At 36.1% G+C, this 48,069-nt stretch carries 34 protein-coding genes and 2 pseudogenes; 21 read left to right on the top strand and 15 right to left on the bottom strand.

What is annotated here, in order from left to right; translation table 11 throughout:
• Both ACP6PL_RS27875 and ACP6PL_RS27870 read left to right on the top strand, forming a co-directional pair.
• The coding region (locus tag ACP6PL_RS27875) for a P-loop ATPase, Sll1717 family (protein WP_426548593.1) at nucleotides 1-2,573 on the top strand (2,573 nt) is incomplete at its 5' end.
• A 717-nt stretch (nucleotides 2,574-3,290) separates the two neighbouring features.
• Nucleotides 3,291-6,029 carry a response regulator gene (locus ACP6PL_RS27870; RefSeq protein WP_426548592.1) on the top strand — a complete coding sequence of 913 codons (2,739 nt, stop codon included), beginning with the start codon at nucleotides 3,291-3,293 and terminating at the stop codon, nucleotides 6,027-6,029.
• Between the two features lie 903 nt (nucleotides 6,030-6,932).
• On the opposite strand, the gene ACP6PL_RS27865 is transcribed toward ACP6PL_RS27870, so the two are convergent.
• The 3 genes from ACP6PL_RS27865 to ACP6PL_RS27855 form a co-directional block, all read right to left on the bottom strand.
• The gene (locus ACP6PL_RS27865) at nucleotides 6,933-6,995 is read right to left on the bottom strand and encodes a DUF6887 family protein (RefSeq protein ID WP_426548602.1); all 63 of its coding nucleotides are present in this window, start codon (nucleotides 6,993-6,995) and stop codon (nucleotides 6,933-6,935) included.
• A gap of 76 nt (nucleotides 6,996-7,071) precedes the next feature.
• Nucleotides 7,072-7,917, bottom strand: a complete 846-nt coding sequence (locus ACP6PL_RS27860; protein ID WP_426548591.1) for a CPBP family intramembrane glutamic endopeptidase — start codon at nucleotides 7,915-7,917, stop codon at nucleotides 7,072-7,074.
• Nucleotides 7,918-8,320: 403 nt separating this feature from the next.
• Entirely contained in the window at nucleotides 8,321-9,067 is a 747-nt protein-coding gene (locus ACP6PL_RS27855) for a ComF family protein (RefSeq protein WP_426548590.1), read from the bottom strand.
• A gap of 818 nt (nucleotides 9,068-9,885) precedes the next feature.
• Here ACP6PL_RS27855 and ACP6PL_RS27850 point away from each other — a divergent pair.
• Entirely contained in the window at nucleotides 9,886-12,381 is a 2,496-nt protein-coding gene (locus ACP6PL_RS27850) for a putative PEP-binding protein (protein ID WP_426548589.1), read from the top strand.
• Between the two features lie 376 nt (nucleotides 12,382-12,757).
• Here the strand turns inward: ACP6PL_RS27850 and ACP6PL_RS27845 are convergent, their stop codons facing one another.
• A complete protein-coding gene (locus ACP6PL_RS27845; protein WP_426548588.1) occupies nucleotides 12,758-13,765 on the bottom strand; it encodes a helix-turn-helix domain-containing protein in 1,008 nt (335 codons plus the stop codon).
• Between the two features lie 244 nt (nucleotides 13,766-14,009).
• Here ACP6PL_RS27845 and ACP6PL_RS27840 point away from each other — a divergent pair, with 244 nt between their 5' ends.
• The 3 genes from ACP6PL_RS27840 (at nucleotide 14,010) to ACP6PL_RS27830 (ending at nucleotide 17,079) form a co-directional block, all read left to right on the top strand.
• Nucleotides 14,010-15,641 carry a hypothetical protein gene (locus ACP6PL_RS27840; protein WP_426548587.1) on the top strand — a complete coding sequence of 544 codons (1,632 nt, stop codon included), beginning with the start codon at nucleotides 14,010-14,012 and terminating at the stop codon, nucleotides 15,639-15,641.
• Between the two features lie 127 nt (nucleotides 15,642-15,768).
• Nucleotides 15,769-15,927 carry a hypothetical protein gene (locus ACP6PL_RS27835; RefSeq protein ID WP_426548586.1) on the top strand — a complete coding sequence of 53 codons (159 nt, stop codon included), beginning with the start codon at nucleotides 15,769-15,771 and terminating at the stop codon, nucleotides 15,925-15,927.
• Nucleotides 15,928-16,104: 177 nt separating this feature from the next.
• Nucleotides 16,105-17,079: an alpha-amylase family glycosyl hydrolase gene (locus tag ACP6PL_RS27830; RefSeq protein ID WP_426548585.1), complete on the top strand. Its 975-nt coding sequence runs from the start codon at nucleotides 16,105-16,107 to the stop codon at nucleotides 17,077-17,079.
• Here the strand turns inward: ACP6PL_RS27830 and ACP6PL_RS27825 are convergent.
• Nucleotides 17,076-17,883 (bottom strand): annotated as a pseudogene (locus ACP6PL_RS27825) (transposase); the annotation flags it as partial. The gene ACP6PL_RS27830 and the pseudogene ACP6PL_RS27825 overlap by 4 nt on opposite strands.
• Nucleotides 17,884-17,911: 28 nt before the next feature.
• Here ACP6PL_RS27825 and ACP6PL_RS27820 point away from each other — a divergent pair.
• From ACP6PL_RS27820 to ACP6PL_RS27775, 10 genes are all read left to right on the top strand, one after another.
• Nucleotides 17,912-18,631 carry a class I SAM-dependent DNA methyltransferase gene (locus ACP6PL_RS27820; protein WP_426548584.1) on the top strand — a complete coding sequence of 240 codons (720 nt, stop codon included), beginning with the start codon at nucleotides 17,912-17,914 and terminating at the stop codon, nucleotides 18,629-18,631.
• 115 nt (nucleotides 18,632-18,746) lie between these two features.
• Complete coding sequence (locus ACP6PL_RS27815; RefSeq protein WP_426548583.1) at nucleotides 18,747-20,093, top strand: hypothetical protein; 1,347 nt, start codon at nucleotides 18,747-18,749, stop codon at nucleotides 20,091-20,093.
• 382 nt (nucleotides 20,094-20,475) lie between these two features.
• On the top strand, nucleotides 20,476-21,432 hold the full coding sequence (locus tag ACP6PL_RS27810) for a DMT family transporter (protein WP_426548582.1): 957 nt from the start codon (nucleotides 20,476-20,478) through the stop codon (nucleotides 21,430-21,432).
• An 87-nt stretch (nucleotides 21,433-21,519) separates the two neighbouring features.
• Nucleotides 21,520-22,377, top strand: a complete 858-nt coding sequence (locus tag ACP6PL_RS27805; protein WP_426548581.1) for a shikimate dehydrogenase family protein — start codon at nucleotides 21,520-21,522, stop codon at nucleotides 22,375-22,377.
• Nucleotides 22,364-22,552 (top strand): hypothetical protein, encoded by a 189-nt coding sequence (locus ACP6PL_RS27800; RefSeq protein ID WP_426548580.1) that lies wholly within the window; start codon nucleotides 22,364-22,366, stop codon nucleotides 22,550-22,552. Before ACP6PL_RS27805 ends, ACP6PL_RS27800 begins: the two co-directional genes overlap by 14 nt.
• Nucleotides 22,553-22,575: 23 nt before the next feature.
• A complete protein-coding gene (locus tag ACP6PL_RS27795; protein ID WP_426548579.1) occupies nucleotides 22,576-23,214 on the top strand; it encodes an O-methyltransferase in 639 nt (212 codons plus the stop codon).
• Nucleotides 23,198-23,422, top strand: coding sequence for a hypothetical protein (locus ACP6PL_RS27790; protein WP_426548578.1), 225 nt, complete (start codon nucleotides 23,198-23,200; stop codon nucleotides 23,420-23,422). The genes ACP6PL_RS27795 and ACP6PL_RS27790 overlap by 17 nt, the downstream gene beginning before the upstream one ends.
• On the top strand, nucleotides 23,412-24,212 hold the full coding sequence (locus ACP6PL_RS27785) for a TIGR01459 family HAD-type hydrolase (protein WP_426548577.1): 801 nt from the start codon (nucleotides 23,412-23,414) through the stop codon (nucleotides 24,210-24,212). Before ACP6PL_RS27790 ends, ACP6PL_RS27785 begins: the two co-directional genes overlap by 11 nt.
• 9 nt (nucleotides 24,213-24,221) lie before the next feature.
• Nucleotides 24,222-25,076: a glycosyltransferase gene (locus ACP6PL_RS27780; protein WP_426548576.1), complete on the top strand. Its 855-nt coding sequence runs from the start codon at nucleotides 24,222-24,224 to the stop codon at nucleotides 25,074-25,076.
• 514 nt (nucleotides 25,077-25,590) lie between these two features.
• Complete coding sequence (locus ACP6PL_RS27775; RefSeq protein ID WP_426548575.1) at nucleotides 25,591-27,231, top strand: mechanosensitive ion channel family protein; 1,641 nt, start codon at nucleotides 25,591-25,593, stop codon at nucleotides 27,229-27,231.
• A 669-nt stretch (nucleotides 27,232-27,900) separates the two neighbouring features.
• Here ACP6PL_RS27775 and ggt read toward each other — a convergent pair.
• Nucleotides 27,901-29,673, bottom strand: a complete 1,773-nt coding sequence (gene ggt / locus ACP6PL_RS27770) for a gamma-glutamyltransferase (protein WP_426548574.1) — start codon at nucleotides 29,671-29,673, stop codon at nucleotides 27,901-27,903.
• Between the two features lie 546 nt (nucleotides 29,674-30,219).
• On the opposite strand from ggt, the gene ACP6PL_RS27765 reads away from it, so the two are divergent.
• Nucleotides 30,220-30,990 (top strand): DUF1350 family protein, encoded by a 771-nt coding sequence (locus tag ACP6PL_RS27765; RefSeq protein ID WP_426548573.1) that lies wholly within the window; start codon nucleotides 30,220-30,222, stop codon nucleotides 30,988-30,990.
• A gap of 23 nt (nucleotides 30,991-31,013) precedes the next feature.
• On the opposite strand, the gene ACP6PL_RS27760 is transcribed toward ACP6PL_RS27765, so the two are convergent.
• Entirely contained in the window at nucleotides 31,014-31,505 is a 492-nt protein-coding gene (locus ACP6PL_RS27760; RefSeq protein ID WP_426548572.1) for an ATP-binding protein, read from the bottom strand.
• Between the two features lie 113 nt (nucleotides 31,506-31,618).
• Nucleotides 31,619-32,110 carry an ATP-binding protein gene (locus tag ACP6PL_RS27755; protein WP_426548571.1) on the bottom strand — a complete coding sequence of 164 codons (492 nt, stop codon included), beginning with the start codon at nucleotides 32,108-32,110 and terminating at the stop codon, nucleotides 31,619-31,621.
• Between the two features lie 429 nt (nucleotides 32,111-32,539).
• Between ACP6PL_RS27755 and ACP6PL_RS27750 the strand changes: the two genes are divergently transcribed.
• Complete coding sequence (locus ACP6PL_RS27750) at nucleotides 32,540-33,673, top strand: PP2C family protein-serine/threonine phosphatase (protein ID WP_426548601.1); 1,134 nt, start codon at nucleotides 32,540-32,542, stop codon at nucleotides 33,671-33,673.
• A gap of 664 nt (nucleotides 33,674-34,337) precedes the next feature.
• Here ACP6PL_RS27750 and ACP6PL_RS27745 read toward each other — a convergent pair.
• On the bottom strand, nucleotides 34,338-34,691 hold the full coding sequence (locus ACP6PL_RS27745) for an STAS domain-containing protein (RefSeq protein WP_426548570.1): 354 nt from the start codon (nucleotides 34,689-34,691) through the stop codon (nucleotides 34,338-34,340).
• Nucleotides 34,692-34,851: 160 nt separating this feature from the next.
• A complete protein-coding gene (locus ACP6PL_RS27740) occupies nucleotides 34,852-35,493 on the bottom strand; it encodes a helix-turn-helix domain-containing protein (RefSeq protein WP_426548569.1) in 642 nt (213 codons plus the stop codon).
• A gap of 1,389 nt (nucleotides 35,494-36,882) precedes the next feature.
• Between ACP6PL_RS27740 and ACP6PL_RS27735 the strand changes: the two genes are divergently transcribed.
• A complete protein-coding gene (locus ACP6PL_RS27735) occupies nucleotides 36,883-38,418 on the top strand; it encodes a SpoIID/LytB domain-containing protein (protein WP_426548568.1) in 1,536 nt (511 codons plus the stop codon).
• Nucleotides 38,419-38,619: 201 nt separating this feature from the next.
• Here the strand turns inward: ACP6PL_RS27735 and ACP6PL_RS27730 are convergent, their stop codons facing one another.
• From ACP6PL_RS27730 to ACP6PL_RS27720, 3 genes are all read right to left on the bottom strand, one after another.
• Complete coding sequence (locus ACP6PL_RS27730; RefSeq protein WP_426548567.1) at nucleotides 38,620-38,928, bottom strand: ferredoxin; 309 nt, start codon at nucleotides 38,926-38,928, stop codon at nucleotides 38,620-38,622.
• Nucleotides 38,929-39,003: 75 nt separating this feature from the next.
• The gene (locus tag ACP6PL_RS27725) at nucleotides 39,004-39,297 is read right to left on the bottom strand and encodes a ferredoxin (protein ID WP_426548566.1); all 294 of its coding nucleotides are present in this window, start codon (nucleotides 39,295-39,297) and stop codon (nucleotides 39,004-39,006) included.
• Between the two features lie 484 nt (nucleotides 39,298-39,781).
• Nucleotides 39,782-40,072 (bottom strand): ferredoxin, encoded by a 291-nt coding sequence (locus tag ACP6PL_RS27720; protein ID WP_426548565.1) that lies wholly within the window; start codon nucleotides 40,070-40,072, stop codon nucleotides 39,782-39,784.
• A gap of 307 nt (nucleotides 40,073-40,379) precedes the next feature.
• Here ACP6PL_RS27720 and ACP6PL_RS27715 point away from each other — a divergent pair, with 307 nt between their 5' ends.
• Nucleotides 40,380-41,450, top strand: coding sequence for a Gfo/Idh/MocA family protein (locus ACP6PL_RS27715; protein WP_426548564.1), 1,071 nt, complete (start codon nucleotides 40,380-40,382; stop codon nucleotides 41,448-41,450).
• A gap of 273 nt (nucleotides 41,451-41,723) precedes the next feature.
• Here the strand turns inward: ACP6PL_RS27715 and ACP6PL_RS27710 are convergent, their stop codons facing one another.
• On the bottom strand, nucleotides 41,724-44,756 hold the full coding sequence (locus ACP6PL_RS27710; protein WP_426548563.1) for a HEAT repeat domain-containing protein: 3,033 nt from the start codon (nucleotides 44,754-44,756) through the stop codon (nucleotides 41,724-41,726).
• An 845-nt stretch (nucleotides 44,757-45,601) separates the two neighbouring features.
• Nucleotides 45,602-46,129 (bottom strand): annotated as a pseudogene (gene infC, locus ACP6PL_RS27705) (translation initiation factor IF-3); the annotation flags it as partial.
• A gap of 831 nt (nucleotides 46,130-46,960) precedes the next feature.
• Here infC and ACP6PL_RS27700 point away from each other — a divergent pair.
• On the top strand, nucleotides 46,961-47,926 hold the full coding sequence (locus tag ACP6PL_RS27700; RefSeq protein ID WP_426548562.1) for an alpha/beta fold hydrolase: 966 nt from the start codon (nucleotides 46,961-46,963) through the stop codon (nucleotides 47,924-47,926).
• The last annotated feature ends 143 nt before the right edge of the window (nucleotides 47,927-48,069 follow it).

The raw sequence follows: 48,069 nt of genomic DNA, 5'->3' as shown, positions 1-48,069 counted from the left end.
CAATAGAACAACCTCCTGAATATACTCAACTTCAGTTACCTTTATGGTCAGATATACTAATGTTACCTGAACCAGAGAAACCAAAAAAACCAGATGAAGAAGATATTTTTCAAACTCCTGAAGAAGCAATAGAACAACCTCCTGAATATACTCAACTTCAGTTACCTTTATGGTCAGATATCTTAATGTCACCCGAACTAGAGGAACCAAAAGAATCAGATGAAGAAGATGTTTTTGAAACTCCTCTAATAGCAACTTTCTATTCCTTTAGAGGAGGAGTTGGTCGTTCTACTGCTCTAGGTTTAGTTGCAGGAATATTAGCTACTGAAAAAAAACGTCGAGTAGTAATAGTAGATTTTGATTTAGAAGCACCAGGAATTTCAATTTTATTGGAGTCGGATATTGATCTAATTAATCAAGAAAACTATGGTGTATTAGATTATTTGTACCAACGCTTTTTAAATCCAGAAGAAAAATTTCCTCCTATTGAAAGTTGTATTTATCAAGTAGAATTAAAAGCCCGTGGTGAATTATTTTTAGTTCCAGTTGGAGAATATGATGAAAATTATATCCATCGTTTAGCTGAACTAGACCGGGGAACTTTACAGGCTTTTTATCGCAGAGAAAATAATCCTGTTCAACAATTAATTGAAGATATTAAAGAGCAACTAAATCCTGATGTAATTCTAATTGATGCTCGTCCTGGATTTAATGATACTAGCGCTATTGCCTTATTAGATTTAGCTGATTTGGGAATTATCTGTTTTTCACCCACTGACCAAAGTTTTAAAGGGTTAAGTTGGATTGTACAAACTGTTAGTAAACAATGGCAATATCGAGGCAAACCAGACTTACGTTTTGTCCTGACACCGATGCCTGCTGTTGCTGCAGAACAACGTCAAATTTGGATAAGTAAAGTTGAAGATTGGATAGAGGAAAATTGGGGGTTATCAAGTGGTATAACAGTTGGCGAACTTTACTATGAAGTTAACTACAATCCTAACATTAGCACTTTATCAAGTCTCGTTAATGATTTACCTCAAAGTTTACTGGATAATTATCTCTCAATTGCAGAAGTAATTGATGCTAGTTTACCAGATATTCAACTTAGTCTAACAACTGACACTATTGTTGAAAAAGCTACCAAAAGAACTATTTTAAATGAGTTGAATTTTGTAGCAGCAACAGCACAAGATATAGAACCAGAAAAAATTCCAGAAATATTCCAACGTACAGAAGATTTCCCCAAATTTTTAAGCGATAAAAATTGGCTAATTAGAGGTGCTAAAGGTACAGGAAAAAGTCTGTTATTTAGACTATTTGTAGAGCAATCAGAAGAAGCTAAAAAACTAGCTGGTTATTATATAGATATCACGAATGTTAATTTTATTGCCGGGCATGGTAAACCTACAATCAAAAGCTATATTTTAGAGGGTACTGCTCTAGCTAGTTATGAACGTGAGGTGGGGGATGATTGCTGGAATTATTTCTGGTTAAACTATGCTTTATTGCAATTATGTTTTTATTTGCCAGAGTTGCAGTCACTCCTTAATATTAATGACAATTTAAAAGGTTTAATAGCTACTGAAAAACCTAGAAGCGCTGATATTGTTTCATGGTTAGTTGAGCAAGCAAAATCCTCAACAGCTAGTCTCGAAACTTTTGATCAACTAGGAGATATTAACTCATGGTTGCAAGAAAATAACCGACGAGTTTGGCTCCTCTATGATGAGTTAGATACAGGATTTGGTTATAGTCAAGAAGACTATCAGCGACGAAGGAAAGCATTAGAAGCTTTGCTCGCTTGGTGGTTGGAAAGTGGCATTGGTCTTAAATATATTGTGCCTAAAATATTCTTACGAGAGGATATTTGGAATCAACTTAACTTTACTAACAAAGGACATTACGTCAGTGGGCGATCGCTTGAACTGAAGTGGGAAGAAGCCGATCTCTGGCGACTTGTACTACGCCAAGTTCTCAAGAATTCTCCCAGTCTTAGGCAAACTATCAATCAGGAATTAGGAGTGAGAGTAGAACTGCTAGAGAACATTGAGTTGAAACAATTACGAAAAAGTCTTGAACATCTGTGGGGTGAACAAATGGGCGGTAGCAACAGGAGTTACACTTACAACTGGGTACGCAAACGAACTGCTGACAGCCAAAATCATAGTTTTCCCCGAAGCTTGATATTGCTTTTAGAGACAGCAGTTAAAATAGAGAAAGGTAACTCAAGAGAATATACTGATGAAAGAATTTTGCGTCCAAACTCTTTGATTGATGCTTTGCCAGAGGTATCTAAGCAGCGTGTCGATGAAGTGCGCAACGAATATCCCGAACTTAGACAATTCTTAAATGAACTCCAGGGTGAACGCTCTCCTATTGATAAGAACCAACTAACAGAAAAATGGAAAATTGAAGGTAAAGAGTTAACTACTCGTCTCCAAGACATGATTGAAGCAGGTATTTTTAAAGAGTATTCGCGCCGTAAAGATCCCTCCCGCTCCCCCGGTGTTTATAGTGTTGCTGAACTGTATTTGTCCGGACTGGGTATGACTCGCAAAGGACAACGCTAGGAAAAAAATCTTAAAGGTTTGATTTGATAATACTCTCTGGTAAATTAAGTTTTATTTCAATAGTCATTTTTGATTTTTTTGGTAATTTTTATTACAGGACTTACGCATGAGGTAGGAAAAACTAGGATTTGAGATTGCTATCCGTTCCGGACTGCTCCGCAAACCCTGTTGGTCGCACGAAAATACGTTGTACTGCGTAAGTCCTAATTATTTTAGGTTGAATACTTATAAATAGAAAGTAATAGGGAACAGAAGATTGGAAGAAAAATCACCCCCAATGGTGGTGCATAGTAATGGTACAGGAAGTGTGGGGAGTGTGGGAACAAAATATATATTCTCACCATTACTATGCAGGAGAACCAATCATTTTTCGTACCTTTTTTGTGAAAATCTGTTCCGTGTTCCGTGTTTTTTGTTTTGTGTTCTGTCTTTTTTGTTCCCTATTCCCTGTTCTCTATTGCCTATTCTGTTCAAAAAGTCTATATCTTTTTCGGAGATGTCTAATAGACATCTCAAAAAATAAAAAATTAAATCAATTATCGATCACAAACCGTCAATTCTTTTCCCTTACTCCCTGCTCCCTACTGCCTACTACCTACTCCCTCTTTTCTGGAGATGTCTAATAGCGATCGCTCTAATGATTCTTTGGTGTAATTTTCTATACTGATAATTATAAAGTGTAATGGCTTAATCACTATTAGTAATCCCCAAAAAACCATGGAAGTACACAAATCATCACCAACTCGTCACCTGACAGTGCTATATATTATTGGCCTCAGTGTAATTGCAGGGTTATTTGGAGTTGAAAAAATTATATTAGGAAAATCCCTAAAATATCAGTTTGCTATTTCTCGGATAGTTAATATTGCAGGTCGTCAACGAATGCTGAGTGAACAACTGAGCAGCACCTCATTAACTATCAAATTGAGCCAAAACTCAGAACTAGAAAAACAATATCAAAAGCAACTAAGGGATCTTCTCGAATTGTTCCAATCTTCCCATGAGGGACTACAATATGGGGATTCAGAGTTAGGATTACCTGCTAATAATAGTCCTAAAGTAAAACAAATGTTTGCTGATATAGACCCATATTATCAAACAATAATTGAGGCAGGTAATAATTTACTTCTAGCTAGAAACTTACAGCCAGCCCAGAAAGATATTAGTCCTTTTGTAGAGATTATTCTGGAAAATCAGGTACATTTTCTCTCAGGGATGAATCAAATTGTTTTTCAATATGATGCTGAAGCCCGAAAAAAAGTTCAGCAAACTAAACAAATTCAAAATTTATTATTTCTAGTAGCTTTGTTGCTACTTTTAGCAGAGGGATTATTTGTATTCCGACCTGCTGTCAAGCAACTACAAGCCTATATTGAAGAAAAAGCAAAATCTCAAGAACAAGCAATTAAAATGGCAAAAGAAGCCCAATCTTTAGCCAAACTGAAATCAGATTTTGTGGCTAACATGAGTCACGAAATACGCACACCAATGAATGCAATTTTAGGTCTGAGTCATTTAATGCTCCAGACAAAATTAGAACCTAAACAAACTGACTATATCAATAAGATTGAGAAATCTGGACAATCACTACTACGATTAATTAACGATATTCTCGACTTTTCCAAAATTGAAGCAGGAAAACTAGCTTTGGAGAAGATTGATTTTGACCTAGAGTCAGTGCTAGAAAATGTTACCAACCTAGTTGGTTTGAAAGCTGAACAAAAGAAATTAGAGTTCTTATTTGAAATTGAACCAGATGTACCTTCCTTCCTCAAAGGTGATTCTTTACGTTTAGAGCAGGTTTTACTGAATCTAGCTACTAATGCAGTAAAGTTTACCGAAAAAGGTGAAGTGATAATTCGCGTTACATTGCAAGAGATTACACAGAAGCAAATTAGCCTTCATTTCTCCGTCACGGATACAGGTATTGGGCTGACTCAAAAACAAATTCAAAATCTCTTTGAATTCTTTCATCAAGCTGATAATTCCACCACTCGCAAATATGGTGGTACAGGTTTAGGGTTAGCTATCTCTAAGCGTCTAGTGAGAATGATGGATGGTAAAATTTGGGTGGAAAGCGAACCCGCCAAAGGCAGCAATTTCCAATTTACAGCAGTTTTCCAGCCTGCTACCAATCCTCAAGCTAAGTTTGTAGTACCACCAGATTTAGAACACCTTAAAGTTCTAGTAGTAGATGATTATAGGGTTGCTAGGGATATTCTTGTCAACAGTTTGAAGTCGTTTTCTTTTGATGCAAATGGGGTAGCTTCTGGGGAAGAAGCTCTGGATGAATTGGTAAAAGCTAGTGATTCTCCCTACGGGCTTGTGTTAATAGATTGGTATATGCCAGAAGGCATAAATGGTATTGAGGCAATTCGTCAAATTCGCAATCAGTTAGATTTACCTAAGCAACCGCGTATTCTACTTGTGACTGCTTACGATAAAAGTGAATTGCCAGCTGATGTAGAAGAATTGGGAATAGATGAGTTCCTCTCGAAACCTGTGAGTCGTTCTGCATTGCTTAATTCAATCGTTAAGGTATTTGACCAAACATATTCTAAAATATCTCCCGATCAAAGGTTTGGGGAATCTAACCAAAGAATTGAACATTTGCAAGGAATAAACTTACTTTTGGTAGAAGATAACGAAATTAACCAAGAGATTGCTAAAGAGCTACTACAAAAAATAGGTTGTCAGGTTAGCGTTGCTAATAATGGTCTTGAAGCAATTGCTGCAGTACGAGAACATGAGTTTGATGCAGTATTAATGGATATTCAGATGCCAGAAATGGATGGTGTAGAAGCTACAAAGCACATTCGTGCTCTCGGAAATACCGATGCGCCGGACAAACAACGCTTTACTGATTTACCTATTATAGCGATGACAGCCCATGCTATGATTGGAGATAAGGAAGTTAGTCTACAAGCAGGCATGAATGCTCATGTAACGAAACCTATCAATCCCAATGAGTTATTTAAGACCTTAGCTCGGATAGTAAAACAGAAAACAATTTCTTTAAAAGAGAATAGTGAGTCTGAAATTATTGACCTAGAATTACCTCAATTAGAAGGGATTAATATTGTTCGTGGTATACATCTCTTTGGTGGCAATCAAAAGGCATACAAGAAAATATTACGGCTATTTCGGGATTATCGGAGACAAGACTTAGATAACATTCAAAATGCGTTGGCTGCATCAGATTACGAAACGGCTTACTTAAAAGCACATTCGATGATAGGAATTGCTGGTTATATTGGGGCTGATGAATTATATCAGGCAGCAAGAGCGCTAGAAATGGCATTGAGTCAAGGTAACAGGGAGACGATCCCTCCTTTGATGGATACATTTAGCGAACAATTTAAGAAGGTGATGAATAGTCTGTTAAAATTAGATACTCTTATGAATATAGAAGTATCGGATGAGGCTACTGATACTGCACTACAATCACCTCCTTGAGAAGATTTATGAGTTGGCGTTCGAGGATAGTTTTCAAGAATTGGAGAAGCAACTTAGGTTGTTTGAGAAAGTTGAGCAAAATTATGTTCCTTCTGTGCGACAGATTATATGGGTTTTCACAAAGGTAGACTACAAAATTTATTGTTATTAATTTAGAATGCACGAATTCAGAATTCAGAATTATTAAATTAAGGGATAGTATAAAAAACTTCTGCTTTCTGCCTTTAAGTAAAATATCTGTACTCTATGTTAATGAAAACTGCTATAAAAGGTTAGCAACAAGATTTGAAGAGACAGAAATTATTAAGCCGATCTCAAGTCTGGTGGCATAGATATTATATCAAATCCGATTGAATACTTGTTATATAGTTGGGATGGGGAGATGGGGGGATGGGGGGATTGAAGTGTAGATAGAATTATGAACATATACTATATAACCGAATTCTATATTATAAAGTACGGGTAAGGAAGAGGGAAGTGGTACGAAGAGCGATCGCTCTAATTAGGGCTGGGTGATTAAATCTAAAAGCATTGACATATAAAGACAAGTGCCTTTTTTGACCCAAAAAAGTGCGGCTGTTTCAGTCTAAAACGCTCAAAAAGTTAGTATTTTAGGCGCATAGTTGGGCACAAAAATCAAGGGACAATTCTTACTTCTACCTTCTCTAAATTCCCCGTTACTCCTGTCTCCTGTCTCCTGTCTCCTACCTCCTACCCCTACTAAAAGACTTTTGAGTGCAAACCCTAATTATTATCTTGTGCCACTCTCTCTTGAATTGCCTCTTCCATAATGTGGATATTTTCTGCAATTGGTATACCTTTTTCGGTAAAAACAGGAGGATATCGTTTGACTTCCACTCCTGGTGGAATACGAACAAGAAACCTAATTGCTTCTATATCGTCTCAGTGTTCTAAAACGTAAGCTTTTAATTCAGCTTTAGCCATTTCTTCAAAATTAGGTTTGATAAAAAATACTATTCAATAATATAGTCGGAAGAAATGTTAGTTTTTTTTACCTCAACCTAACCGACAATTGTATTCTTTAATAATTAAAAACAATGGTATTAATAGTATAATTTTCTATAACTAATAACAATGGTATAATTACGTTAAATAAACCGTGAGCTAGAATGCAACTTATAATACCGTATTTACGAAAAAGCCAACCTAATAATAAACCAATTGGAAAAATTTGGGCAAACTTCACCCAGTTAGGATTAAGAGTACCTGTATGTCCGATAGTCCAAAGTATTGAAGTCACTAAAATTGCCAACCAGTAGCGAGAATGTCGCCAGTTGAGATGTATTGCTAAATAGTTTTGTATTCCTAAGCGATAAATAATTTCTTCACTAAAGGCAGCAACGAGGAAAAATACAAAATTAGCAGCAGAATAATTCTCTCTGGTCATGTTGCCATCAAATAATCTCCTCATTGAGGAGGCAAGTTCAGGGTTAGTAAACTTAAATAAAATAATAGAGTATAATATGGAGAATGCTGTAATAGCCAAAGTAGGAATTATAAATTGGGAAAGTTTCAGTAAATGGTCTTTAACTTTCCTTGTAGAAACATGGTTTTGTAAATAGCGTGGATAGGCGAGTTTAGTAGCATAGTCCATTCCAACTGTTGTAAAAATCATCATTTTCAAAGAATCAATTAATAGCCGAATCATAATTCCAAAAACTTGGCCTAATGATAAGCTTTTCATATCAATACCTAATAAAATAGACAACAGTTGCATACCGAAAATAATACCTCCAGTTAATAACCCATAGTTAAAGTAAGGTTGGAGTTCATAACGACGTTTGTGCCAAATAATCAAGAAAGCAAAAAAGAAAAATACTCCAGAAAAACCCCAAATTAAGAAAAAAACTAAGTTTGTTGAATTCATAAAATTTTTATTATTAGTTTTTAGTTTTAGCGAGATAAATCCAATAGTTTCTATTCTAATATTTTTGAATTTGTTAAAAAATTGAGCCCTTTATCAAAAGATGATTTTATGATTAAATCATCAAAATATTGTTCTAAAAAAACATTTATATTCTTACTCAAAATTATCTTAATTAAAAAATCAAATATAACAGTATTTAGGAATATAAACTGTTATCAACTTATATCATGTGCCCCCTCCGGGGGAGCTACGAATTGCGGATAATTAGTTATCATAAATCTTATTCATTCTAAATTTACTCTTTCCCTCCTGACTACTGACTCCTGACTCCTGACTCCTTCAATCATGATTTATAAGTATTCAACCGAACATGATATTACCCCCCCATTTTTAAATCTCATTGCTATTTTTTAGGGCTGGATTTTTTTACCACTTTCTGACTTTTTAACCGTGGTTTCTTAGCACTAGGTTTTTTCGTAGTCGCGATCGCCAATACTCCTACTACCCTAATACCCTCTTTCCGCAAAACCTCTATAGCAGAATTCACTGTTGCACCAGTTGTATAAATATCATCCACCAACAAAACGGAGGCACGGGGACGACGGTTACGCAAATCTTTTCCCACCACAAAAGCATCCTTAACTGTTTCCAACCTCTCCCCACGAGACAAACCAAATAATGCCTGGGTTTGCTTCACCCTTGCCAAAGCATTTCGCCGTATCTGCAAACCTGTCGCTTCACAAAAACTATTGGCCAATAGTTCCGCCTGATTAAAACCTCGTTCCCTCTGCTTTTTTTTGTGCATGGGAATGGGTACAACTACTACTTTGTCAAGGTTTGCTACAGGGGAAGCTAACCACCCATCCGCCAACCAATATCCTAGAGGTCTTGCTATTTGTGGGTTATCTTCATATTTCATGGCAGCGATCGCTCGTTTGAGACTATCTTTATATTGACCCCAAATAAATACGGGTACTTCTCCAGGAAATATTTCTCCCCCACCAGGAAACTGACAGCGCCAAACTTGTTTTTCGCAGTATTGACAAAATTCTCTATCTGCCGATCGCTGACAAAGAGGACAGTTAGCTTTAAGAAATATATTTAGAAATGGTTTAAGTATTTTTCTCCAGATAAATTTAATCATTGTCATTTCAGTTTTGAGAGAGGGAACAGGGCACAGGGAATAAATAAGATGTGTAATTAATTTTGCTTATGAACTTATCAGTTAACAGTTGTCAGTCCCTCAAATCTGAATTAGGAGACTACAAAAATCTAAATTTTTCAATATTACCTTATGTTTATATAAATGATAATAGGCTTTTTATTTAAAACTAAATTAAAAAAAAGGTAGTTATTTCTGAATCTGTGATTACTGCCTTTAACCCAAGACTTTACAACACATATAAATTTGAAAAAATTATCTTTTTTATATACTACTCTCTCCCTATTTTTTTTCCTTTATTTCATAACTTTAGCAATATTTTATGAAATTAGTATAGCATGAGGAGACTATTTACTGATAAAATCAGACTTAAGCCCAAAAATCAGGTCTCAAGCATCCCCTTAAAAGGGCAGGGCTGTTTCATTCTTGGTTAAGGCAGAAGGGGAGCAGGGGAGCAGGGAGCAGGGGAGAATTTTCCACGCTTTATCCTGGATTTTCCCCCAATTTATCGATAAATAATTTTGGGGAAAACCATGGATTTTTCAGAAATTCCGTTGGTTTCACCAAGATTCTTTGGGAACTTTTCCCACTCTCTACCCCTAAAAATCACCCCTTTTTCCTACTTGTATCCCCAAATCCTTCTCTGGGTTCCCCCAACTTCCCTTGATTGATTATTTATTTGACTTTGAAACAGCCCTGCCTTAAAAGGGTATGAAAAAACTCAACTTCAGTATTTCAAGCCTCTAGCTTCAGCCAGAGGTATTGTTAACTGATAACTGAAATGACGTAAGCAAAGTGATAGTTTTGTGTATAAGTTTTACTGGCTAAATCAACTTCAATCATCAAACCGGGAGACAGTGGGAGAAAAAGCTTTTTATTTAGCTAACCTGATGGAGAAAGGTTATCCAATTAACCCCGGTTTTGTCATTCCAGCAAATAGCTTTTGGCAATTTTTACAACATATTGATTGGTCAGACCCTTTATTAGCTGATTTCCCTCATTCTTCTTTACATTTTAATATTAATGACCATCAACAATTACAACAGATTTCTCAATCAATTAATTACTATATCATCTATACCGATCTACCATTCGAGTTAGTCTCATCTTTAGAATCTGCAATTAATAATCTTAATGCCGAAGTATTAATTTTTCAGCCTTATTTAGCTGCTCCTAACCTGGAAACTTTTGGGATATTAGAACCAACAATTTGTGAAGCTAGATCGGCAGAATTTATCCAAGGAATTAAACAAGTATGGGCAGAAATATTCAAGGCTAAAAGTTTATTATATTGGCATAATCACCACATTGATATTCAACAACTTCAACCAGTAGTTTTAGTACAACCTTTACAATCAGCGATCGCTTCAGGAAGTATTCAAATTTTTCCAGATAATTGGGAAATTCAAGCAACTCATGGTTTAGGAATATCTATTGAAATGGGGCAAATTATCCCCGACTCTTATCTAATTTCTCCTGAAAATAACACTATACAAGACAAAAAATTAGGGAATAAAATTATAGGTTATAACCTTAATAAAACTATTGCAAAAGTAAGCTATACCAATACATGGCAAGAAATTTATCATCCTCAAATGCCTATCCCTGATACCTTACTAGCAGTGCAAGCTTTTTTCTTACCAGAAGATATACAAAAAGAATTTGCTTTAGCAGATAACCACCTACAATTATTACTTGAATTAATTCAGAAAATAATCAATAATTTCCCGACTGATTTTTGTTTTAAATGGAGTTTATTTAAAAGGGATGATAATGCCGATACTCAACTATTAATCACAGATTTTAAAAGACTTGAAAAATACTCTCAAAATTTAGAGGAATTGCCTAAATTAACAACAGAAGAAAAATCACAATCTGTTGTAAATATTGATTATCCTATTATTACCGGCATACCAGCATCAGCAGGGAAAGTAACAGCTAAAGCCATAGTTATTCAGAGTTTAGCTCCACAATTAGAAGAATTTCCTCAAGGATCAATTTTAGTTGTATCGGCAGTTATTCCTAGTTATTTGCCATTACTAAAAAATGCTGCTGGAATTATTTCTGAACAAGGTGGTATGACAAGTCATGCTGCAATTTTAGCTAGAGAACTTGGGATTCCTACTATTGTCGGAGCTACCAATTCTACTCAGATAATCAAAACAGGTAACTATCTATTAGTTAATGGTAATAGTGGAGCAGTACATCTACTTAAAGAACAGAAAAATAATCCTCAAACACTAGATATAGAAGTAGCAGAAAATCCTCTTCATCCTCAAAATTTTTTTCCCATTGGCAGTAAATTATTTGTGAATATCAGTCAAATTAATTCAATTAAAAAAGCTCAAGGTTTACCTATAGATGGAGTAGGATTATTACGGTCGGAATTAATGGCAATTGAATTGTTAGAAAACCGTCATCCTTTACAGTGGATACAACAAGGTCGTCAATCAGAATTAATAGATTTAATGGTGCAGCATCTTAGTCAATTTGCTGCTGCTTTTGCTTCTAAACCAGTTTTTTACCGTTCTCTCGATCTGGGATTATTTAATTCTAGTTATCAAGAAAAAAATTTAACTGAAAAACAAGAACAATTACCTCTAAATTCTTCTAGTAATCAAGGTAATCAGTTTAGTAAAAATATTCATCCTCAAAATCTAGCTCAAGAATTCAATTTTTCCTATGAAACTAATTATTATAATCCCATATTAGGACAGCATGGCACATTTAGTTATATGCTAGAGCCGAGGTTACTAGATTTAGAAATAAATATCTTATCTCAAGTACATAAATTAGGTTATAGTAATGTTCATTTAATCTTGCCTTTTGTACGTTCCGTAGAAGAATTTCAATTTTGTCGGAGTCGAATTGAAAACAAATGGAAATATAAACCAAATCATTTTCAAATTTGGATTATGGCAGAAGTACCATCAGTTTTATTCTTATTACCTGAATATGTAAAAGCAGGTGTACAAGGTATTGCTATTGGCACTAATGATTTAACCCAATTATTGTTAGGTGTAGACCGAGAAAAAGAAGAAATGAAAAGTGCTTTTGATGCTCGTCATCCAGCAGTAATGAGAGCAATTAAACAATTAATTTCTCAAGCTAAAATTGCTGGTATTCCTTGTTCTATTTGTGGTGATGCTCCTGCTTTGTACCCAGAAATAATAGATGATTTAATTCGGTGGGGTATTACTTCCATTTCTGTTAATGTGAATGCTGTTCAGCAGACTTATCAAGCGATCGCTCGTGCCGAACAACGTTTGATTTTAGAAGCAGCTCGACTCAATAATGGATAATGGATAATGGATAATGGATAATGAAAACTACAACAGATTCCGTACTAATAGACATCTCCAAAAATCAAAAATAAAATCAATTATTATCCATAAATTATCAATAGACATCTCCAAAAATCAAAAATAAAATCAATTATCAAGTATAAAACCTCAATTCTTTCCCCCTACTCCCTACTTCCTACTCATTACTCATTACTCCCTCTTTTCTGGAGATGTCTAATGAGGTGCAGTATTAGTAGGTTGGGTTGAGGTAACGAAACCCAACATCAACTATAGTGGAATAAAAGTTTCATTTAGGTACTATTAAAGTTTGTTGTTCCCGTTCAAATGTGTCTGAGATGAGAGCATTGACTCAATCAAAGAACAAGCGTTCGCCTTATTTTGCAGTCTTTCGCAATGTCTCTGAAGGCAACTCCCCAAACATGGTTTTGTAATCTCTAGTAAAATGACTCGGACTGTAGAACCCAAATTCACTGGCGAGAATAGCTATAGTACAATTTTCGGGTTCGCTTGCTTTCAGGTGTTGTCGTACTGCATTGAGTCGTCGTATCTTGAGATAACGCATCGGACTCAAGCCAAATAAGTCTTTAAAACCAAAAGATAACGCACAACTGCTGGAGCCTAAATTTTCAGCTAGTTGTTTTAAAGTCAGAGGTTTATCTAAATTAGCTAACATTTTTTTCTCTGCTTGACTAATCAACTTTTCTCTTCGGGAAGGTTTGAGAAAAGACTTAGAATTTAACTTCATGGGAATCTTACTAATCAACAAAGGAACGAAATCATCGGTAATGAGTTTTTCAATTTTAGGGTTTTGAAACCAAGTCGGTTGGTGTATTGCTAACCAAATCAGTGGTTTCAGATAATCTTTTATTTCTTTCATCCCAGTTAGAAGCAAATTTACATGATTTTTATTCCGGAAATTATCGTCTAGATCGTGGCGTTGTAGTTTGTCTGCATAAGTATCAAAAGTGTTAACAGGGATGATAATGTGTGTCAATGCTCCACCCTGAGGAAATATGTCGTGTGCTTCAGTGTTATTGAAACCAAAAAGAGTCCTTTGAGGTGCGATAGGGTGACGGAAAGAGTAATATTCCCTTTCATTCTCAGACCAAATTATCGCAAAAGAAATGTATTCCTTTCTCCCCTCACCTGAAAATTGAAATCCCTGGTTCACCTGATTACATACGAAAAATAAGTCACCAACCTGAATCGACAAAAACTCAGCTTTAACAGAACCAGGGGTGAGTTGTATTATTTCCTTATTTTTATACTCAAAAAACTCTTTGAAATTCTCCACATCTCTAAAGGATTTGGAGATAATCTTCGGATTGCCCATCCCAGGAGCATCTTCAGGTTGGGAAATTTTACTATTGTTTATATCCATCGACAGTAATAATAATTAAAACTAATAGGTAAAACAAAAAGAATGAAGAATTTCTATAACTGAGAAAGTTATAATTTTTGATCATCCACAGAGATAGCTTACTACTAAAGTAATTTTTAAGTCACAGAGTAGGCATGACCCACCGTGATTCAATGATGGCCTTGTAAGGCTAGGAAAATTAGCTTTGTTGAAGAGCTAAACAACAAAGTTTCCAAATATTAGTTTCGTTTATCAGGTTTTACCGATGATTTTGAATCGAATTTGGAGAACGGTGGTCGTAGTGGCGATCGCTACCTCTCTCCTCCTTGGAAATATCATATTACCCACAGGTCCTGTTCTTGCCCAAGTAACAGGAGATCCCTTTGACCGCGATGGCGATCCAGCTAATATCGGTCGGGAGTTTCGCCCCCCCGTTCCTATAGAAAACTGTTTCTGGAAAATGACTGTTGGTGCTGACCCGTACCACAACGCCTTCTATCCAGATCAGCAATCCGCCTATCCAACCGCTTTATTTTCTCTCCCTGAGGGTAGTCATCTTGAGGTCACGGGTGAATTTCCTCACGCTCGTTCGATGACATTTAGCGGTTACTTTTACGATCCAGATTCAGCGACCTTAGTTGGAGGGGATCAGCAGATCGTCGATTATCAGATTGAACCTGACGAAGGGTCAATTAACCCATTCCGAGACGGTGAGGATCGTACAGCAGAGAATCGTTATTATACCCTGAAATGGGTTCCTGAGAACTTTCCTGAATTCAACCAAAGGGTTGCTGAGGAGTTCCCTGAGTTGACAGAAAAGTTGAAAAGGGTTGCTGAGGAGTTCCCTGAATTAGCAGAAAAATTGACAGAGCTTCCTGAGAACTTTCCTGAATTAAAACAAAAGGTTGCTGAAGAATTCCCTGAGTTGGCAGAAAAATTGAAGCTCGAACCCAATACCTTATATCTTGGGGAGAAAGAGTTCCCCAATATCGGGTATATCGTGGTGATGCGAATCTTTGTCGGCGATAAGGGGACAAACCTGCTTGGTGGTACAGAATTACCAGAGGCAAAGATTGTTCTGGCAGATGGTAGCGAAATTGCGGGTGATGCACTTTGCAGCCCCGAATACTCTAAGTTCACTGGCGATATGAGTAGTGTTTATCCCACTCCAGCATTCGATCCGGTTGCTTATAAGGCAGAGCGCGATCGAACAGAGTGGTATAACCAAGACCGACCTGTTACCTGGCCAGCTCAAGATCCTCCCGAAATTATGCGTGAGTGGACTGCAAAGTATAATTTCTGTGCCAACTTCGAGGAAGGTCCTGACAACGCAGATAAGTGCGATCCCCCTGTAGATCCGAATGTCGGTTCCGGCGGATTTATCAATTCGACAACGGTTTATCTGGTGACGTGGATGGATCGCAATTTTGGCGAAGTCCTGGTCTTGCGAGGCAAAAAACCCAAGACTCCCACGACCTATTTTGGGGATGAAGCCTTTGACACGTCAGATGCTGAAATGCGTTACTTTTCTTGGGCGACAGACGAGCCGCTGTCTCGGGCGCGAGTTATTGATAGCGTCTTTGATGAAGAGATTCCAGTGGATGAAAACGGTGATTACACCATAGTTGTCAGTCGGCCATCCTACCGTCCGCAGAATGCACGGTATGAATGTGGTTATGCCTGGTTAGAGTTTCCACCCTCTGGTGATGGGTTTGGAGATATGTACCTAGGCGAGGTCCGGAACCGTTGGCAACTGCCTCTCAATGACTTTGAATACGCACCCCATAAAACCACAGAGCCTGGTGAAGAAGAGGATGTTATGGGCGAATATTTCCCCCACGGTCAATATTATCAGACTCCCCAAGAGTTTGACGATGATTTCCCGTGTAAGTCATAACCAGTTCCATTACCTGCTCACTAGAGCCATCCTTTGTCGTAATTGCTTGAAGTAGCTTTTAGGGTGGGCATTGCCCACCTTCCCTACTACAATCCGTCATTGAATCTAGATGCTGCAATGACATAACATGACATCAGCTCTAGCTGTAATACCAGACACTGGTGCTAACTATCTAGATCAGATTTACGATCGAGACTGGTTAAGTAAAAACAATGTAAAATTGCTTACCTTTTCTGAGCTTATAGACAAGATACGCAGTCACGATGCTGAAATGGTAACCAAATAATTACGAATTATAAATTACGAATTGTGCGAAGCGCTTGACAAGATCGGGTTAAAAAGCTGTATCTATGCAGCGTTGATCAAAACGGTGCGGGTATTCTCCTAACATTTATAAATATGAATTAGGATTTAGGCCAAACAATGTAATTCTCTCATTGGGAGCGGTACAGAAGCAACTGAGGTGGGTTTGGCTCCCCAAGATGTTCCCCCTGCTTTGTTGTTTTTTAATGTTGGGAAAGCAGATAATATTTCTGATGTTCAACCTCACTCCCCCTCATCTATTGTAGAAACCGGAATCGTATTTATGGACACCAAAAATCGTTTAACCTTCAGTTCTCTAATAACGTTAGTTTGTACCTGCTTGCTGGCAGTAATTATTGGACTAACCTCCAATCCTACTCCTACCAAAGCAGATGTTATCTACCACGCTTTCGATGAGTGTTTTGTCAATGTCACAGCAAAACTGCCTGAAGTTCAAGCAGCAGGATATAACTATATTCAAATTTCCCCTCCCAATCAAACACCCTCACGGGATGATGATGCCTGCACTTCAGACAAATACTGGTACATTCAATATCAGCCATTTGATTATGTTCTAGAGGGAAATCTAGGTTCGGAGCAAGATTTAAAGAATTTGATTGACGCTGCTCACGAACGGGGAATTAAAGTTATTGCCGATGTGGTCTTTAATCACATGGCTAATTATCGTTTTTATAAAGATGTTGCACCTTTCCCTCAAGCATATCCGCTCTACCCAAAAAAGGAATATTTCCGCGAGGCAAAATGTATTGCAAACTACCAAAATCCATACGAAGTTGAAAATAATTGGTTATGCAGTCCAAATGACAGGGAAGGATTGCCAGATTTGAGGACAGACTTACCTTATGTGCAACAGAAACAGCATGAGTATATGCAAAAACTAATTGCTCTTGGAGTAGATGGTTTCCGCTTTGATGCTGTCAAACACATTTCTGTGGAAGATTTGGAGAAGATTGTCGAAGTTATCCCTGAAGATAAATTTTACTATGGTGAAGTTATCGGTCGCAACTTTGACGAGAGCATGAAATATATTCCAGTGTTTCCTAAAGTAACGGATTTTCAACTGGTAAATACTTTAAAAAATGCTTTTGGTTATTGGGACTTACACAACTTTTAACCCCAAATATAGCCCAAACTCTCTCTGTGAGAGGCAAATACGTCGCGGTTATTAGCCAACCAATCAAAAAAACGGAAAGACATAGCTGTACGAAAAGCTTCTAAAGCCTCAGTAAAGGTCTTCAAAGGTTTGTTAGCCCATTGCCTTCGTAATCCCCCAGTTAACTTATGACAAATGATAAAAGTATAGGCACAAAATACCAATATAAAATGGCGTTCTAGACTCCATTTATCTCTTACTTGATATTCTCTTAACCCCAACCATCATGAGCGCTTCTCGATAAAAAACTTCTATCCAATTTCTGTTTGAGTAGCTATTTACTATCCACTCAGATGTTGCTTTTGATGGCTCAACATTGGTAATAAAATAATCAACTTCTGTGGCCTATTCTACAGAACTAGCATTCATAACGATAGCAAATGTTCTTTCTCCAAAAAGGCGTGAAGTCGATGCTGTAAATGTCGTCACCCAAACTTTTTTTTGTTTTTCTAAACTTAAGATAACTTGTTCAAATTTCTCTATTGGTATACTTTTAGATAATTCATCTATTCTAGTTTCTATTTCTTCGTTGGATTTTTGTTTAACTACTATTTTTCGATTTTTGGCGATTTTTCCTAAGTATTTTAATTCCCTTTCTTCGAGTTTTTTCAGAAATGTTGTATTATTGCCATAACCACCATCAATTAAAACTATTCCTGGACGGTGGCCTCTGCTAAGACTGCTGTCTATTAACTCTATTCCTATATCTGGCTTTTTCTGAAATAATTTGTCATCTTTTCCTTCTGGTAAAGAGCTTGAATTTTGATCTAATTTACTAAGTGGAAAATTAACTATGAATGAATATACTCGCATTACCGATTATTACGATCTTTTGATGACCCAAGGCTATTACGATTATGAAGGAATGGCCAATGCCGTCTACCCTTTGATCAAAGATGACCGAAAAAAAATACTGGAATTGGGTGTAGGAACAGGACTATTAGCGGAAAAATTAAAAGCACTTGCTCCCGAAGCTGAATTTACCGGAGTAGATATTACTACACCAATGCTAGAAATTGCTAGAAAGAGATTGGGAGAATGGGGGAAATTAGTAGCAGCAGATGTCTGTGATATGAACTTACAAGAAACTTTTGATATTGCTGTTTCCAGTGGAGGAGTCTGGGTAATAAACCAAAGAGGCGATCGGACAGATATAGGAAGTCATATCAAAGGTCTTGAGCAGGATATTAAGGGACTAGCTAATGTTGCTCAACACCTTGGTCAAAATGGGTTATTACTGTTGAGTATTCAGGGAGAACAGAAAAATTATCAACAAAATCTCCCTACAGGAATTGTTTATTCTCAGGAGATAGAAAAAATAGCGGAAAATGATGAAATTGAATCCATTGAAAAGAGTTATTTCTTTAAGAAAGACGGAGAAATATTAGCTCAACAAAAACTTAGTCTGAATTACATTAAGCAATGGAAGAAACCAGAAATTATGGAACAAGCTGGCTTTAGTTTTGTTGGTATTGATGAAAGTAAAAAGTTTCATGTTTATCGCAAAAGGTAAAACCAATAAATATCGGATTTTATCTAACGTTAATCTGATATTGAGAAAGTCTTGATTTCATACCAAAAAAAACAATCATCTAGTCAATAAATTTACTTAAGGAGAAAGTTATCCTATGGAAAGTACAAAACAGGAAAAAAACTCTACAGCTATTGATTGCTTTTATCTTTTGCAAAACCAAAAAGATATAGACCTGAGAAAATTTGCTCATCATCTTTTATTAGTTGAAAATGTTAATAGTGACAGCTTATTAAAAGCACAACTTTTCAGGGATATGAGCCAGCAAAAATTACTAAGTCCAGTACCTGAAATATTTTGGCGTGTAGATCGAAATCTTCAGGAATATAGAGAAAGATCGGGTATCGATCTACTAAAGTTAATTGATTCTATGCAAGAAATATGTAACTCTGGTGATGTTATATTAGAACTTGGTTCAGGATGTGGTTATGCAGCTAGTGAAATCAGAAGTAATGATGCAATAAAAAGTTTCTTCTCTTTATTCTCGATAAATGACATGATTCACTTTCCTGTACGTTCTTTAATCGGAGAAATTTTAGAGGTAGATTTAGAATATAAAAGTCTTTCTGAAAAAGCTAAAAGCGAAGTAGTTGACTATGTATATAAAATACTAAGTCTAGAAAAAGGAACTACTACTTCAAAGCAACTAAATTACGATCAAAAGTTTCTTTCACTGATTCAATCGGATGTTAATAACTTAATTCCAGCTTTGTCAGAGATTAATATTAAACTAAGTGATGCAGTTGGCGTACCATCCGAATTTGGAGTCATTCCTTTGACCTCCGAGCAAAGGGAATATCCCAATAAAATCTTTCTTCACGATCTGCAGCCATCTGCATCTGAATATATTAAGAGTTTAAGTAATAATCCTGAAAATCACATTAACCCTGATGTGATTAATTCCAATATTTATGAGTATTTATCTATCAACCCTATAGGGATGCTAGTAGGTGATTTCTCAGAAATATCTAAACTATCTGATAATTCTCTAGCTTTTGTATTTTCTATTAGAGGAACAACATATTTAGTTGATGATAAAAATACAGGAAATTTTGCTTACTCAGACCTTCTAATTCAGATACTTAAAAAACTACAACAAGGAGGAATATATTTAGATGATGGGGTCAGAGAAAACTTTGGCAAGCGCTATCGTTTACCAGAACTATTACGAGTACAAAAAGTAATCGATCAAAGCCATAATTCTGATACTTTGTGGGTAATAATTGGACCTGGAGTACCAGGAGATGACTTTAATCAGGAAGCTGCTATTAGGAGTGTTGCTATTACAAAAGGTAGTAGTAATCCTAGCATTTTGAGTAAAAATTTAGCAGATGAAAGGTATTATGTTCGTTCTTTTCTAGATGTTATTAATGACAAAGAATATTTGTGTACTTTAGATCCCCAAAAGTCTAATTACAGAGAAGTTCAGGAAGCAACTTCATAGCTAGTATGAGGTTGGGGTGCGTTACGGCGATTTGATTCATCTAGACCTGGAAAAGGAAACCAATCGATAGTCTAACGTACCCGACTAAATCCGAATTTATATCTTTTTTCATTATCTTATTCGGTATTTATTTAGCTGTATCGAGTCCTCGTCAGGAAGTTAGTCAATAGACATCTCCAGAAAAGAGGCAACAGCTCATCTGGCAACCCACCCCTAACACCTCCCAGGATGGGAATAATTGATAATTTATGGATAATAATTGATTGGATTTTTTATTTTTGGAGATGTCTAATAAGATGAAATGATTTTTTGACTGAGGAAACAAGATGAATCTGAACTCTACCAAATTCGGAGCTAAATCAAGCCGATAATTTCAGGAATAATGTCACACACACAAACAACAGCAAGAGCAAATTGGATGGGATTGATACTCTTGTCAACTGCCGTTTTGATTTTATCTTCAGCTTCAATTCTGATTCGACTCAGTGAAAACGAACTGGGTCCTTTTGCAACTATCTTTAATCGTCTTTGGATTGCGATTATTGCTTTAGTAGTCTGGAAAACGTTGGCGAAAGCACGCTCCCAAATCATTGAGGGTGTTTCCATTCAACCCGAAACTTACACGAAGAAAGATATAGTTCTGAGTGTAATGTCTGGTCTGATTAGCGTACCTTGCGTACTGTTATGGGCCTGGTCTTTAACAGAAGCTAGCGTTACCAACTCTAATTTACTCCATAATTTAATGCCATTATTTGTCGCTTTGACTGGATGGTTGTTTTTAGGCAAAAAATTTGATTATTACTTTTTGAGCGGTTTAGTTCTCGGACTGGGAGGAACGATTTCAATTAGCATAGAAGATTTCCAGATTTCTCCAGATAACCTGATAGGCGATCTAGCTGCTTTACTTTCTGCTTGGTTTTATGCAGGGACTTATATGCTTGTTGAAAAACTACGAGAAAAATTTTCGACAACTACAGTGCTTCTCTGGGCTTGCAGTATAGAACTATTAGTTGTTTTTCCGGCAACTTTGCTGACTGAAAATCAACTTTTTCCTTCTTCAACGAACGGATGGTTAGTCGCTATTGGGCTGGGCGTTTTCTGTCAAGTTATTGGTCAAGGAATTATGGCTTATAGCTTGAAGCAGTTTTCTTCAGGATTTGTTTCTCTTTTTATATTGCTCGAACCGATTTTTACGAGCTTTTTAGCGTGGATTATTTTTGCCGAAGAATTAACGGTTATGAATGGGATAGCTTTCTTTGTTGTTTTAACTGGAATTTACTTAGCTCAGTTGAGTCAAAGTGCAAGCAAACAAATCTTGAGTCAGGATGAAATTGTTTAAAAATTGTCGAAACTCTAAAGCCCATCCCAAGGCTAGCTATTACTGCTAGTCCAAGAAAACATTTGTACAATCTAAATTTTTTAACTCATGGTATACACGCAAAAGTATCCAACTGCTGTTAGCTCAATCCAAGAATTTAAACTTGCCTATTTCGGACGTGTTCTCTCTCATAGTCGTTTAGGAGAAGTCTACAGATTATGCTGTCATTCACAGGGAATTGACCTGAAACTTCGACAGTTTGAAGTGGAGCCGAAAGAATTAAAAGCAAAGATGTTAGACCTAAAATCTCAGTCAGGAACCCACATTTGCATCACCGTACCTTATAAAGTTCAAGCTTTTGAATTGTGCGATGTTTTAACAGAGCGTGCCCGTCAAGCGGGTTCGGTTAATATTATTCGCAACGAACAAGGAGTATTTTATGGTGATAATTCTGATGGAGAAGGTTTTATGAGAGATGTCAAGGATAACCATAGACTATCTTTTCGGGACAAGAAATTATTAGTCTTAGGTGCTGGTGGCGTGTTGCGGGGAATGTTGATGGAGCTTATTAACCAGGGTCCTAAAAGCATCTTAATTTGTAATCGAAATCAAGAACGTCTTGAAAGAATTAAACGGGATTTTCCCTTTGATGCGATCGCCACTTGCACTTATAAAAATATTCCTCAAGAGCCTTTCGATTTTATCATCAATGCCACGTCAGCTAGTATTAAGGGACATCACTTACCTTTAAATCCAGCTATCATTGGCCCAGATACTCATTGTCTGGAGTGTGCTTACAAAATTGCCGAACACACGATATTTCAGAAATGGGCATTTGCTTCTGGGGCTAAATCATCAATTAATGGTTTGGGAATGCTAGTCGAACAAGCCATAGTTGCCCTAGATTTCTTTTCTAATCTTTCTATCAGTTCTACTCCAATCTTGAAGCATTATGAGCGTCAATAGTCTTATTGATTCCTGGCATAAACTCGGCGATCGATCTGCACCAACAAATCTCGATCGCTTCGATAAATCCAAAAATCCTAATTGGACGCGCATCTGCGATCAGATTCTCGGTTTCAAAGAATTCAAACATCAACAATACCAATCTATCACTTGTCAAATTAGAATTATAGGTTAGCTGGAAAAATGAAGAGGCTTAACATGAACGAATTTATTAAGAATATCTATGAAGCGGACTCGGTTGTAGGGCGTAGTGGGAAAGCTCATAAACTACACTCCAGTATCGATCACGAAGAAGGTGAGTTTTTACTTTCTATCATTAATAGTGATTCCACGATCCGCAACACTTTAGAAGTCGGCTGTGCATACGGACTTTCCTCGCTATATATTTGCTCAGGCACAATTCAACGGTCGGGCGCTTCACACACTATTATAGATCCTTTCCAAAATACCCAATGGGATGGTGTTGGAATAAAGCAATTGGAGGCTGCAGGAATTGATTTCTACAGCCTAATCGAAAAGAAATCAGAATTTGCGCTTCCAAAACTCTTAGAAACCAATGAAGGTCAATTTGATTTCATTTTTATAGACGGATGGCACACTTTCGATCATACACTGCTAGATTGCTTCTATACAACTCGACTGCTAAGAGTAGGGGGTATCCTTGCCATTGATGATGTACACTTTCCATCAGTGAAGCGTGTTGTTGATTTCTTAAAGAATTACCCGTGTTACGAAGAAGTGGGAGTGGTTGGGGAAGATCAAGAGAATAGAATGGTCGCACTTAGAAAAATCCAAGAGGATAAGCGAAACTGGGACTGGCATGATGACGCATTTTAAAGACAAAGTAGATAACAAGGCAACGGCAATGGATCGTAGCTTCATTATTGCCGAACACACGATATTTCAGAAATGGGCATTCGCTTCTGGGACTAAATCATCAATTAATGGTTTGGGAATGCTAGTCGAACAAGCTGTAGTTGCCCTAGATTTCTTTTCTAATCTTTCTATCAATTCTAGTCCTATCTTGAAGCATTATGATCGTTAATAGTTTTATTAATTTCTGGGATGAACTCGCCGATAAATTCGATGTTTTTTTTATTGATTTATGGGGTGTGTTAATAGATGGTGAGCGATGCTTTCCCTATGCCATAGCGTGGCTCACATTTCTCAAGAGTCAGGGAAAAACCGTTGTCTTGATCAGCAATACACCGACAATGGGAGAATCCATGTCTGACCAACTTTCATGCCTGGGTATTAGCCAAATACTTTATCAAGCCATTGTTACTTCTGGAGACACAACTCGATATCTGCTTTCTGCTGAGACAGGTACTAATCAAACAATTGTTGGTTCCCGTTATTATTACATGGGTGAGGCTCAACATGAGCAGTTATTGCAGGGTTTACCCTACTCGCGAGTTAACCAACCTGAAGAGGCAGAATTTATACTGCTAACGGCAACAGATTCTGCTTTTGAGTCTGCTCAAGATTTTCAAGTCTTTCTAGAAAGAAAAGTGACGATGCTATGTGTAAATCCTGATTTACATACCCTTTCACTGCTCGGAAAAAAACAATTCTGTGCAGGTTCAGTTGCCCAAATGTATAAACAATTGGGTGGATCGGTGATTTATATCGGCAAGCCTTTTCCAGATATATTTGCCCTAGCTCATTCCCATGTCAACTTTGTAAATAAGGCAGGTATCGTTATGGTAGGTGATACACTTTATACTGATATCAAAGGTGCGCTTGATTATGGGATCAAGACAGCTTTAGTGAACAAAAAGTTGTTATCTCAAGATATTAAGCCTGATTATGTCTTCATGCAATTTACTCAATAATCTGTATCTATGTTTAGTTTTGTAATTCCTTGCTACAATGGTAAGGCTGCTCTCAATAATACACTGCAATCCTTATTTTGGCAGGAAAAATCTATTCCATTTGAGATTATCTTAGTAGATAATAATTCAAGTCGGGATAATCTTGATGAGCTTTATGAAGCCTACAAAGACAAGCTGAATCTCTACTTAATTAAGCAGCCTAAATTAAAAACGACCTACGCTCTAAGTCGCGCTCGTAATCTTGGCTTGAAACTCAGCCAATATCCTTGGATGATTACTCTAGACTCCGACATTATCTTACCTCCCGACTATCTAACAAACCTAAGTGCCGATCTCAATAAAACAAATCGAGATAAAAATGTTTTATTAACAGCAGAACGTATTTTTATCAGTCGTGGTGATATTGAGCCACTGACATGGAACAAACTAACAGAAGCAGTTCCCATTGCAAGTTCTTCTAACTATAATCGCATTGAAGATCGAAGACTTCCTTATCTCAAAAAATTAGGGACGACTCCTCATCCTTGGGCATTCTTTCATGGTTGCAATACCATTTTTCAAACCCAGAGTGCCATTGAAGCGGGTGGATTTGATGAAGAATATGATGGACATTGGGGATATGAAGATATTGATTTTGCTTATCGCATCATCACTCGAACTAACTGTCAACCCCTGTACTTACCCTCTATTTACTGCTATCACCAAGAAGAAGAACATTCTGCTCCAACAAATCTCGATCGCTTCGATAAATCCAAAAATCCTAATTGGAAGCGTATCTGCGATCTGATTCCTGGTTTCAAAGAATTCAAACGCCAACAATACCAAGCTCTCACTTGTCAAGAACTCAAATTGGATGAATCATAGAAAGCCAGAAATGTTGAATGCTCAAACAAAACTTGACATAAGTAGGTAGACAAAATTATTTGTGTATTTACCGTTTATTTACTAATCGGCTATATTTCCCCTTATATCTTACTTTTTGACTCTTCCCTACCACTGCCAAAATATTAAATTAATTCTGTCCAGGTACTTATTCAATGAAACCAACCCTATGAAAGCCAATTTTTACCTGAACCAAATTAACTTTTTAAACCAATGAACATAACTTATTTATTGACCAAAAAATAAGGTCTCAAGCCTCCCCTTTTAAGGTTTTGCTGGCGCATAACTACGTTAACGGCTGTCGCCGAACTGATAACTGAAATGACACATATAAACTTGAAGATAGCGAAGTTTATCTAATATTTTTTCTCCATACTCTGGAGATATTTCTATGGCGTATTGCTTGCCTCCCTATCACCCTTCTCGAGCCGTGTTCTCAATAAGTAGAGAAAGCCAGAAGATTAATTAAGTCCCTTTATTAAAATTAATTTAGACTATGTTGACACTTTTACAAACATCAAATTCTTCAGATATATACTCACTCCCTTGGCTGCAAGAGGGGGGACTTTTAGCGGTCGGAATAGCTTTAGGATTCTTTTTATATATTGTAGTATTCTCCGCGCTCAAGTCTTTCTTTCGCCGTTCAAGTAATGAAATAGGTATTTTAACTCTAAACATTTTGCAAACTCCTCTACTAATACTTTTTGTACTAATTGCTCTTAAAGTATTAACTTACAGTTTAAATTTGTTAGAAAATTTACCTTTTATTCAAAGATTATTAACAGCCGGAATTGTTGCTGTAACCACTTATTTAATCAATCAGTTATTTACGGAGGTAATTGCTTATTCTCTCAGCAAATATGCAGAAAAAACAGAAGCAGACTGGGATGATGTCTTAGTTCCCCTGATTAAAAATACCCTACCAATTTTAGTCTACTTGATAGGAGGTTTTTTATTCCTCCAAACATTAGGAATAGATTTAAGTGGGTTATGGGTTGCATTTGGCGGCATTACGTTTGTACTCGGTTTTGCACTGAAAGATATTTTATCTAACTTTTTTAGTGGTTTGGTATTATTAGTAGATACACCATTTCAATTTGGTGATGTTGTGTCTTTACAAAATGGCTCAGTCGCTGTAATTAAATCTATTGGAATTAGGTTAACAACTTTATATTTAATTGAAAGTCATTGTGACTTGTTAGTGCCTAACGCTGCTTTACAAAGTCAAAACTTGATTAATTTTAGTCGTCCTAATTCTAACTATTATTATACAATTATTGTACCAATCAGAGCTGATAGCGACCCCAATCAAGCTACCAAAATTATTGAAGAAGTGATTTTAAGCCATCCAGATACACTAGGAGAGATCAAGAAAAAGTTGGTAGCTATAGACAATTTTTACAGAGTTACAGATCAATTATTAGAAGGTGAAGATAATCTTTTATCGAAAAAAGACGCTGGTCATCGACGTCTCAGAGCAGAGGAAAGAGTTAAAGTTAAACTAGAACAAATTCAGAAAGCAATTACAGAATTAGTTAGTAAAATTAAGGTTATGGAAATGCAAGGATTAGATTCGGGAGAAGTTAGAGAAATTCAAGGTTATTATTTAGATATAGTGAGAATGGTAGGGTTGGAAACAGTATCAGAAAAAGAAAAAGGACAAAAGTCATTATATTTGCAAGAATCACAGAAGATGGATGAAGATGCTTTAATTAACTTGCTGAGAAATTGGTATCGAAACTGGCAAAAAGACCCAGATTTAATTCATACAGATAATAAAGTTTTAGAAAATGAGTGGGAAAGAAAAATATATTTTTTAATCAAGAGAATGAACAAGTTATTACAGCAAATTGTTAATGCTAATCGGGGTTTTTCAGAAACAAAATTGGATGATTATACTGAAGAATTATGGACATGGATAGAAGAGAGATTTCAAACTTATGATTTGTGGCAATCTCCGAAAATTTGGATGCAAGATGTGTCGGGAGTTGATTTTGGTACTACTAATATTAATATGGCTGTGAAGTTTTTTGTTGATAATGTGAAATTGGAACAATGTCAGCGTGGCAACCGCATTCGCAGTGAAGTTCATGGAGAAATTGTCCGGCGACTCAGACAAGCTTATTTCTATAGATAATATCAAACCTCACATTGGTTTTCGCCTCGTCCAAAATTTGGGATAAGGCAATCCGGGCATCTCACAATGGCTTGGTAGTTTCCCGATCCATTGATTGATTGTAAGTCGAGTAATAGAGCGATCGCTTCATAAATAGAACCTACATTCCCCACTTCAAAATGTCATACAAGTGCAAGTAGTCAGTAGTCAATAGTCAGTAGTCAGTAGGGAATAATTCTAGCTAATTATCTGGCAACACCCAAGTATTTATGCTTAATATTTGAGTGATATAAAATCCGTTTGAATACTTATTATATATAGCAGTACGCAAATAGGTTAGGACATTTATAAATGCTCAAACTCAGTCAGGGATTACTTTTGACTTTTGACTTTTGACTTTTGAATTGCGCGTAGCGCTATAGTTGGGGAAGAGTTGGGAGAAGGGGAAGTGTCGGGAGATTGAAGTATAGTTATAAACATATACTATATAACCGGATTCTATATGAGAATTTGACTTAACGGAAAGGTCAATGAATAGGAGTTATACAGTATAAATACTTATTAATCTACCAATTTTTATACTACTCTTGATACTACAACTTGAAGTGCAGAATGTGGGCTAGAAGCGATCGCCTCAGCCAAAACAAGCAAATTGGTCACCTCCCCCACCTCCCCCACTCCCCTACTCCCCTACTCCCCACTCCCCATTGCCTCCCCTTCTCCACGAGGATCTGCCGCTGCTTCCAACATTCCACTCTCATCCACCACAACTACATTTGCATTACCCCAACCATCTCGCATTAGCACATTATGTCCGCGCTGTTTCAATTCATTCACAGTTGCCTCACTAAACCCTCCTGTTTCCAACCTCAACTTATCTGGCAACCATTGATGATGAAAACGTGGAGCAGATACAGCTTCCGCAGCATTCATTTGATACTCCAACACATTCAAGACAACCTGCAAAATCGTCGTAATAATTGTACTTCCTCCAGGAGAACCAGTCGCCATAATTAACCGACCATTCTCCGTAACAATAGTAGGAGTCATACTAGATAAAGGAGTTTTTCTGGGAGCTATAGCATTCGCCTCACCCCCCACCAAACCATACAAATTTGGCACCCCAGGAGCAGCAGCAAAATCATCCATCTCATTATTTAACAATATTCCTGTACCAGCAGCTACCACTCCAGCACCAAAACTACCATTAATCGTATATGTCATACTAATAACATTGCGTTCTTTATCTACTACAGTCAAATGAGTAGTATCCGAAGACTCCCAAATATAACTCCTCAGAACTTCTGGTGATACTGGTTGTACTTCAGTCGAACGTCTGACTTGTTTGAGATTAATTTCCTCACGTCTTTGTCGAGCATAATTCAAGCTAGTCAACTCTTTAACTGGCACTTCCACAAAATCTGGGTCTCCTAAATATTTAGAGCGATCGGCATAAGCAACACGCATTGCTTCAGTCAGTAAATGAATAGTATCAGGATTTTCCCTACCCCACTTTTGCAAGTTGCTCTCTCCCACAATATTTAATATTTGTAGTAGATGTACCCCTCCAGAAGATGGTGGCGGCATAGCGCAAACTTTCGCTTGCCGAAACTTACCACAAATAGGTTGACGCCATATTGGTGTATAATCTTTCAAATCTTCTAAAGTAATTAGACCTCCTGCTTTAGCCATATCAGTAGCGATCGCCTCAGCAATTTTACCCGTATAAAAGCTTTGAGGATTTTCAGCAATGGTTTCTAAGGTTTGAGCTTGATCTGTTTGAATCAGCAAATCTCCTGGTTGATATGCTTGGCCATTCTTAGTAAATATATCCCTAGCTGCGGAATTTTTGTTGATTACCTCTAAGTGTTCTTCCAGTTTACTAACGAACAGATCGCTCACCTCAAAACCATCACGAGCATAACGAATAGCTGGTTGTAGTAATTCTGACCAAGGCAACTTGCCATAATATTTGTGAACAGTATACAATCCTGCCACAGTTCCCGGCACTCCCACTGCTAAATGTCCATCTAAACTTGCTCTTTTCTCTACTTCTCCCTTTTCATTAAGGTACATATTTCGGGTTGCTGCTTTAGGCGCTCTTTCCCGAAAGTCTAGCGATCGAATTTTATACTCTTGAGTCTCAGAATTTTCTGGAGGAGTTCCCAATAGTAAAAAACCTCCCCCTCCAATACCTGCCGAAAATGGCTCTACTACTGAAATAGCAAAGGCAGTAGCAACCGCTGCGTCTACCGCATTGCCCCCTTTTTGTAGCATTAACTTTCCTGATTCACTAGCTAGGGGATGAGCTGAAACTACCATACCTTCTTTGCTCCGTTTTAATTCTGCTAGAGGTAAAGATTTTTGGGAGTTGGAAGTACAGCCAAACAGTGATATAGAAACAGCTACACAACTAAATATTAATATTTGGCTTTTAGTCTTAGGAAATCGAATATGAGGCATTTAGCAACTACTGGAATTAATAGTGATTATTCTTACTTCCTAAATTTATCAAAATAGTTAGGTCGCGCAACCCCCCCTTTTAATCAGTTAGCTTCCTAGATCGGAACTAAGTTAACAGTTAAGTCCTTTTTCTAGTTTTATCAAAATAATTCAAGTAAGAGTTTAACTTCTGACTTCTGACTTCTGACTTCTGACTTCTGACTTCTGAATTTTGACTTCCTTATGATTTGTGGTTCAAACTTTTTTTGTCAAATTTTTATCTGAGAATACTTCAACAAAAAATCGAAAAATAGATTACAAATATTTCTGAGATAGATAATTTCCCTATCAACCAATTAAATCTATCAAAATATACAAAAATGCCTTAAAATTTTCTTAATGACTATTACAATTTTATTAAAAACTAATACTGTTTTAGATTTTTGTGAATTATTTAGGCTTTTTTTAAACACAAAATAATTCTTAAACTGTATTGAAAGTACAATACTTCATTAAGTACCACTAAATCTTGTAATTGTCAAGAAAAAACTTTTATAGTTTTAAATTATGGAATGGCAAGAAAATTCTGGTAATTGGGTATTAATACCTTCTCACCCCAAAGCAGTCATACATTTTTTGGGTGGAGCATTTGTTGCAACTGCACCCCATGTCACTTATCGGTGGTTATTGGAGATTCTAGCAAATCAAGGCTATGCAGTAATAGCTACTCCTTTCATCAATACTTTAGACCATTTAGCCATGGCTAAAAATGTTCTCAGCAGTTTTGAGAATTGTCTTAATCATTTATATGCTAGTAGAATACTCAGGAAAAAATCTTTACCAATATATGGAATTGGGCATAGTATGGGATGCAAGTTACATTTACTTATAGGCAGTTTATTTTCTATACAAAGGGCTGGCAATATTCTTGTATCCTTTAATAATTTTGCAGCTCGTGATTCAATACCCCTGGTCGAACAAATATCTTCTGTAGTGAAAGTAGAGTTTACCCCCTCCCCAAAAATGACAAATAGCCTAATTCAAAAGCGTTATCAAATTCGGCGCAATTTATTAATTAAATTTAATGATGATGATATAGATCAAACTCTTCGTTTGAGCGATCTATTGCGACTACGTTTTCCTAGTATGGTAACGGTTCAGAGATTAAATGGAAATCACTTGACACCTTTAGGTCAGGACTTAAGTTGGCCTGTAGGAAAAGTATATACCCCTGTGGATGCGATCGGTCAATGGGTCAAGCAAGAGGTTTATCGGGACTTAAATAAACTTAAACGTGAAATCCTACTTTGGCTGAATCCCCTAGCACCAATATCATAGTTTTATCCCGATCAATTCCAAATTTAGGATTCATGATCGGAAGAATCATTCTCTTCTGGGGAACATGGCCAATATTTTTTGACAATTAACAAACAGTTACGATTATCAGATGTACGGGTATAACTAATATCGTCTGCTATCGCATACATTAATTTTATACCCCGTCCACCACCATGAAAGATATCTATTTCAGAGGGATGTTCTTTTTGCCATTTCAGCAAGTCAAAAGGCTGACCATAATCCCAAATTCTCATTTCCATTTGTTCAGTATATATTTTAACTTCAATATCTATCAGTGTTTCTGTAGATAAATATTCATGGGCATGACGAGTTGCATTAGTAAAACCTTCAACTAAAGCTAGCTTACACTCTAGCCAAACTTTTTTGGGAATTGGTGCTTGGTGTAACTGCTCAAACCATGATAAGATTTTGTCATTTTCTTCCAGGTCTGAACAAACTTGCAAATTGGCTTGATGAAACTTTGGTAATTTATCAGAATCTTTTACTTTAGTCACACTTCGCTTCTTAAGTAATTAGATAATATTTCACATAATATGATTGTAGAGTATCTGTCAATTACAAGTATAAAACCTTGAGATATAATATTATAACTTTATACTGACAAAATTCAGGTTATATCAGAATCAGAATTGCCATTTTGAACTTGAGGATATAACCAATAATTTTTAGTAATTAACAAACAGTTCCGATTATCAGATGTACGGGTATAACTAACATGGTCTGCTATTGCATACATTAATTTTATACCCCGTCCACCAGAAGCCCACGGATCTGTATCTGTTTGTGATTTTAACCATTCTGTTAAATCAAAAGGCTGGCCATAATCCCAAATTCTAATTTCCAGGTAGTCAGTATACATTGTAACTTCAATATCTATAGGTGTTTCTTTGGGCAAATACTTATGGGCATGGCGAGTTGCATTAGTAAAACCTTCAGCTAGAGCCAACTCACACTGTAACCAAACTGTTTTTGGAATTGGTGCTTGATGCAATTGCTCAAACCATGACAAAACTTTGTCATTTTCTCCCAGGTCTGAATGAACTTGCAAATAAGCCTTGCGAAACTTTGGTAATTGATCAGAACCTTTCACGTTAGTCACACTTCGCTTCTTAAATAATTTAGATAATATTTCAGGTATATTTTAAGTTATATTATGAAGTATCTGTCTAAAATTCATTTAAATAATTAAAATTACCTAAAAGCTTGGTTTCTATAGAATCGGTAATAATTAGGTATCTAAATGCAAACTGTTATGGGGCAATATAATCAGCAAAGCTAGGTTGATACTTAAGCCAACTACCTACCTATAGGCATTGTAACTTGTCCCCAGAGAATATTTATTTGGTCTGCTTAGAATAGCTGTACCAACTTTCACTTGTTTCTTTGTGTAGTAGGAGTTTGGTCTCCAAAACCCTAAAATAGTTAATCCCCGTGACTTTAGTCTGGGGAGTAGTCAAAAACTCCTAATGGTCTACTCACTTTTATGTCGGCTTTAGCCGAAACGGTGAATTGTTTAACTAAGTCCATGATATATAAAGTTTTGGTTATTGATGATGATACTGCCATTCAGGAATTGCTCAAAAGAGTTCTGCGGAAACAGGGTTACGAGGTAACAGTAGCAAGTAATGGTGAAGAAGGTTTTGAACAGGCAAAACTCCTGCAACCTGCTTTGATTATCTGTGATTGGGTTATGCCACGGCTCACGGGAATAGAAGTATGCCGTAGGGTTAAAGCTAGTCCCGATCTGTCTACTACTTTCTTTATTTTGTTAACTTCTTTAGTAACGGTTAAAGATCGGGTTAAAGGTCTTGATGCTGGTGCTGATGACTTTATTTCTAAACCGATAGAAATGAATGAGCTGAAGGCTAGGGTTAGAGCTGGACTTCGACTACATCAGCTTTCTCAAGATTTACAGACTCAAAAGCAACTACTAGAAGCAGAATTAGCTGAAGCTGCCGACTATGTGTGTTCTCTCTTACCAGAATCTTTAACAGAACCAGTAAAAGTTGAATCCCAGTTTATTCCTTCTCGCAAGTTAGGCGGAGATTGCTTTGATTATTATTGGTTAGATGAAAATTATTTAGCTGTATATTTATTGGATGTCGCAGGTCATGGTCTACGAGCTGCACTTCCTTCTGTTTCGGTTTTGAATTTGTTGAGGTCAAAGGCCATACCTAATATAAATTACCATCAACCCAGTGATGTACTTAGGGCTTTAAATAATACTTACCAGATGACCTATCAAAATGATAAATATTTTACCATTTGGTATGGCGTGTATAATCGTTCTCAGGGTCAACTGATTTATGCGAGTGCGGGTCATCCCCCGGCTATTTTAATCTCAGGTGATGGTCAACTCGCTCAGGCCAATAAATTGAAAACTCCTGGAATGCCTATTGGTATGTTTCCAGAGGCTACTTATATAGATAATTGTTGTGTAGTCGAAAAGTCTAACTCCCTCTATATATTTAGTGATGGTGTTTATGAAATACCTCAACCTGAAGGTGGAATCTGGGGTATAGATAACTTTATTAATCTAATTTTAGAATACAATCAACATGGTGTTTGTCATCTAGAGAAGGTCTTGGACTATGTGAGAGAATTGAATGGTAGTAATGTTTTTAGTGATGATTTTTCTTTACTAAAGGTTATTTTTGGTTAGGCCGTTTATATCTCCTCAAGTTATTTAGGGATTGATATTAAACAACACATAGAATTCAAAAAGGAAAATTTAAATAGATTAAGGCTAACTATCTCTAATTTATATAACTAATAATCCTAAGTTTAATACTTGTTTCCAGAGTTGCTCATCAGGCTCGGTTTAACTATTTAATAGACTTGCCTCAAAGTGATTACTTAACTGAGATGGATTTAATCTTATCTTATATAGTAGTTAAAAATCAAACATAGAAATTATTCAAGTTCAAGTATTTTAGACTTTAGATAAGTAGAAGCTTAGTTAAAAAGTTTTTATTTAATTTATTGCCGAGGAATCATCAGATAGTTGAGCTTATCTCAAATCAAAAATTTCTTCCTACTCAATTTTTTTTAATGCACCCTTTTTTGATATATGCACCCCTTTTGAGTTATAAATATTTCAGATTTTGTTTGAATTAACACAGGACTTATATAGCAATCCTAAATGATTTTTTATCAATCAAAAAATGGGTAAAAATACCTAAATCATCCTCTTTTAATTGTTAGATTTTGCCTGTTGCCTCAAAACAAACAACATTTTTGATACGACTCAAATAGGATTGCTATAGATAAAAATTGAATCTATTACTTACATACTTTCTAAAATCTAAGATACTGATTCACAAATTTTAGGATTTGCTTTGAGGTTGAAGATTTGTATTAGGTTCGGTAGTAGGTTTTTCAAACTCTTCTCGGTTAGGAAATATCTCAAAAACTCGATCCATGCTTGTTAGTTCAAACAGAATTCTAATTTGCTCATTAATAGAACATACAACTAATTGACATCCAGCAGCACGAACAGTTTTCAGCGCTAAGACTAAAGCACCTAAACCAGAGCTATCCATAAAAGTTACTTCTTGAAAATCTATCACAACAATATCAGCTCCAGCATCAACTTGTTCACTAATTTCTTGGCGAAATGAAGTAGCTTTAGTACCGTCTAAAATACCAGAGGGTTCAATATATTTAACAACAGTGGTCATATTTTCTAGAAACTATAATTCTAAGCATTAGGAAACCTAGGCTAGTATAGCTTATTACTGAGATTAAGTCCAAGTATAACAAAATCAATTCCTAAGTTTTAAGAACAGACAAGTAAAAAGTAAAAGTAATTGTTGCATTGAGCTTATCTGCTCTTTCGATTTAAATTGTGGGACTAACTTTGGCACGGAATAGAAGTTTATTCCCTTGCTTACAGCCAGTATAACGAACTTTTACCATTTCTCCTTTCTGCACAGACCCATCCATCAATTGATGCAACTGAGGGTCAAAAGGAACTTCTTCTCCAACATTACCGATAGATTCTACATTCCACTGTTCCATCAGTTTTTCTACTGGACGTAACAAAGGTAATATTTTAACTGCTGCTAAACGAGGATTTTGTTTAGCTTTCTGTACAACAGTGGGCCATTGTTGTAGCCAAGATTCTAAAATTTGTAAACTAGACTGCTGAAACTCTTGCATTAACAATTTTTTGTGTTGCTCTAATTCTTTCTGGAGATTGTTATATTTTTCTTCTACTAGTGGGGTGGAAGTTGCTGGTAATTTTTTGATAAGTTCAGGTGCAAAATTAGTTAATAGTTCTGTTAAAGTTATTCCTAATGCTTGACTAATTTTGAGTAAAATATCTACTCGCATCCGTGATGCTAGCCCACGTTGCAACCGAATAACTTGTAGCTCAGAAACTCCAGCTTTTTGGCTTAATTCCCTATAGGTGGAAATATTTGCGTTTTGCATTAGGTTTTGTAACTGTGGGGCGTAGTTAATTGGAAAAGACTGATTCATTTCGCCAGATACTAAAGGAAAAGAGCAAACTTTTTTGTTTAGTCTAGAATATACCATAATTGCTAACTATTGGTAGTATAAAATCATTAACTGCTTCTATTTTGAATTTACTCAAGAGAATTGAAGGAAGTTTTTGGGGAAGTGTGAGAAGTGTGAGAAGTATGGGGAGAAGAAAAGTAGTGATAATAATTACTGACCAACTGATAATTGTCAAAAACAGACAAACAATCTTGGTAACTTATGATTTGTTGAATTGTAGCAGAAGTATAGCATTAATACATGGTAATTGGTCTAACAAATCAATATCTTAATTGTTGAAAGCTAATAGCTAATAGCTGAATGTTTACATATTGGTAATTTCAAGGAAGAATAGGTTAGACAGATTACTACTTTATTAAATTTTTGGATATACAAAGGTAGGAAAATTATATTTTTTATCTATTGAATGATTAGTTTAAAATTCTAAATTTCAGAGTAGGATCAAAAATATAATTCAAACAATATTCAAACTAAAAGTAAAGATAATAATTTATATTTTTATGAACAATGGCATCAGAAAATTGGATAGAAGATTTGTCTTGTTGGCATATTTTGAATTATCATAATCTTGAGCCTATATTTTATAAATTTATTTATCTGATACCAAATCTCAAAAATCTGGTTCTATCTTCTTGGAATTACTGAGTAGGGATCTTAGTAATAAGTAGTCTAACACTTAATCCCTAGAATCATTAACAAAATTTCTGAACATTACTTATTATTTAATAACTGAAGTATTAATCGAGTATAGAATTATTTGTTTGAATTGATGTGATTAATAAATTCAAACCAGGTTTTTATAATAAATAATTGCGCTTTTTGTGACGTTTATTTAGTTAAATAATTTCCTAAATATATTGAATAAGTAGGTAAAATCAAAGGCAAAGTTTTAATTTATAAATTGCCAGTTGATTTCTAGTTGTAGTTACTTAATTACTTCCTGTTGATTTAAAAAATATTTACCAATTCTGTTTTTTAAAACTCGTTGCTTGAGGCAATAGGGAGTTAGTGGTAGAAGTGATTGACTTTAACTTATGATTTAATTTTACTGAACAATTAACCTCTAAACACTCTCCCTTTAACAATTAACTATTGTTAAAAATAAATCCTGGAGACTTTACTGATAAGCTTAATATAAGATATTTGAGAGAAAAACATCTATAAAAATAAATATTTTTTTTCTGAAAAACTAAAACAGTTAAAATATTCTGCTTTTCAAGATAGTCATTTTTATGTACAATAATAATAAAATAAATAGTACAGAGGTAAACAAAATTGTCGGCGAAAATATCTAAAGAATTAATCCCAAATACAATATTTATAACAGCTTTGCTACTAGGATTAAATATAATGCCAGTTAAAGCTGTAGAACAATATAACAAATTACTCAAAATCGGAATTATACAAAGATTTGGTGCTAAACCAACAGATAAAATTATTATTGAAGCTACTCCAGGAGATCGATTAACTTTACGGTTTAAAACTCCAGCAGGAGAAGAAACTCTGACTAGTGAAAAACTAGAACTAAAAATTAAAATGAAGCCCCTAGAAAAACCTCTCTTAAAAGAGCGGTTAATTCTTAGTAGTCACCGTAGTTATGAAAATGCTGAAGAAGATGCCCAGCTCTGGAAAAATAAAGGAATAGAAGTAGAAGTAGCTCAACCAAGTAGATGGAAAGTTTGGGCAAAAAGAGAAGTCTATAAAACTCCTTTATTACGACGCTGGCTGTTAGAAAGTATACAAGCTCATAGCAATACAAATGTCTATCTCGATCTAGAAGCTTTAAAACAACAACCCACAGCTTACTGGGATATGAATGGCTATACTTATCATCGCCATGAACTACATATTACTGCCGGGAAAAATGAAATTATAGTCAATAATCAATTTAACCAAGACACAGCAATGCCAGAAGAAAGACGCTATGCTGGCTCATTAAAACTACAACCTAATGCTTATGGTACCTACACATTGGTGAATAATGTACCAATAGAAACTTATATTCGGGGAGTAGTACCCCATGAATTAGGAGCTTGGCCACCAAAAGCATCCCTAGAAGCTCAGGCAATTTTAGCTAGAACTTACGCACTCAGAAATTTACATCGCTTTGTAGCAGATAATTATGAGTTGTGTGCTGATACTCACTGTCAAGTTTATAAAGGATTAGATGTTTACCCAGAAACAGATGAAGCAGTAGCAGGAACTAGGGGAAAAGTTCTTACTTATGAAAACGAGTTGATAGATGCAGTTTACTTTGCTGTTAGTGGGGGTGTTACGGCAGATTTTAATGATTTGTGGAATGGTACTGAACGTCCTTATTTACAACCTGTTGTTGATGCGGCTAATAATATTTGGGATTTATCTACAAATAGTTTAGCTTCTGAACAAAACTTCCGTAAGTTTATGAGTCTTAAAAAAGGATTTAATGAAGAGGGTTGGATAGAATTTCGTTGGCGGGAAGTTGTTAGTTTACCTGGGATAGTTAGCTATTTAAAGAGTTATTTTCGACAGAAAAAAAGTCCTTTTGCTCAGTTTGAAACAATTCAAAAAGTAGAGGTTACTGAGCGATCGCCTAGTGGTCGTGTATTAAAAATGGATATTGAAACAGACCTAGGTATTATACAACTGAATAAGGATGAAGTACAGAATGCTTTTTGGGTGCCTTGGAGTACACTATTTTATCTAGATCCTATATACAAACCTGATAAAACTTTGTGGGGCTATGCTTTTATTGGTGGTGGGTTTGGACACGGAGTAGGTTTTAGTCAAAAAGGTTCAATTAAGCTAGCTGAGTTAGGTTGGAGTAGCGATCGCATTCTCAATTTTTATTTTTCAGGAACCGCAGTTCAACCTCTCAGCGAGTTAGTTACTTTTGGACAAAAATAGTTATAGTCATTAAGGCCAAATAGGTTGGTTGTTTATAGAGTTTTTCTGAATCATCACAACTTAAAACCAGTAGGAAGTTTTATGGAACTCCCTACTGTGCTGTACCCAAATTAAAACTTCTATATAGTTGATTCCAATCAACTATAAACAATCAAAAAAATCTAAATTACTCTACATTCTAACATGATTGATAACTAACTATTATGTTAGACTTTCTTCTTGGTGAGTCATAATAGTACAGTCTTTTTTTGGATACGCAACACAAGTTAGCACATATCCAGCTTGGATCTGATCATCATCTAAGAATGACTGATCGCTTTGATCTAAACAATCATCTGCATTGCCTTCTACTTTTCCCGCACAACTTGAGCAAGCACCAGCACGACAGGAGTAGGGTAAGTCTAAACCGGCTTCTTCCGCAGCATCTAGAATATATGTATCATCGGCACAATCAATAGTTTGATTAATTCCTTCTGTTTCATTAATCAGAGTAACTTTATATGTAGCCATGTTATTTTCCTCTCAAAATTGGTAGACAAATCTTTGATGATTCTTGATTGACTTCAAAGTTGTAAATTAAAGTCTTTAGTAAAGTTCTTCTTCTTGGTGAGTTATGATAGTACAATCAGAAGTAGGATAAGCTACACAAGTTAATACATATCCTGCTGTCATTTGGTCGTCATCTAAGAAAGACTGGTCAGACTGATCTACTGTACCTAATTCTATTTTACCAGCACAGGTAGAACAAGCACCTGCACGACAGGAGTAGGGTAAATCAAGCCCTTGTTCTTCCGCTTCATCAAGAATATACTTATCATCAGCACAATCAATTGTTGAGTCTCCATCTGGAGTTTTTAGTGTGACTTTGTAAGTTGCCATATTATGCTCCTTAATTCATTTGTCTCATCATTTTTTCATATCTACTCAGATGTTCCAATCTTTTCAGATAATGACTTAGCTTAACTTTTGATATTTCTTAAGTAGTTTTGCTAGATCAACTTTTTTACCATTGCTCAAAGTTGGAAATATTTTTATTCGTAAGTCTATAGTTTAGCTACGTAACATGAAAAGCTTGGTAACAATCAAAAGTATAACTTTTCTTATAGCTTGAGATTCGCGGGGTTTAGTAGATATCTAGGATAGAATTTCCAATCAATTCCAATTTGATCTCGATCCCTTCTACTAACTTCTTGGAATTTCATTTAGAGACTAATTTCTCAAACAATCAACAATATTAAGATTTGCTAGCTCAAACCCTAGCAAATTCTCCAAATTATCCTAGACTAGAACCTTTCAAGAAAAATCTTTATTCCATAGTCTTGGCTAATAGTTGAGCTATATTAAACTATTAGCCAATTGAGTATTACAGATTATCTTCCTGATTAGTTAAAATTTTACAATCAGATGTTGGCTTGGCTACACAAGTTAGTACCCATCCCTCACCTATTTGATCGTCGTCTAAGAAAGACTGATCGTCTTGATCTACTGTGCCTGACTCAATTTTACCAGCACAACTGGAGCAAGCACCAGCACGACAGGAATAAGGTAAATCTAATCCTTGCTCTTCAGCAACGTCTAGGATAATGTCATCTTCAGAGCAATCAATTACTTTTTCACCATCTGGTGTAACTAGAGTAACTTTGTAAGTAGCCATTTAATTTTCTTCTCCAGAGTTTAGTTTATTTATAAGTTAAACTTATACAAATTACCAGACTTGATTACCTAGAATCTTTGTACTTGTTTTTTTCTATCTCTGATATTAAGCGAAAAAAGCAAACTTGTAAAACCTATTCGACCCAAAATTACTATAGAATTTATTATAAATAATTCTAATTTAATTCTGATTACTTATATCTTAATTGGCCATTTTTTGGACTTGTATATTAAAAAAGTCTTAAGCATACCACAAATTTTAAATTTATAATTTAATATAAACATTTTTTGTAATTCTATATTTTACTATGAGTCAAACCAATATCTCTGCGTCTTTCTGTTGTATGCCAATCAGAGTTGGTATTGTTGGCACTGGTTATGCAGCTAAGGCTAGAGCTGAGGCATTGAAAGGAGATGAGCAATTCCTTTCCTGCGGAATGCAGCCTCTTGCAGAGGAGATGCGCAAACGCAAACAGAATCCTACGCGATCGCTCCTAGTCACAGTTGCAGGTCATACCCCAGAAACAGCCGAAGCATTTAGTCAAACTTTCCAAGTTCAGAGTACAACTTCTTGGCAACAACTGGTAGAAAGAGAAGATTTAGATCTAGTCATCATTTCTACTATTAATAGAGATCATGGAGCGATCGCTCGTGCCGCTCTAGAAAACGACAAACATATTATAGTTGAGTATCCTCTTTCGCTAGACCCAACTGAAGCCGAGTCATTAGTTTCTCTAGCAGCCAAGAAAAATAAACTATTACACGTTGAACATATAGAACTTCTGGGTGGTCTACACAATGCCATTAAACAATCTTTGTCCAAGATTGGTAAAATTTTCTACGCTCGTTACGTCACAATTAATTCTAAACAACCTGCGCCCCAAAAGTGGACTTATCGCTCTTCATTATTTGGCTTTCCTTTTGTGGGAGCACTTTCTCGTTTGCATCGGTTTACCGATTTATTCGGTCAGGTTGATGCCGTTAATTGCCAAAGTCAGTTTTGGTATACTGACATCGATCTTTATAAAGCCTGTTTGTGTAATGCTCAGTTAAGGTTTAATAATGATGTAATTGGGGAAGTTGTCTATGGCAAAGGCGAAACTTTTTGTCAGTCAGAAAATATCTTTACTCTTTACGGAGAGAAAGGTACATTAATTTTTACTCCTCAACAAGGTCAACTATTGCAGGGAGAAAAAATACAAAGTATAGAAGTGGGTGCTAGACGTGGTTTATTTGCTAAAGATACGAAAATGGTAATTGAACATTTGTTGGAGGGAACCCCCTTATATGTAACTCCAGAAGCAAGTTTGTATACTTTAAAAGTTGCTGACTTTACCAGAAAAGCATCAGAAACAGGGAAAACTATTGAATTAAAATAATTAGGGTTTGCTGAAAAAGTCTGATGGGTTAAGGTAGGAGTCAAGAATAATAGGGAATTATATAGGGTGTAGAAGATATAATTGTCCTTCAATTTTTCCGCCCTTATCTACTCAAAATGCTGAGATTTTCAGCTTAAGGGAGCAAAATGCTTGCACTTGTTCGCAAAAGGAATGGTTAAAACCTTTGTGTGTAAATGCTTTTAGATTTAATCAGCAAACCCTAATTATTAATTGTTAATTACTATCGGTAAGTCCACTCTCAATATTTTCACTCTAACCAATACCAAACTCAACAATCATTTGCTCTACCTGAGCAGCTACCAGAGGATCTGGGTCATTCCTCAAATTAGGCAATAATTCAACCAATGCACGTTGAGATGCCATCCGCAAGTAAGCTAAAGCTGCCTCCCGCACGAAACCAGTAGGGTGGCGTAAACAAACTAAAGTTTGTTCTGCAGTTAAACTCCAGCGAGCTGCACGAGCCATTTGTAAAGAGCAAGCTAAAGCCCAATCAGAAAGAAAATGACGAAAATCTAGCAGATGCCTTAAGCGATCGCTAGGAGCCATTGGTTGATAAACAACCATCTCAGACAAACTAGTTAATTTTTCCCCATAACTGTTTTGATCCAAAATATCAATCAACGATCGCTTACAAGAAATATCTACAGTATTATCCAAAATTTCTAAACCACGAGCCACATTTGAACGGGAATCAGACTTAATATTAAAAGCTGCTGCTTGAATAGAACCCAATGGGTAAAGAAACTTCATTAACAAAAAACACTGTTCTATAGCATCTAACTCCAACAATTTTAGAGACCGTAGCAATATTTCTGTATAATCAGTTGTTAGTTTTCCATTACCTTCCTCTAAAGCACCAGAGTGAGAATTAGTTGAATTAATATCTACCCCAGACAAATCTACTATGCCTGCATAAATCTGTCCCAGAAACATCAATTCTTGCTCTATTAAAATTTCAACTCCACTGCGACCTACTCGTTCCAATACCCCTTCAATTCCAACTTCTCCTGGCATTTTCAATAATCTGCGTAGAATATTTCGGCGTGTCATACCCCAGGTAGTCATCATTCTATTTACCAGAGAATCTAGTGCTTCAATTGTACCAATTTCACTAATAGCAGTCCAAGCTTGTAATCTCACTAAATCGGACTTGTGAGTATCATCGGCCAACTTGACCAGCATTGGAATTGCATCATTACCTAATCTTACTAATGCTTGCAATGCAGATTCTCTGGTTGATTTGTAGGATAAAGCCCGTAATAGCGACGGGTAGTAGCTTTCCAAATGAGTAGCCGCGATGACATCCATGCAATATTTTCGCACTCGTAACGATTCATCTTGTAATAGACTAGGAACATACAATCGTAACCCTTGTAAATAATCTGCTTCTCCCAAAGCACGAACACCCATTACTCTTTCCTTTTCCAGTTTAGAAGTAATCATCCGGCGTAAAACATTAGTAGCTTCAGCCTTTTGTTCTATGTCTCCTCGACGCATAATTAAAGCTGCTGCTGTACCTCTCACTACTGGATCTACTGAAGATTGTAAATAAGGTCGTAACTGACTAATATCTGGTTCTGATTCTGTGAGCCAGATGTAGCGTAAGACCAAAGCTAGAACTTCTGGTGGTACTGATGCTTGGGTTAGCAATTGTACTTGTTTAAGATAAGCTGGGTTGGGGTGATTTAACATCACTTCCAGACTTTGGCATTGTAATGCAGGTGACATTACATGTAAAAGAGGGGCTAATATTTCACCTAAATTTTTTTGGTCTATTTGACTTAGTAGCTCAATACATGAACGTTTATCTTCTTCTGAAACTCCCTTTTCCAAAGTTTCTACTACTGATTGTTTCAGAGCACGCATATCTACATCTAATACACCAAATCTTCCTTTGCCAGCGCTTCTTACCAACAAGCCTACATATTGGTTTCTAATTAACCATATCACTCCTAACCATAACAAACCAGATATAATGATTGCGATGACAAATATCAGACCTTGCCGATCTTGAAACCCAACTTGACTGGAGTCTAATATTAATCTACATAACCAGAGAATTGCTAATATTATTAATCCACTCAAACCTGTAGAAAATGGTTCAGCTACCCCATTTACCATTGTCTGAACATCACTACGAATATTTTCTGGTAGAGGTTGGAATAAAACAGGTCCGGTAGTTTCAATTAATGTATAGTGTAGTAACTCATCTAAAAATCTCAGAATTACTAATCCTATAAATACTGAAAATAATCCTGTCATTGCACCTGTAAAAGAAAATAACCCTAGAGCTATTGCTCCTACGGGTAGTATCACTGCTGTACCAAAAACACCTATTCTTTCTACTAAACGACTAGAAGCAAACCATTGAGTTGCTACTTGACAACTACTCAAAATTCCCTCAAATAAGCCCAAGAAACTTGCTATTGTACTTGCTCCACCCACAGCTTGGTTTTGCAATTCTAGTTGATAAAAGAATTGAAAGTCTATTAAAACATATAGGACTTCTGCCATTACAAAGAATATGATTAATGGCAGTATATAACCTTGTAGAGGTCCTTTTATTCTTCGAGTAGAAAATTCTTCTTCGTCCTCTTCTGGTATCCAACGGCTAGAATCAGGAAAAGATTGTTGATATTTCTCTGATAAATATAACAGTATTCCTGAACCCAATACTACCATTAAGCCGGATACTATTGTGACGTTATTCAGTGGCACAAAGTATAGTATTAAAGGTAAAGAAAATCCACTAATTACTCCTGCTACTAAAAAACCACTACTTATTATTGGATATGTCCGTTTAATTTCTCTAATATTAAATAATTGATTAGCTGTGATTGAAGTATTCAGATCATTGAGTAGATAACAAGCTTCTACCCATAACCACATTATAAAGGTAGTAAGAAAAGCTAAACTTTCACCAGCTATCGTAATATTTTCAATGCCAATTCCAAACCTAAATAAGAATAAAGGAATTGCCATTAGTAATAGAATTATCACTATTACTCGGCGCAGAGGCATAATTTTTTGTAGCCAGGAATAGACAAAGCCTAAACCTGAACCTATACCAGCACTAGCAATATATATCCAAGGTAATTTGTCAGCACCATATTGGTCTAAGAATAGACTAACTGTACTTAGTTCTAACCAAATTAACCCCACAGAAGTAAGAGTATATACTGCAAACATTAGTAAGGTTCGCTCTACTTCCTCATAACGGAGATTGAGGGATATTAGCAGTTTATCTCCTAATCCTGTATAACTTTTTAAACTTCTCAGTTCCATGTAGTTTACTGAATAACTAGAGTGTATCGTTAGTAAACTAGTGCCGCTATGGGGAAGTCAAAAGTTATTGATTGGTAAGGCTTTTGGGGTTGTGTAACTGTTCAATTATTTCCACCATCCTGCACTAGAATTTTTTCTGGCCCAATCAGCTCCTTTCTTGATGGCCTCATTTAAACTCAACCCATTAACCTTTCCCAAATACAGAAAAATGTACTTCAACTCTTAACTAGTCAGAGCACCAATTCGGATTGCCTGGCAAGAGGAAAAGTCATCCTTACAGTTACCTCTGGAACTAAATAATATAGTAATTAGTAAACAATTACAACTGGATCAAAGGCAAGTGAGAAAGTGGCGAAAAAAGTGTTAAAAGCTTCTAAGGGACTGGCAATAGCTGAAACTCAACAATTTAGTGACAAGAAATTTAAGCAGATTTATAGAAGAGACCCTCAAATAAGACTGCACAGCTAGTAATAGCCAAATTCTTTCCAGTGAAAGAGGTAGTCCAAATATTAGCATTGACCTGTGAAAAACCGAATTAAATGTTAAATATCAAGTTATATATTGGACTACAAGATAACTAGACCTAGAAGGCTTTTAGAGAAGGATATACGAAAGGTTTTATTACTTCCCAAAAGGTGGGTTGTTGGACGCACTTGGGGTTGGCTGAAATGGTATCAGCCTTTATCTAAGTATTACAAAGTTTTCCCGGAAACTTCCGAAACTTTTTTTTATCTATGTTGCCATTATTTGCCTTTTATTCAAACTTCTCGCTACAGAACTTTTGGCTTTTCAGGACTCTTCTTATTTTCAGTACTCTTCTTAGAATTAGAGGAGTTTTCAGAAATCTTCTTAGGGGAGAACAACATCATCATACTACGTCCCTCTCTCTTGGGAGCCTGTTGAACCTCCGCTAAATCTTTTAAATCTGTCGCCATCCGTTGCAATAATTCTTCTGCAAGGTTACTATGTTGTATCTCTCTGCCTCGGAACATAATAGTAGCCTTGACTTTATCACCTGATTCAAGAAAGCGCTTCGCATGAGATAAACGGACATTGTAATCATGCTCTTCAATTTTATAGCGCATCTTGACTTCTTTCACTTCTGCGTTATGCTGTCTCTTTTTTGATTCTTGTGCTTTCTTTTTCTGTTCAAACAAGTACTTACCGTGATCCATGATTTTACAAACTGGTGGATCAGCTGTATCACTTATGAGAACCAGATCAAGCTCCTTTTCCTCGGCCATACGCAATGCTTCTTTTGTATCCATAATTCCCAGTTGCTTGCCATCTGAATCAATAGCTCTGACTTTAGGAACTCGAATACTGTCATTAATTTGAGGCTGATTACGATTATTTCTTTTTTCGATTGGCATTAATTAGGATTATTAAAATAATTGTTTAGAGGGACATTCGTAACAAATCAGGCTACGGTATTTAGTTATTGATTATTGAGACTTTCAGCGTTCTACTGAGTTTACTCAAAGCAGAGTTTTAGTTTGGGAGACTAGGTTCCTACTTCAGGGATAAATACTGACCGAAGTCCGTAATTTATTCCAGACTCAGAATTAAATCGAGTGGAAAGTCTAGCAATTCTGGCCTTTAATTTTTTTGAAAACTTTACTAATCTATCCGACTGTTTTCGGGACACTCATTTCATTTAAGTTTAATAAATTTGATTAACCACGTTTTGACAGTCAGCTTACTACTATTATATAAAAGTTTTGTACAGGATTTCAAGCCTTAATTAAATTGAATTAAATTAGCCTGGTATTCTTCCTTAAATATTGTAGCAGACTTTTAAAAGTTTTCAAGATTTATATTCTCCATAGATATAGAATAGAGAGGCTTAACTTTGTCCAATTATTTGGCTTCAGTAGTTAGCCCTTACAGCAAAAGTGAGCGATACTATCCTTCAAAAAAGAATGTTACAAATTATAAGCTAGGAAGGTTTTAATGATTAGGTAGTTACTTGTTGAATCTGAAGCTCTGAACCCGGGATATTTGCTGATATTACATTGCTAAGTAAATGTATCATCTAATAGTAGTTATGACCTAGAAAGGAGTTTTTTCCTAACTAAGGGTGGACAGATAGGTATAATTTTAATGTGGAACCAATGAATCCTTAACTATCTCTGACCTATGGATTTTCATACCTAAAATTCACCAATGCCACAAATCTTAATATTTAGAAATATAAATGTACAGTGACTCAAACTAATAGCTACTGGGAAGACAAAATAGGTAATCAACGAGACTGGGTATGGCGAGGATGGCAAACTCGTTACACTTATTCTCGATGCCAAAATAATCATGAAACTTTTGCAGACCATCAATCAGCAAACCCGCCTCTACTACTTTTACATGGTTTTGGAGCATCAATAGGCCATTGGCGACATAATATTAATGTCTTAACTCAAAAACATACAGTCTATGCACTGGATTTATTGGGTTTTGGTGCTTCTGAAAAAGCGATCGCCAACTATGATAGTAGCTTTTGGGTAGAGCAAGTATACGAATTTTGGCAGACTTTTATTCAGGTACCAGTAATATTAGTGGGTAACTCGACTGGTTCATTAATTTCTCTAGTTGCTAGTGCTACTTATCCAGATATGGTTGCAGGGCTGATAATGATTAATCTACCAGATCCGGCTGCTCAAGCAGAAGCAATTCCACCTAAGTTTTTACCTACTGTTGAGTTGATTCAAAATATTGTTGCTTCCCCACTATTATTAAGAGCTTTATTTTTTATTATTCGCAGACCTGCAATAATTGGTCGTTGGGTTAAACTTGCCTATAGTAATCCCAATCTAATTACAGAAGAATTGGTAGATATATTAGCAAGGCCGCCGAGAGATAGGGGCGCAGCTCGTGCTTTTTGTATTATATTTAAGATTATGGGCAGCACTAAGTTAGGGCCTAGTGTAAAAGCTGTACTGCCTACTCTAAAAGTTCCTATCTTATTAATTTGGGGCAAGCAAGATTTATTAATTCCTCTCAAGTTTGCTAATCCTAGTCAGTTTACCCAGCTTAATCCAGGTTTAGAATTCATAGAATTAGATAACGCTGGTCATTGTGCCCATGATGAATGTCCCGAAATAGTTAATCGTTTAATTCTTGATTGGGTCGGTAATATGAAGTCAGAAGTCAGAAGTCAGAAGTTTGAAGTTTAGTAGTGGACTGTTTCAGGTAAAATAGTGCATTAGAATTTTCATTGCGTTTCCGCTGCCGCCGACATTAAAAGTGCAGCTTTGGGACAGTAAACGATAGTGTTTGTGGAGCAGTCCGTCAGGATAGCAATCTAATCGCAAATTTT

The sequence above is a fragment of the Dapis purpurea BLCC-M126 genome, assembly GCF_050015975.1.
Lineage (GTDB): Bacteria > Cyanobacteriota > Cyanobacteriia > Cyanobacteriales > Microcoleaceae > Trichodesmium.
This window is presented reverse-complemented; position numbering and strand designations above follow the sequence as displayed.

Coding starts and splice junctions, on each gene's coding strand:
- ACP6PL_RS27870 (WP_426548592.1), top strand. CDS start 3,291: ATGGAAGTACACAAATCATCACCAACTCGTCACCTGACAGTGCTATAT.
- ACP6PL_RS27860 (WP_426548591.1), bottom strand. CDS start 7,917: ATGAATTCAACAAACTTAGTTTTTTTCTTAATTTGGGGTTTTTCTGGA.
- ACP6PL_RS27855 (WP_426548590.1), bottom strand. CDS start 9,067: ATGACAATGATTAAATTTATCTGGAGAAAAATACTTAAACCATTTCTA.
- ACP6PL_RS27845 (WP_426548588.1), bottom strand. CDS start 13,765: ATGGATATAAACAATAGTAAAATTTCCCAACCTGAAGATGCTCCTGGG.
- ACP6PL_RS27840 (WP_426548587.1), top strand. CDS start 14,010: ATGATTTTGAATCGAATTTGGAGAACGGTGGTCGTAGTGGCGATCGCT.
- ACP6PL_RS27835 (WP_426548586.1), top strand. CDS start 15,769: ATGACATCAGCTCTAGCTGTAATACCAGACACTGGTGCTAACTATCTA.
- ACP6PL_RS27820 (WP_426548584.1), top strand. CDS start 17,912: ATGAATGAATATACTCGCATTACCGATTATTACGATCTTTTGATGACC.
- ACP6PL_RS27815 (WP_426548583.1), top strand. CDS start 18,747: ATGGAAAGTACAAAACAGGAAAAAAACTCTACAGCTATTGATTGCTTT.
- ACP6PL_RS27810 (WP_426548582.1), top strand. CDS start 20,476: ATGTCACACACACAAACAACAGCAAGAGCAAATTGGATGGGATTGATA.
- ACP6PL_RS27805 (WP_426548581.1), top strand. CDS start 21,520: ATGGTATACACGCAAAAGTATCCAACTGCTGTTAGCTCAATCCAAGAA.
- ACP6PL_RS27800 (WP_426548580.1), top strand. CDS start 22,364: ATGAGCGTCAATAGTCTTATTGATTCCTGGCATAAACTCGGCGATCGA.
- ACP6PL_RS27795 (WP_426548579.1), top strand. CDS start 22,576: ATGAACGAATTTATTAAGAATATCTATGAAGCGGACTCGGTTGTAGGG.
- ACP6PL_RS27790 (WP_426548578.1), top strand. CDS start 23,198: ATGATGACGCATTTTAAAGACAAAGTAGATAACAAGGCAACGGCAATG.
- ACP6PL_RS27785 (WP_426548577.1), top strand. CDS start 23,412: ATGATCGTTAATAGTTTTATTAATTTCTGGGATGAACTCGCCGATAAA.
- ACP6PL_RS27780 (WP_426548576.1), top strand. CDS start 24,222: ATGTTTAGTTTTGTAATTCCTTGCTACAATGGTAAGGCTGCTCTCAAT.
- ACP6PL_RS27775 (WP_426548575.1), top strand. CDS start 25,591: ATGTTGACACTTTTACAAACATCAAATTCTTCAGATATATACTCACTC.
- ggt (WP_426548574.1), bottom strand. CDS start 29,673: ATGCCTCATATTCGATTTCCTAAGACTAAAAGCCAAATATTAATATTT.
- ACP6PL_RS27765 (WP_426548573.1), top strand. CDS start 30,220: ATGGAATGGCAAGAAAATTCTGGTAATTGGGTATTAATACCTTCTCAC.
- ACP6PL_RS27745 (WP_426548570.1), bottom strand. CDS start 34,691: ATGACCACTGTTGTTAAATATATTGAACCCTCTGGTATTTTAGACGGT.
- ACP6PL_RS27740 (WP_426548569.1), bottom strand. CDS start 35,493: ATGAATCAGTCTTTTCCAATTAACTACGCCCCACAGTTACAAAACCTA.
- ACP6PL_RS27735 (WP_426548568.1), top strand. CDS start 36,883: ATGCCAGTTAAAGCTGTAGAACAATATAACAAATTACTCAAAATCGGA.
- ACP6PL_RS27730 (WP_426548567.1), bottom strand. CDS start 38,928: ATGGCTACATATAAAGTTACTCTGATTAATGAAACAGAAGGAATTAAT.
- ACP6PL_RS27725 (WP_426548566.1), bottom strand. CDS start 39,297: ATGGCAACTTACAAAGTCACACTAAAAACTCCAGATGGAGACTCAACA.
- ACP6PL_RS27720 (WP_426548565.1), bottom strand. CDS start 40,072: ATGGCTACTTACAAAGTTACTCTAGTTACACCAGATGGTGAAAAAGTA.
- ACP6PL_RS27715 (WP_426548564.1), top strand. CDS start 40,380: ATGAGTCAAACCAATATCTCTGCGTCTTTCTGTTGTATGCCAATCAGA.
- ACP6PL_RS27710 (WP_426548563.1), bottom strand. CDS start 44,756: ATGGAACTGAGAAGTTTAAAAAGTTATACAGGATTAGGAGATAAACTG.